This window comes from Citrobacter sp. CK195 (genome assembly GCF_030333365.1).
GTDB lineage: Bacteria > Pseudomonadota > Gammaproteobacteria > Enterobacterales > Enterobacteriaceae > Citrobacter_B > Citrobacter_B koseri.
Window position 1 is genome coordinate 757953 of the sequence record NZ_JAOWGB010000026.1, and the last position, 57671, is coordinate 815623.

Sequence of the window (57671 nt, forward strand, 5' to 3'; positions counted from 1 at the left end):
ACGGCTGCTATTGCCACCAGGATGCCAACACTCCACCACACCAGATGACGCTTTATTTTGTCCATATCCGACCCGCCGTGATCCCTGTTAGCCAACAATGCGTGTCACAACACCCCCGAACACATGTTCAGCGGGATATTCCATCCGGGATAAGAAGGAAAAAAAGAAAATGGCCAGACGGCATGCAGGCGTCAGCGCGGCGCTCGCCGTAAAGGAAAGTGAATGACGGAAATGCTCGAAAAACGGGTACTAATGTTGTCATCATCAGCGTTCCTGGCCGTAAATGAAACACGCATACTCATATGTACTATCAATGAAATACTAACACCAATACCCGTGATGTCTATTCACTTCATTCTTTAATGGGTTTCGCTGGCTTTTATTGGCAGAGAGACAATGTGGTATATCAACCGTTGATAAACCATCTAAATTATAAACATTGTGAATGGTTAACATTCTCTATACTGGCGGCTCATTTTATCGATCTCGTTATGGCGAGGCTCCTGCACAAATATAAGTTACCGCCCTGCTGGTATCGAGAGAGACCACTCAGGGAAATACAGGCATCCATCGAATCAAGGTGTTGCCAAGGTAACTTCTGACGATATCACTATCGGGCAGATACGTTGTGCAGTGCTAAAACCAGGACGTAGGGATCTGCCTGTGCTCATCCTGTCTTGTTCGCCCCTATGAGAGCTTTTTATAGGGAATTACATCAATGTCATCCATCCACGTTTGCAACGCACATCACCCGGCTCCGGCTTTTGACGGCGATGCTATCGCGCAATATATGCGTACCGATTTTATTACGCTGCCGGATCATCTCAGCGTTCATGAGGCGCGTGAATTCTTTGTGTCGCAACTCACCTCAGATGATATTCCCGGCCAGGTGTTTGTGGTTGCGGAAAAACAGCTGCGCGGGGTTTTATCCATCAAGAAACTTTTACAGGCAAGCGACACGGCGCAATCTATCCACGCCTTAATGGACAGTTGCCTGTTTCGCGTCAAACCCGACGACGAACGTCCACACATCATTGCCGAGCTGACCGAACGCCAGCTCGATCTGGTGCCGGTCGTCGATAAAGGCGAGCTGGTCGGCTGCCTGATGGAAAAAGAGATTGCCCATCTTCTGGAAGATGACGTCACTGAAGACGTGCAGCGCCAGGGGGCGACGCTGCCGCTGGAGAAACCGTATCTGGACATCAGCCCGTGGACGCTGTGGAAGAAACGTTCTGTGTGGCTGCTGTTGCTGTTTGTGGCGGAAGCCTATACCAGTAGCGTACTGCAACATTTCGAAGAGGCGCTGGAGTCAGCGATTGCGCTGGCCTTCTTCATCCCCCTGCTGATTGGCACCGGCGGCAACAGCGGTACGCAAATAACCTCTACGCTGGTGCGCGCAATGGCGCTGGGCGAAGTGCGGCTGCGCGACATGGGGCGGGTCATTCGCAAAGAGGCGTCGACCTCGCTGCTGATCGCCATAACGCTGGGCCTGGCGGGTTGTCTGCGCGCCTGGATGATGGGTATCGGCGTGGAAATCACGCTGATCGTCAGCCTGACGCTGGTATGCATTACGCTGTGGAGCGCGGTGGTGTCATCGGTGATCCCGATGGTGCTCAAGCGCATCGGCATCGACCCTGCGGTGGTCTCTGCGCCGTTTATCGCCACGCTGATCGACGGCACCGGACTGATTATCTACTTTAAAATCGCCCAGTATTTTCTTGGCCTGAACTGACAATTTCGCCCGACCGCTCTCTGGTCGGGCAAACCCGTTATCCTTCGCTCAGCGCCTGCGCGCATGCCCACGCGCTCGACCAGGCCCACTGGAAGTTGTAGCCCCCCAGCCAACCGGTGACATCCATCACCTCGCCGATAAAATAAAGCCCCGGCACTTTTCGGGCCTCCATCGTGCGCGAAGAAAGTTCATCGGTGTTCACGCCGCCAAGCGTCACTTCCGCCGTGCGATAGCCTTCCGTACCGTTAGGCTGTACGCGCCATTCGGTCAGCGTTTCAATCAGCGCCTGCTGCTCGCGTGCGTTCAACTGTTTCAGGGAAACATCCGGGATCTGCCCAAGCTGCTGTAAACATTCCACCAGGCGCTTCGGCAACTGCATCGCTAGCGTATTTTTCAGGCTTTGATTCGGGTGCGCGCAACGTTGTTCATTGAGGAAATCATCAGGATCGACCTCCGGCAGCAAATTGATGCTGACAAATTCGCCGGGCTGCCAGAAACTCGAAATCTGTAAAACCGCCGGGCCTGACAGCCCACGGTGGGTAAAGAGCAGATTTTCACGGAATACCGTACCGTCCTGCGCCGCGATCACCGCAGGCACCGAAACGCCGGATAACACCTGAAGCTGCTCCAGCAGCGGTTTATGCAACGTGAAGGGCACCAGCCCGGCGCGGGTCGGCAGGACATCCAGACCAAACTGTTCAGCAATTTTATAACCCAACGGCGACGCGCCCAGACCCGGCATGGAGAGACCGCCCGTGGCGATCACCACTTTTTTCGCCGCGACCGTCATGCCGTTCAGTTCCAGGGTAAACCCTTCGTCATCACGCGCGATGCTGAGCACTTCGCTGCGCAGGCGCATCGTCACGTTGCCCTTTGCGCATTCCGCCACCAGCATATCGACAATTTGCTGCGCAGAGTCGTCGCAGAACAGCTGGCCGAGCGTCTTTTCATGCCAGGCGATGCCGTGTTTGCCCACCAGATCGATAAAGTCCCACTGGGTGTAACGCGCCAGCGCCGATTTGCAGAAATGGGGGTTCTGGCTCAGATAGGCAGCAGGTTCGACATACAGATTCGTGAAGTTGCAGCGCCCGCCGCCGGACATCAGGATCTTACGCCCCGGTTTTTTACCATTATCGATGAGCAGCACGCGGCGCCCCGCCTGACCGGCCTGCGCCGCACAGAACATACCCGCCGCGCCAGCGCCTATAATAACGGCATCAAACCTTTCCACTTTGCGATCCTCTCTGAAAACAGGGCGTGAATTGTAAAGATTCCTCAGTGGTCGCACCAGCGCCAAAATCGATGGATATGAGTATTTAATTGAATTCTATAAGATAATTCTTTAGTGGCATGACATTAAGCAGGCGTTATATCAAAAAAAGTCTATATTTCACTTTGCCCGCGCCGCGAAAGTCACTGATAATGCGCCGCGTTCATGTCCTCAAAATGGCGTAACGTCCTATGCTACATTTGTTTGCTGGCCTGGATTTACATACCGGGCTTTTATTATTGCTTGCTCTGGCTTTTGTGCTGTTCTACGAAGCGATTAACGGCTTCCATGATACAGCCAACGCAGTGGCAACCGTGATTTATACCCGTGCGATGCGTTCGCAACTGGCGGTTGTTATGGCTGCGGTCTTTAACTTCTTTGGCGTTCTACTGGGCGGTCTGAGTGTAGCCTATGCCATCGTGCATATGTTGCCTACGGATTTGCTGCTTAACATGGGTTCCGCACATGGCCTCGCTATGGTGTTCTCTATGTTGCTGGCGGCCATTATCTGGAACCTCGGTACATGGTACTTTGGTCTTCCTGCCTCCAGTTCCCATACGCTGATTGGCGCCATCATTGGTATCGGTTTAACCAATGCAATGATGACCGGCACTTCAGTGGTGGATGCGCTAAATATACCTAAAGTTATCAATATCTTTGGGTCATTGATTGTCTCCCCTATCGTAGGCCTGGTGTTTGCTGGCGGTCTGATCTTTTTGCTGCGTCGCTACTGGAGCGGCACTAAAAAGCGCGCACGTATCCACCTGACCCCTGCTGAACGTGAAAAGAAAGACGGTAAGAAAAAGCCGCCATTCTGGACGCGTATCGCACTTATCCTCTCGGCTATTGGCGTGGCGTTCTCTCATGGCGCTAACGATGGTCAGAAAGGCATTGGTCTGGTCATGCTGGTTCTGATTGGCGTGGCGCCTGCGGGCTTCGTCGTCAATATGAACGCATCCGGCTATGAAATTACCCGTACCCGCGACGCCATCAACAACGTCGAAACGTACTTCCAGCAGCACCCTGATCTGCTGAAAAAAGTCACCGGCGTGGATCAGCTGATTCCCGCACCGGAACCGGGCGCGACAGAACCCGCAGAGTTCCATTGCCACCCGGCGAATACCATCAATGCGCTTGATCGCGCGAAAGGTATGCTGGCGAATCTGGAAAGCTACGACACGTTAAGCGTTGACCAGCGTAGCCAGCTGCGTCGCATTATGCTGTGCATCTCCGACACGACCGATAAAGTCGTGAAGCTGCCTGGCGTAAGCAATGACGACCAGCGTCTGCTGAAAAAACTGAAAACCGATATGCTGAGCACCATTGAGTACGCGCCGATCTGGATAATCATGGCCGTCGCGCTGGCGCTGGGTATTGGCACCATGATCGGCTGGCGCCGCGTGGCGACCACCATCGGTGAGAAGATTGGTAAGAAAGGCATGACCTATGCGCAAGGGATGTCGGCGCAGATGACGGCCGCAGTCTCTATCGGTCTCGCCAGCTACACCGGTATGCCGGTATCCACCACGCACGTCCTTTCTTCCTCCGTCGCGGGGACAATGGTTGTGGACGGTGGCGGTCTACAGCGCAAAACGGTCACCAGCATTCTGATGGCCTGGGTGTTTACCCTGCCAGCGGCGATTATTCTGTCCGGCGTGCTGTACTGGATCTCGCTGAAGATTATCTAAGCGCGACCGTGCCGGATGGCGGCGATGCCTTATCCGGCCTACAAAACGCAGCACGTAGGCCTTAAAGCGACGCGCCATCAGGCAAAGGAATGCAGAATCAACCGTATTGAGCGGGTCAGGAAACTGACCCGCTTTTTTTATATGCGCTGTTTTTCTATTAACTCTCTACTTTCATTAGGAAAATCTGAACACTTTTTGTTCAGATTATCGATACACGAGAAACTATCATGCCGGGCAGGATTAAAACCGAACACTGGAGGATGTATGGCTTCCGTTCCAACCCCTGGCCCTGGTTCAATTGTTATAGCTAACAACATGCGTGAAGCACGCCAAAATGGAATGTCTCGTAATATGGCCACGGCTTCTACTTACTACTGGTTCTATCAAAAAGTCAGAAATGGCGGCCCATGGGATTATAAAAAATTCGATCCGTATTTCGCAGCATTTGGCAATTTCAACTTCGGTGCCGCAGGGACTGCTGCAGGCATTCCTGCAAAGATCCTCCTTATTGGCGGGGGTTGGGCTCAGAACCGCGCAGGTACTTCAAAACCTGAATGGGGTAAATGGTACGATAAACCACCTTACGGTGATGACCCAACGGATCAGCGCAATATCAGAGAAGGAATAGACTATGCCATTCAGAACGGCTATTAGATGGCTCCATCGGCTTGTCACGCTTGTACTTCTCATCGTGGTTACGGGTTTTGCCTGGTTAAATCATCAGCCCGCCCCTCGCAGTGACGACGAGTTGCAGCGCGTTTATCAAGTTTCAGATTGCGTCTGGCTGTACATGACTGTGAATCATCAGGGTGGCGCAACCGTACCTACCATTTACCGATATTATCTGTCGAATAAGCTAGAGGGCAAAGACACAGACATTATCCAGCAACTCTCTACGAAATCTCCCGTCATTGAGGGTACTGGCACTATTACGAATGCCAGCCCAGATAAAAACGGGGCGGTGAGCATTTCTTATAGCGGTAAAGTTATCTCGATTCAGGACAATATCTCAGACCTCCGGTTCACAGTTGCGCCCTGAGCCGGATGATAAAAAGGCGAGGATATCCTCGCCTTTTTTATTTTTGCTCAGTGCCAAATCAACAGCGCAACCATACTGATCAGCACCAGACCGCATAATGCGCTGGTGAGGATGAACTGGCCGCGAACGCGTTCACAACGGCGGATGAATTCATCATCGTGGTGATCGCGATAACGTTGCGCGTAGATATACCACACCAGACGCATCTGTTTGTTGGGTTGACCATGTGAGGTAAAGAAGCCACCTCCATCCACATATTGGTAGAGCAATGGATCGCAACCACGCAGTACCACTAACAGCGCGCGTAACGATGAGAAATAGCGCGCCATATTAACAATGCAAACGACACATAAAGCCCAGAATAATGCGACGGTGCTTATCATACCTCCTCCCCGGCGACCCGCCCACGGAGCTCCTCTCCGGGACTACCGCTCCCCCGATACTCAGCCAGACAGTTCAGTGAAAGAGTCCTGCTAAACCGTTCACGCCAGTGCCCTGCATCCGAACGGCTCTATTAAATAGTGTAGGAGATCAGTTAATTTTTTTGCCAGAAGGTTAACCGCTATCAATGCAATTAACTGAAAATTTTGTTTAACTGATTGGCAAGCAAGGCGGATTGACGGATTATCCAGGTCGCTATAATGTAAGGATAGTCTTTACATTCACTTCTCGGCTGGGCTAGCCCCGCGCTGTAGTTCGCAGGACGCGGGTGACGCGGCGGCACAAGAAACGCTAGCTGGCTAGTCATCGACAACTTATGGAAGGAGTAACACTATGGCTTACAAACACATTCTCATCGCGGTTGACCTTTCCCCGGAAAGTAAAGTTCTGGTAGAAAAAGCGGTTTCAATGGCGCGTCCTTACAACGCGAAAGTCTCTCTTATCCACGTTGATGTCAATTACTCTGACCTGTACACCGGCCTGATCGACGTGAATCTGGGCGATATGCAAAAACGCATCTCTGAAGAAACACACCATGCGCTGACCGAACTTTCCACCAATGCCGGTTATCCTATCACCGAAACCCTGAGCGGCAGCGGCGATCTGGGTCAGGTACTGGTTGACGCGATCAAAAAATACGATATGGATCTGGTCGTTTGCGGTCATCATCAGGACTTCTGGAGCAAACTGATGTCTTCAGCACGCCAGCTGATTAATACCGTGCATGTCGACATGCTGATTGTTCCGCTGCGCGACGAAGAAGAGTAAGTTCTGTTGTGCCGGATGGCGGCTGACGCCTTATCCGGCCTGGCATTCATCAGCCCGATATACACAGCGCCCGCCAATGCGGGCGTTTTTGTTTATGCCTTCCCTCGAACACATTCCAGTACAACATTCCAGACCACAAATCATAATTAGTGTGATCAACTAATTAGATCGAAAACCATCTCTATAATAATCTATTCATTCGGTTAATGACCGCAGTCTATAACAGAGTCAGACTTTTTCGGCGCGTTTTGGCATACGCGTTCATACTTTTCGGGATGGCATTGAAAGGCGAAGGAATATGAATACAACTGCACCTACGGGCTTGCTACAGCAACCCCGTCCGTTCTTCATGATCTTTTTTGTAGAATTATGGGAGCGATTCGGCTATTACGGCGTCCAGGGCATCCTGGCGGTTTTCTTTGTTAAACAGCTTGGCTTCTCTCAGGAACAGGCATTTATCACCTTTGGCGCATTTGCCGCACTGGTGTACGGCCTGATATCCATTGGCGGCTACGTTGGCGATCACCTGCTGGGAACTAAGCGTACCCTGGTACTGGGGGCGATTGTCCTGGCGATCGGCTACTTCATGACCGGATTATCGTTACTGAAACCGAACCTGATTTTTATCGCGCTGGGGACGATTGCCGTCGGTAACGGGCTATTTAAAGCCAACCCTGCGAGCCTGCTGTCCAAGTGTTACCTGCCCAAAGACCCCCGTCTGGACGGCGCGTTCACCCTGTTTTATATGTCGATTAACATCGGGTCGCTGCTGTCGCTCTCCCTCGCCCCGGTCATCGCCGACAAATTCGGCTATGCCGTTACCTATAACCTGTGCGGCGCCGGGCTGATTGTCGCGCTGCTGGTCTACTTCGCCTGTCGCGGCATGGTGAAAGATATCGGTTCAGAGCCAGACCATAAGCCGCTGAGCTTCCGTAATCTGCTCGCCGTACTGATCGGCACCGTCGCCATGATTTTCCTCTGCGCCTGGCTGATGCATAACGTAAAAATCGCCAACCTGGTGCTGATCGTCCTGTCGATTGTGGTCATCATTTTCTTCTTCCGTGAAGCGTTTCGTCTGGATAAAACCGGACGCAACAAAATGTTCGTCGCTTTTATCCTGATGCTTGAAGCGGTGCTGTTTTATATTCTGTACGCACAGATGCCTACATCGCTGAATTTCTTCGCAATCAATAACGTACATCACGATATTCTCGGTTTTACCATTAACCCGGTCAGCTTCCAGGCGCTGAACCCGTTCTGGGTGGTGGTTGCCAGTCCGGTACTGGCGGCGATTTACACGCGTCTGGGGAGCAAAGGCAAAGATCTGACCATGCCGATGAAGTTTACGCTGGGCATGTTCCTCTGTTCGCTGGGCTTTCTGACCGCCGCCGCCGCAGGCATGTGGTTTGCCGATGCGCAGGGGCTGACTTCACCGTGGTTTATCGTGCTGGTGTACCTGTTCCAGAGTCTGGGTGAGTTGCTGATTAGCGCCCTGGGGCTGGCAATGGTTGCCGCGCTGGTGCCTCAGCACCTGATGGGCTTTATTCTCGGGATGTGGTTCCTGACGCAGGCGGCGGCTTTCCTGCTGGGCGGCTATGTCGCAACCTTCACCGCCGTACCGGAAAACATCACCGACCCGCTCCAGACGCTGCCTATCTACACCGGCGTGTTCAGCAAAATAGGCCTCGTCACACTGGCGGTCACCGTTGTGATGGCGATTATGGTGCCGTGGTTGAACCGGATGATTAATACGCCGGATAGCAGTAAATAAGCGTCAGCGCCGGATGCGGACATAGCCGCATCCGGCCTGCGTTCGGGCATTTACCCTTTACGCGCGTCAATCCATTCCTGCACTTCAACCACAAAGGTCTCTGGCGCTTTGCGGTACATCTTACGCGCCAGATCGAGAATGGTATGCTGCCCTAACGCTTCTTCCATACGCTGCTGCGCCATGTCCATTACCGAGCGCACGCCGCAGATACCTTCGCAGGCCCACGCCGGAGGCTGCTCATCAAAAATAGCCAGACGCTGGCGAATTTCACGGCATTCAAAGATGCGCTTGTCACCGTCAATGGCGTTGACCACATCCAGCACCGTGATGTGTTCGGCAGGCCTGGCGAGCTGAAAACCACCGCCTTTGCCTTCGATGCTGCGCACCAGGCCCGCTTTCGACAGACGGGTAAAAATCTTGGCCAGATAGTCGTAGGGCACGCTTTGCAGGTCAGCAATTTCGCGAACGCTCATATCGCGGGCGTCGCCTTTGCTGTCCACCATACACATCAGGCTATGGATGCCGTACTCAACCCCGGAACTGTAGAATGCCATGCTCTTATCTCAGCCAAAATAATTCTGAGTTATTGTAGCTTTTTCGACAGGCGCTTGCCAGACAGAGAACCACAGCACATTAGGAATTAAAATTTAATTCATTATTTATCATAATGATAACCAACAGATCTGGATCATTTTCCACCGGATCGCACAAATGACATTGCATTCATTAACTACGACCAATAAAATCCGAGTAAATAACTTCATCGTTAACATTGAGTGCAACCTAAATGCGTAAACAAATTCTGATCGTTGGTGCAGGTTTTTCCGGGATGTGGGCCGCGCTGAGCGCCGCCCGTCTGGCAGATAAACACCAGAATGACACAATTGATATCACCGTTATCGCCCCACAACCCGAACTTCGCGTACGCCCTCGCTTTTATGAAAATGCCGTCCAGACGCTGGTCGCTCCCCTGCAACCGCTGTTCGACGAAACCGGCGTCAACTTCCTGCGCGGGACGGTTGCGCAGATCCTTCCCGACTCAAAAGAGGTGAGCTGGGCGGATGCCTCCGGCAAAACGCACTTGCATCGCTACGACCGTTTGATTCTGGCAAGCGGCAGCCACGTTAACCGTTCACTCGTAACGGGCGCAGATGCGCATGCGTTCGATCTGGATCAACTGGAAAGCGCCGCCGTACTGGAGCAGCACCTGAAGGATCTGGCGAACAAAGAAGAAAGCGACGCGCGCAATACCGTTGTTGTTTGCGGCGGCGGCTTTACCGGGATCGAGATGGCGCTGGAGTTGCCTGGCCGTTTACGTGATATTCTCGGCGCTGATGCTAAGACCAGAGTAGTCGTAGTTGAACGCGGCCCGCAGCCTGGCGCTCGCTACAGCGAAGAACTGCGCAACGTGATTATCGAAGCGTCGGCAGAGCTGGGCGTGGAGTGGCTGGTGAATACAGAAGTGGAAAGCGTAGACGCAACGGGCATCACGCTGAAAGACGGGCAAACCATCGCGTCGCAAACCGTCATCTGGACCGTCGGCGTTCAGGCGAACGATCTGACCGGGCAGATTGACGCTCCGCGCGACCGTCAGGGGCGTTTACATGTGAACGCTCAGCTTCAGGTGGTGGGTCACGATGACATTTATGCCACTGGCGATGTGGCGTACGCCGCAACCGATGACAAAGGCAACCATGCGTTAATGACCTGCCAGCACGCGATTCTGCTGGGCAAGTTTGCCGGGAATAACGCGGCCGCTGACCTGCTGGAGGTCGCTCCTCTGCCGTATCGTCAGGAAAACTATGTCACCTGTCTGGATCTTGGCGCATGGGGCGCGGTCTACACCGAAGGCTGGGATCAGCAGGTAAAACTGACGCGTGCGGAAGCGAAAAAACTCAAGCTGTCGATTGTCAGCGAGCTGATCTATCCACCGAAGGCCGACAGAGCCGTGGCGTTTGAGATTGCCGATCCGCTGGCACCGTTTGTTTAATCAGCATTGCCGGATGGCGGCGTACCCTGCATGAACCGTAGGCCCGATAAGCGAAGCGCCATCGGGCAATTCGTTATTCCACCAACGCCGTACCGGCATAAATATCAAACCGGTGGCCTTTGGTGACAACCGCGTTCGGCGTGGCGATATCCGCTAACGGTGGCGCGTAATCCGGGCGCTTCACCACGACCCGTTTGGTCGCCAGTTGGCGCGCTGGCGCCAGCAAACCATCGGCATCAAGATCCGGCCCGACCAGCGACTGAAACACCCGCATCTCTTTTTTCACCAATGCGCTTTTCTGCTTATGCGGGAACATCGGATCGAGATAAACCACCTGCGGGCGCGGCGTGATATCCGTCAGCGTCGTCAGGCTGGAGGCATGGATCAACTGCAAGCGCTCCTGCAACCACGGGCCGATTTCCGGGTCGGCATACCCGCGCGCCAGACCGTCATCCAGCAACGCCGCGACCACCGGGTTGCGCTCCAGCATGCGCACTCGACACCCCACGGAAGCCAGCACAAAAGCATCGCGCCCCAGTCCCGCCGTCGCATCGACCACATCCGGCAGGTAATCGCCTTTAATGCCGACCGCTTTCGCGACCGCTTCGCCGCGACCGCCGCCGAACTTGCGGCGATGGGCCATCGCCCCGCCGACAAAATCGACAAAGATGCCGCCAAGCTTCGGCTCATCGCGCTTACGCAGTTCCAGATGCGCAGTCGTCAGCACCAGCGCCATCGGGTTGTTTTCGTCATGCTCTAACCCCCAGCGGGCGGCAAGAACAGATAAGGCGCCGTCTCCGGCGCCTGTTTCATCAACTAAGCAGATCTTCACGTACGCTATCAGCCTTTAATGCCGTAGTGCGTCAGCATCGCGTCCAGCTGCGGTTCACGGCCACGGAAGCGCTTGAACAGCTCCATCGGCTCTTCCGAACCACCGCGAGTCAGGATGTTGTCGAGGAACGACTGCCCGGTATCACGGTTGAAAATGCCTTCTTCCTCAAAGCGCGAGAAGGCATCCGCCGCCAGTACATCGGCCCACAGATAGCTGTAGTAACCTGCCGCATATCCCCCGGCGAAAATATGGCTGAAGGCGTGCGGGAAGCGACCCCATGACGGCCCCGGCACCACGGCGACCTGTTTTTTGATCTCAGAAAGCGTCTCCAGAATTTTCGCCCCTTGTTCCGGGTTAAATTCCGCATGCAGACGGAAGTCGAACAGGCCAAACTCCAGCTGACGCAGAATAAACAGCGCCGCCTGGTAGTTCTTCGCCGCCAGCATTTTATCCAGCAGTTCCTTTGGCAGCGGTTCGCCGGTCTCGTAGTGACCGGAGATAAACGCCAGCGCGTCCGGCTCCCAGCACCAGTTTTCCATAAACTGGCTCGGCAGTTCGACCGCATCCCACGGCACGCCGCTGATGCCGGAAACGCCCGCCGTTTCGATGCGGGTCAGCATGTGGTGCAGACCGTGGCCGAACTCGTGGAACAGGGTGATCACTTCATCATGCGTGAACAGCGCCGGTTTACCGTTAACCGGACGGTTAAAGTTACAGGTCAGGTAGGCGACCGGTTTTTGCAGCGAGCCATCGGCTTTGCGCATCTGGCCGACGCAGTCATCCATCCACGCCCCGCCACGCTTGTGCTCACGCGCATACAGATCGAGGTAGAAACTGCCACGCAGTTCGTTGTTTTCGTCATACAGCTCGAAGAAGCGCACGTCGGGATGCCAGACATCCACATCGTTACGCTCTCTGGCTGTAATGCCGTAAATGCGTTGTACCACTTCAAACAGGCCGTTCACGGCTTTGTTTTCCGGGAAGTACGGGCGCAGTTGCTCATCGCTGATGCTGTAAAGGTGCTGCTTCTGTTTCTCGCTGTAGTACGCGATGTCCCACGGTTGCAGTTCATCGACGCCGAACGTCGCTTTCGCGAAGGCGCGCAGTTGCGCCAGTTCTTTCTCGCCCTGCGGACGCGCGCGTTTCGCCAGATCGGTTAAGAAATCCAGCACCTGCTGCGGGTTTTCCGCCATTTTGGTGGCGAGCGATTTAAAGGCATAGCTGTCGAAACCCAGCAACTGCGCCAGTTCATGACGCAGCGCGAGGATCTCTTCCATCACCGGGCTGTTGTCCCATTTACCCGCGTTCGGCCCCTGATCGGAGGCGCGCGTCACATAGGCGCGGTACATCTCTTCACGCAATGCCGGGTTGTCGCAGTAGGTCATCACCGGCAGATAGCTTGGAATATCCAGCGTCAGCAGCCAGCCTTCCTGTTCTTTCGCTTCCGCCTGCGCTTTCGCGGCGGCAAGAGCGCTTTCCGGCATGCCCGCCAGTTCCGCGTCGTCAGTCACTAACTTCGTCCAGCCCATCGTAGCGTCGAGCACGTTGTTGCTGTACTGATTACCCAGCTCGGACAGGCGAGTGGCGATTTCACCATAGCGCTGCTGTTTTTCCTTCGGCAGACCAATACCGGAAAGCTCAAAATCGCGCAGCGCGTTATCAACCGCTTTTTTCTGCGCGAGGTTCAGGGTCGCGTAATGGTCGCCATCGCGCAGGTCGCGGTACGCATTGTACAGACCCTCGTGCTGACCAACCCAGGTGCTGTATTCAGACAGCAGCGGCAGCGTCTGCTCATAGGCTTCGCGCAGTTCCGGGCTGTTTTTAACGGAATTCAGGTGGCTGACCGGAGAGAAAATGCGCCCCAGCACGTCGTCCACTTCCGCCAGCGGCTGGCAGAGATTTTCCCAGGTGTACGGCGCGCCCTGCGCCACTACCCGCTCCACGTTTTCACGGCAGTCATTCAGCGCCTTTGTCACGGCAGGCACCACATGCTCAGGCTGGATTTGGGAAAACGGCGGTAGCGAGAAAGGCGTCAGTAATGGATTGGTCATAAGCGCTGTCCTGTTGAATGAGGTGAATGAAGCGCGCATCCGGCGCTGTGCATATTTGTTTCAGATGGGGGTAAGTGTAGTGAATTTCAATGGCGAGCGTAGCGGAAAAATACCCGGTAGCGCTGCGCTTACCGGCCTACGGGTAATCTGCCCTTTTCTGCTGTAAACTGTGACAAATCGTCTATTTCAGCGGAATTTAATTACCCATGCTCAGTTATCGCCACAGCTTTCACGCTGGCAACCACGCCGACGTCCTCAAACACACTGTTCAGAGCCTGATTATCGAGTCGCTCAAAGAGAAAGAGAAACCGTTTCTTTATCTGGACACGCACGCTGGCGCTGGCCGTTATCAGCTGAGCGGCGAACACGCCGAGCGCACCGGTGAATATATGGAAGGGATCGCCCGCATCTGGCAGCAGGACGATTTACCGGTCGAGCTGGAGCCTTATATCGGCGTGGTAGAGCACTTTAACCGTAACGGGCAACTGCGTTACTACCCGGGTTCCCCGCTCATCGCCCGCCAGCTGCTGCGTGAGCAGGACAGCCTACAACTGACGGAGCTGCATTCAAGCGATTTCCCGCTGCTGCGTTCTGAGTTTCAAAAAGACAGCCGCGCCCGCGTGGAGCGTGCCGACGGCTATATGCAGTTGAAGTCCAAACTGCCGCCGGTTTCGCGTCGCGGCCTGATCCTCATCGACCCGCCTTACGAAATGAAAACCGATTATCAGGCGGTCGTCAGCGGCATCAGCGAAGGGTATAAGCGCTTTGCCACCGGCACCTATGCGCTGTGGTATCCGGTGGTGTTACGCCAGCAAATTAAACGCATGATTCACGACCTGGAAGACACCGGAATCCGCAAAATCCTGCAAATTGAGCTGGCAGTACGCCCGGACAGCGACCAGCGCGGCATGACCGCCTCTGGCATGATCGTCATTAACCCGCCGTGGAAGCTGGAACAGCAGATGAACAACGTGCTGCCGTGGCTGCACAGCAAGCTGGTTCCAGCGGGCACCGGGCACGCTTCCGTCAGCTGGATCGTGCCAGAGTAATCACAGCCATCGGTGGAACCTTTTAATTCCAGGTATACAATCGCGAATATTTTGGCGAATGGCATTGCGCTCATTCGCCCTACAATGAACATGAAGGAGCGGTCATGACCAAACACTATGATTACATCGCGATCGGCGGCGGAAGCGGCGGCATTGCCTCGATTAACCGTGCCGCTATGTACGGTCAGAAATGTGCGTTGATTGAAGCCAAAGAGCTGGGCGGCACCTGCGTCAACGTCGGTTGCGTCCCTAAAAAAGTGATGTGGCATGCCGCGCAGATTCGCGAAGCGATCCATATGTACGGCCCGGACTACGGCTTTGACACCACCATCAACGCGTTCAACTGGGACACGCTGATTGCCAGCCGCACGGCCTATATCGACCGTATTCACACCTCGTACGACAACGTGCTGGGTAAAAATAACGTGGATGTGATCAAAGGCTTCGCCCGCTTCGTGGATGCCAGAACTCTTGAAGTGAATGGGGAAACGATCACCGCCGATCACATTCTGATCGCCACCGGCGGTCGCCCGAGCCATCCGTCCATTCCGGGTACGGAATACGGTATCGACTCCGACGGTTTCTTTGCGCTGCCTGCGCTGCCGGAGCGCGTTGCGGTGGTCGGCGCGGGTTACATCGCCGTAGAACTGGCTGGCGTGATTAACGGCCTGGGCGCCCAAACGCACCTGTTCGTGCGTAAACACGCGCCGCTGCGCAGCTTTGACCCGATGATCACCGAAACGCTGGTTGAAGTGATGAACACGGAAGGCCCGACGCTTCACACCCACGCGATCCCGAAAGCGGTGGTGAAAAACGCCGACGGCAGCCTGACTCTGCAACTGGAAGACGGTCGCAGCGAAACGGTGGATTGCCTGATTTGGGCGATTGGCCGCGAACCGGCAACCGACAACGTTAACCTTGCCGCCACCGGCGTGAAAACCAACGAAAAAGGGTACATCGTCGTCGATAAATTCCAGAATACCAGCGTGGAAGGTATTTATGCGGTGGGCGATAACACCGGAGCGGTTGAGCTGACGCCAGTCGCCGTGGCCGCGGGTCGTCGTCTCTCCGAACGTTTGTTCAACAACAAGCCGAACGAGCATCTGGACTACAGCAATATTCCGACCGTGGTCTTTAGCCACCCGCCGATTGGCACCGTGGGCCTGACCGAACCACAGGCGCGCGAACAGTACGGCGACGACCAGGTGAAAGTGTACAAATCATCGTTCACAGCCATGTACACTGCGGTGACGTCTCACCGTCAGCCCTGCCGCATGAAGCTGGTATGCGTCGGCGAAGACGAGAAGATTGTCGGTATTCACGGCATCGGCTTCGGGATGGATGAAATGTTGCAGGGCTTCGCGGTCGCACTGAAAATGGGCGCCACCAAGAAAGACTTCGACAACACCGTGGCGATTCACCCAACGGCGGCGGAAGAGTTCGTGACAATGCGTTAATCGTCGATAAGCGCCGGATGGTGTGATGATCCTGTCGGCCGATTAAGGCGTTTACGTCGCCATCTGGCGCCATGCCCGATGGCGCTATGCTTATCGGGCCTACGCGTGCGGTTTTCGTAGGCCCGATAAAACCTCAGCCGTCATCCGGCATTCTTTTATTTTCCTTGCATATACGGCGTATACACCCCGTTCAGGCTTTCCAGGAACGCGACGATATCATCAATGTCTTTCTGCGGAATCTCTTTCCCCACCTGATAACGCAACATCAGTTTCACCGCTCCGTCGAGGGTTGGCACATCTCCACGGTGGAAATACGGCGCGGTCAGCGCAACGTTACGTAATCCGGGCACTTTCTGACGCAATTTATCGCGAACTTCATTGGTGACATTCATACGTCCAATATCCGCAGCGGTAATTTCGCCGAAATTAAAGTCTTTCTTCAGACCCAACGGCTCGAAGGAACGCCCACCGAGAATAATACCGCCGTGACAGGTCGCACATTTATTCTCTTTGAACAGCTCATAGCCATGTTTCTGCTGCGCCGTCAGCGCATTTTCATCCCCTCGTAACCACTTATCGAAAGGCGAATTTGGCGTAATCAGCGTCTTCTCAAACTCGGCAATGGCATCCGTAATCGCTTCTCCGCTGAAGCCCTGCGGATATATCGCCGTGAACTGCTGTTTTAGCACCGGGTCTTTATCGAGTTTCCCAATGATTTCATCCCAGGATTTAGAGGCCATTTCAATCGGGTTTAACGGTGGCCCGCCAGCCTGCGCCTGCAACGTCGGCGCGCGACCATCCCAGAATTGCTCAACGTTAAAGATTGAGTTGAACACCGTTGGCGCGTTGATTGGCCCTACCGCGCCGCCCACGCCGATGGAGGTTTTCCTGCCGTCCACGCCGCCCGCATTCAGCGCATGGCAATGCGCGCAGGAGATGGTGCTGTCACCCGATAAACGGGCATCGTGGTAGAGGGTAAAACCCAGTGCGACTTTTTGATCGTCAACCGGCAGTTTTTCGGGGACAGGCTGAACCGGCTCATTGCGATGCGCCGCCGCCGTATCCGCGCTGGCGTAGTAACGCTCGCGCTGTTTAGCGATCCAGCCGAGAATCTCCTCCCGCTCCGTATCACTGACCTTACCGGCCCAGTGCAGCGCGGTATAGCGCGTTGGCGGCATTGTTTCGTACTGCATCACCCATTCAATCTTATTCAGATCGCTTTGCGTGACGGGTTTATCCGCGACCAACGCGGCGCGTACTGCTTCAAGGTTGAAAGATTTATAGCCCAGTTGAATGTCATAATTCATCAACTGCTTAGCAACGGGAAAAGAGGAATAAAAAGGCAGTTCAGCAGAGGGGGTATGACAATAATCGCATCCCTTTTCCCGTAAAAAACCCAGGATTTTATTATTGTCTTCCAGCGTTGAGGCTTGCACATCAGCTTCTTTACTACGTTGATTATCGTGATACCAGACGTAACCAGATAATCCTAAATAACAAATCGCAATGCCTGCTATGGCTATCGCGGTAAGACGGGTAATGATTTTCATTATTTTACCCTCACTATAGTGAGATATTATGGCCCAGAAGATGAACATAAATCAGGCGTATGTCTTTATTAGACATAGCCATCATAGGAAATACAGGCGAAGGGTTTTTGATAAGTATCAAGCAATTACATGGGGATAAACTATCGATAAGATAGCTTTTCCCTATTATAAGCAGGGTCTTTTGGTGTAGGTATTCATAACTCGTTGCAATCGAATGTTCTGAAAGTGAAAATCTTCCTGTTACGGCTATTCCATATTTTTTATATTATTATCAGTAATCTATATTTAAAGACTCTTTTTCACGCATTAACAAAGCGTGATCTATCGCACAGTTTGCACCTCATATACCGAAGCGAATGTCTACGCTTAATAGACAGCCGGGCAACACCCGTATCATTTACGACGCAATCCGGAGGTCCTTCTCATTATGCTCAACCAGAAATTACACCCCGCCCCATCCGACGAATTAACGATCGAAATCGATCTGCTTTATGAAACGGATCCGTGCGAGTTAAAGCTGGATGAAATGATCGAGGCAGAACCGGAACCTGAGATGATTGAGGGGCTACCCGCCTCCGACGCCCTTACCCCAGCCGATCGCTATCTTGAGCTGTTCGAGCATGTGCAATCATCCCGGCTTTTTGCCGACAGTAAAACTTTCCCCGACTGCGCGCCAAAAATGGACCCGCTGGATATTCTGATCCGCTACCGTAAGGTCAGACGACACCGCGACTTTGACCTGCTGCGCTTTGTTGAAAATCACTTCTGGCTACCGGAAACCTGGTCCAGCGAATATGTCTCCAACCCGGAAAATTCACTGAAAGAGCATATCGATCAGCTCTGGCCGGTGCTGACGCGTGAGCCGCAGGATCACATTCCCTGGTCCTCGCTGCTGGCGCTGCCGCAATCCTATATCGTGCCGGGCGGACGTTTTAGCGAAACCTACTACTGGGACTCCTATTTCACCATGCTGGGCCTGGCGGAAAGCGGCCGGGAAGACCTGCTGAAATGTATGGCGGACAACTTCGCGTGGATGATTGAGAATTACGGCCACATCCCCAACGGAAACCGCACATATTATTTGAGCCGCTCGCAGCCGCCGGTCTTTGCGCTGATGGTCGAACTGTTCGAAGAGGATGGCGTGCGCGGGGCGCGGCGCTATCTGGATCATCTGAAAATGGAGTACGCCTTCTGGATGGACGGCGCGGAATCTCTGGTGCTCAACCAGGCCTATCGCCATGTCATCAGAATGCCGGACGGTTCCCTGCTCAACCGCTACTGGGACGATCGCGACACCCCCCGCGACGAATCGTGGCTGGAGGATGTGGAAACCGCCAAACATTCGGGTCGCCCGGCTAATGAGGTATACCGGGATCTCCGTGCTGGCGCGGCCTCCGGTTGGGATTACTCATCACGCTGGCTGCGCGATGCAAGCCGGCTGGCCAGCATCCGCACAACCCAGTTCATCCCCATCGACCTGAACGCTTTCCTCTACAAACTGGAGAGCGCGATTGCCAACATTTCCGCCCTGAAAGGCGACCGTGAAACCGAAGCGGCATTTCGCCAGAAAGCCAGCGATCGCCGCGCCGCCGTAAACCGCTATCTGTGGGATGACGAGAATGGCTGCTATCGGGATTACGACTGGCGGCGCGAGCAAATGGCGCTCTTTTCCGCCGCCAGTATCGTGCCGCTGTACGTCGGCATGGCGACTCACGAACAGGCAGACCGCCTCGCTAACGCCGTTCGCAGCCGTCTGCTGACGCCTGGCGGGATCATGGCGACGGAGTATGAAACCGGCGAGCAATGGGATAAGCCTAACGGCTGGGCGCCGCTACAGTGGATGGCAATCCAGGGCTTCAAGCTGTACGGCGACGATATGTTGGGGGATGAAATTGCCCGCAACTGGTTAAAAACCGTCAATATTTTTTACCAGCAGCACCATAAACTGATCGAAAAGTACCATATTGCCTGCGGCACGCCGCGTGAAGGGGGCGGCGGGGAATATCCGTTGCAGGATGGGTTTGGCTGGACCAATGGCGTGGTTCGCCGTTTGATTGGTTTATACGGCGAACCATAGCGGCGTTACCGAATCACGTTATAAATGGCGGTCTGAATCTTTAACCATTTTTTGTTTTCCACGCTGGGCTCGGCCTGAGCACGCAGCCGGGCCTGCTCCATATCATGCTGCTGGCGCATCACCACCGCCGGAACGGTACAAAAACTTTGCAGATACTTTTTATGCAGCGACGTCAGCGACGCTCCGTTCAGCATGGCGTGGCTCAGCGACGTCAGGAAGCGTCGGCAGGGTTTTACCTCATCCATCAGCGAAGGGTAGCGCAGCAGCAGTTGCAGCACATCGGCATTGCCCGCCGAAAACGCCTGTTCGGTCCAGGCCAGCTGCCAGTTCATCCCGCCCTGTAAGAACAACGCCGTAACGCGCGTATCATTACGGTCGATCGCCGAGCGCATATTAAACGGGTCCCAGGTGATCCCCATGCGGCTCATGGTTTCCCGCGCGGAGGGCGCCTCAAGCCGGGCGTCATCCTGCATGACCTCGTCGCGTTGTACGGGCGCGGCAGAAGGAGGCGGCGAGCTGAACAACCAAAACGCCCCCACCAGAATCGCCAGCACCATTGCGCCAACCCCGCCCCACAACACCCCGGAAATCAGCTGCTCACGCTCTTCAGCCGTCCGCTGCTGTCGCTTGTGAGGCGGTTCAATACTCTCGCCAATTTCCTGGTTATCTCCCCCCGCCAGCGCGTCTTTTTCTCGCGCCTCCTCCCAGAATTTCTCCACCACGCCCTCATCGGACGCCATAAACGAAGCCGGATTTATGCGGGTGCGTTTTTCATTAAACGCCCGCTGTACCGAGCGGGTGATCTGGCGGAACTGACAATCCAGTAGCGACAACTGCACGGAACTGAGCGGCTGCCCGGCGATGATGCCGTTACGCGCCTGACGGCAATCCTCAAGGAACATACGCAGGGTCGTACGCGGCTCAACAAACAGCGTCAGCGCAGACGCGTCTTTGAAAAATGCGGAATAGTGACGGGCAAACGACTTTTTATCGACCACCATCAATGCCAGCTCGCTGAACAGCATCGCGCTGAGCGCATCCTGTCCTTCGCTGAGTTTTAACCAGCGTCGCAGACGATCGGCGCCAAAATGCAGCTTCAGGTAGCTATTCAGCTGGTGACGATCCGGCCACACCTGCGAAATAAGCGCTTTCAGCGTGAGTTCAATCGCCCGCAGCTGACGCCGGGCCTGTATTTGCGCGTCCTGATTGCCTGCATCAATATCAGTTTGATAAGTGAGAAGCGGCTGCCGCTGGCGCAGTTGTTCCAGCGACGCCACAAAACGCAGGGCGGCAAGCAGTTGGTTTTCACTGACATCCTTCCCGCTGTCATATTGCGGAACATACTGCTGGAGATGTCGCAAATGCAGCATAAACTGGCTCAGTTGCGCATCGTTTATATGTAATTTTTTTGCCACCACGCTCCAGCCGCCTAAATTAAGGCGGGCTTGATCCAGTTGTTCCATAAACCAGCGCGGTTCTTTTCCTTCCGCAACATGTACGCCCAGCAGCAGCAGGATCTCCACTGACGCCTGACGGATGATGCCCAGACAGTGTTCAAAAGGCGAATGCATCGCCTGCGAAGCGTTATTCGTCATGATCTTCCCTAAAAAAGCCCCTCCATAAAGAAGGCTTTTAATATTATTTTAATTATCTGTTTTGATAGATATAACAGATTTTTTTGGCATTACAGTGACTACAACGCAAAGGTTGAGAAATTTATTGTGGGCGGCGAGGGAAATAAAGAGAAGTTGATGAACAGTCATCGCGGAATATTAAAATTAACGTCAGGAATAAAACAGCGTTCCTGAAATAAGTTTATCCTTAATCTAAATTAATGTTGCGGGTGTAAACCACCCGCTTAATATTATCATCCTGATTATAAGAACATGCCGCCCGACACTTCGATACGCTGCGCAGTCATCCAGCCCAGTTCATCGCTGAGCAACGCGGCGATGGCATCACCAATATCGTCCGGCAAACCAACCCGTCCCAGGGCGGTTTGTGATGCGATATACGCATTCAGTTGTTCATTGTCCCGCACATTGCCACCGCCAAAATCAGTTTCAATGGCTCCCGGCGCAATAATGTTCACGGTAATGCCGCGTTCGCCCAGCTCTTTTGCCTGATAACGCGTCAGCACTTCCATCGCCCCCTTCATCGCGGCATAAGCGCTGTAGCCAGGCAACGCAAAACGGGCCAGCCCCGTCGACACATTGAGGATCCTGCCGCCATTCTTCAGCAGGGGTAACAGCCCCTGAGTCAGGAAAAACGGCCCTTTAAACTGAATGTTCAAAAGCTGGTCAAACTGCGCTTCAGTGAAGGTCGAATACGGCGCGTTGATGCCGATTCCGGCATTGTTCAATAAATAATCAAACGAATCACGCTGCCACTCCGTTTTCAGGGTTTCCCGCACCTTTTCAACAAACGCCGGGAATCCCGAAATATCCCCGACATTCAACTGCAATGCTGCGGCTTTCCCGCCTGATTGCGTAATTTCATGCACGACCTGCTGCGCCTCTTTTTCATTGCTGTTCCACGTCAGAATGATCCCGATTCCTCTGCTCGCCAGCTTAAGCGCCGCGTTTTTACCGAGCCCTCGGCTGCCGCCGGTCACTAATGCGATACGTTGCGTCATAAGAAACCTCATTTCAGGTGTTGTGAAGATTGAGAAAGAGCTTATTAGGTGTTAGAAAAACAATAAATGTAGCGAAATGCGCTTCACTGTTTCATTCAGAACAACACCGGGACCTCGCGATGGATAAAATTCACGCAATGCAGTTGTTCATTCGCGTCGCGGAACTGGAGAGTTTTTCCCGCGCCGCCGAAACATCAGGCCTTCCTAAAGGTAGCGTATCCCGCCAGATACAGGCGCTGGAAAACCATCTCGGTACGCAGTTGCTGCACCGCACCACCCGGCGGGTTCAGCTTACTCAGGACGGAATGGTGTATTACGAACGTGCGAAAGATCTGCTGACGAACCTGGACGAGCTGGACGGTTTGTTCCAGCACGACCCGGCCAGCATCAGCGGCAAGCTGCGGGTCGATATGCCGGTTGGGGTCGCCAAGAACCTGGTGATACCGCGCCTGCCCGCGTTTTTACAGCAATATCCGGGTATTGAGCTGGAACTCAGCAGCAGCGATCGCCTGGTGGATTTGATACGGGAAGGGTTCGACTGCGTAGTGCGGGTCGGGACGCTAAAAGATTCCGGGTTGATCGCCCGCCCGTTGGGAAAGCTGTCGGTCATTAACTGCGCCAGCCCGCAGTATCTGGCGCGTTTTGGCTACCCAGAAGGTCTGGACGATCTGGCCTCGCATGCGGTGGTTCATTATTCCGTCAATCTGGGCACGCGCCCGCAAGGCTTCGAAGTGGCAACGGCAAACGGCACGCAGTGGATTAAAACCGGCGGCATTCTGACGGTCAACAGCACCGAGACCTACCATGCCGCCTGCCTGGCGGGGCTGGGAATCATTCAGGTGCCGCGCATCGGCGTTCGTGAGGCATTGCGCGCCGGGACGCTCATCGAGATCCTGCCGCAGTATCGCGCTGACCCAATGCCGGTGTCCCTGCTCTACCCGCATCGCCGCAACCTCTCCCGCCGGGTACACCTGTTTATGGAGTGGCTGACCGGCGTAATGAAAGACTACGTGGACTGACACGCTATACTGTTCTGAGAGTTAACAAAAGAAGGACTATCGACCTGATGACGCAGGAAAAAGACGTAAAACGCCCTATTCAGGAACTCGACCATGCGCCGGTGCCCAAAGTGGAGACGCACGATCGTGACGAACCAGAAACAAACAACAAGACCACCCAGGCGCTCAAAACGGTCTCCACGACGGCAGCGAGAATCCAGCGTCAGCCGGTGATTGCCCACCTGATCCGCGCCGCAGAGCGTTTTAACGATCGGCTGGGCAACCAGTTTGGCGCCGCTATCACCTATTTCTCGTTTCTGTCGATGATCCCTGTCCTGATGGTGTCGTTTGCCGCCGCCGGTTTTATTCTCGCGTCACATCCCACGCTGTTAGAGGACATCTTCAATAAAATCCTGATGAACGTCAGCGATCCTACGCTGGCGTCCACGCTGAAAAGCACCATCAACACCGCCGTTCAGCAGCGAACCACCGTCGGCCTGGTGGGGCTGGGCATTGCGCTCTATTCCGGGATCAACTGGATGGGCAACCTGCGTGAAGCGATTCGCGCTCAGTCGCGGGACGTATGGGAGCGCACCCCGCAGGATCAGGAAAAAATCTGGATAAAATACCTGCGCGATTTTGTCTCGCTGATTGGGCTGTTGGTTGCGCTGATTATCACGCTGTCCATTACCTCGATTGCCGGTTCTGCGCAGCAGATGATTATCTCCGCGCTGTATCTCGACAGCATTGAGTGGCTAAAACCCGCCTGGCGGTTGATTGGGCTGGCCATTTCGATTTTCGCCAACTACCTGCTGTTCTTCTGGATTTTCTGGCGGCTACCGCGCCACCGACCGCGCAAGAAGGCATTGATTCGCGGTACGTTTATCGCCGCGATCGGTTTTGAGGTGATCAAAATCATCATGACCTACACGCTGCCTTCTCTGGTGAAATCCCCGTCCGGCGCCGCATTCGGTTCCGTGCTTGGCCTGATGGCGTTCTTCTACTTCTTTGCCCGCCTGACGCTGTTTTGCGCGGCCTGGATAGCCACCGCCGAATACAAAGACGACCCGCGTATGCCAGGGAAAACCCACCGCTAGTTCATCATTTGATGCCGGATGGCGCGATGCTTATCCGGCCTACCGCCCGGCAGGTCGCTACGCCTTATACGGCACGCATTGCAGCATATAAATCCAGACCGTAACTTTTATTTAACCTAAAACCAGTTTTATCATCTAAGTTTAAAATTGTGTGAAGCATTTCATAGACGTGAAATCGCAGGTCTAAACATTATCCCCTTTTTGACCATTATTTGAGCAAAATCCCGCTTTGTTACAGATTGAAATGTCGCTTTTGCTGTGCGTAATATGGCCGTTCGTTCGCCAAAAAATAAGAAAATACTATGCAAGCAACCGCCACCACACTCGACAACGAACAGGAACACGTTCCGGTAAACTCGCGCAATAAAGTCGTCGTTGCCTCCCTCATCGGCACCGCCATTGAGTTCTTCGACTTCTACATTTACGCGACTGCCGCGGTAATCGTGTTCCCCCATATTTTCTTCCCGCAGGGCGATCCGGCAGCGGCAACGCTTCAGTCCCTCGCCACCTTCGCCATCGCCTTTGTCGCGCGCCCAATTGGCTCTGCGCTATTCGGCCACTTCGGCGACCGCGTCGGGCGTAAAGTGACGCTGGTGGCGTCATTGCTGACGATGGGGATCTCCACCGTCGTGATCGGCCTGCTGCCGGGCTATGCCACCATTGGCATTTTCGCCCCGCTGCTGCTGGCGCTGGCGCGCTTTGGCCAGGGTCTGGGTCTCGGCGGAGAATGGGGCGGCGCGGCGCTGCTGGCGACCGAAAACGCCCCGCCGCGCAAGCGCGCGCTGTACGGCTCTTTCCCGCAGCTTGGCGCGCCTATCGGCTTCTTCTTCGCCAACGGCACGTTCCTGCTCCTCTCCTGGCTGCTGACCGATGAGCAGTTCATGACCTGGGGCTGGCGTTTACCGTTCATTTTCTCTGCGGTGCTGGTCATTATCGGCCTGTACGTCCGCGTCTCGCTGCATGAAACACCGGTATTCGCTAAGGTCGCTGCGGCGAAAAAGCAGGTAAAAATCCCGCTGGGCACCCTGCTGACCCGGCACGTACGCGTAACGGTACTCGGGACATTCATCATGCTGGCGACCTATACGCTGTTCTACATCATGACGGTCTATTCCATGACGTACAGTACCGCAGCCGCTCCTGCGGGGCTCGGTTTACCGCGTAACGAGGTGTTGTGGATGTTGATGCTGGCGGTGATCGGCTTTGGCGTGATGGTGCCGGTTGCGGGCCTGCTGGCAGACGCTTTTGGTCGCCGTAAGAGCATGGTCATTATCACGACAATGATCATTCTGTTCGCGCTGTTTGCCTTTAAACCGTTGCTCGGTTCCGGTAATCCGGCATTGATATTCGTTTTCCTGCTGCTGGGGCTGAGTCTGATGGGGCTGACCTTCGGCCCGATGGGCGCGCTGTTGCCGGAGCTGTTCCCGACAGAAGTTCGCTACACCGGCGCATCCTTCTCGTATAACGTGTCGTCAATTCTTGGCGCGTCCGTAGCGCCATATATTGCCGCATGGTTGCAGGGGAACTACGGTCTGGCGGCGGTCGGCACCTATCTGGCGTCAATGGCCGCCCTGACGCTGATTGCGCTGCTGTTGACCCACGAGACGCGCCACCAGTCGTTGTGATTTGACCGCCATCACCCGTAGGCCGGATAAGGTGTTTACACCGCCATCCGGCACTATCATCATTTCTTCATCTGCGACAAAATCGTCCGACACTGATTCGCATCGCCTTCTGACGGGGAAATCAACGCCAGAAGCGCGGCGGCAGGCGTGACTAACGTCGCCAGCGCCGCAGCGACCGCGCCTCGCGCGATCAGCGGCCCGGCTTTCACCCCCGCCTGCGGGTTTTTAAACGACCCGCGCACATACAGCGGCGAACGCAGCGTAATAATGCGAATCCCTTTGCTCTCTGGATCGATGGTTAAATCCAGTTGCTCAGAGGCGAAACTCGCGGTTCCGGTGACGTTAACCAACGCATTTTCCGTATCAAAAGCAAAGATTTGCGGGCGCGCAACGCCATTAACGATGTCAAGATTAGCCGCCGCGCAGTTGACCCGTACCTCATCGTCGCCAAATATCTGCCCGACAATAAAGTTGCCCACGTTCAGGCCGACAATCTCCATCAGGTTGCGGCTGATCACGCCATCGTTCATCAGCAGCTTCAGGTTGCCATTACTGTTACCTAACAGCGCCGCCACTGAATTGCCGCTTCCCCGGATATCCGCGTCACCGTTCATTTCGCCCAATGTTTTCTGCATCAGTTCGACATCCGGCATCAGCGCTTTCAGTTTAAGACGACGCGCCTGGATATTCGCCCTTCCCTGCATCGGCTTTTTATCCCCTTCCAGATGAATGCTGGAGACAATGTTGCCGCCTGCCAGGCCAAACTTCAGCGGCTGCAAACGTAAATCGGCATTTTTCAGGATGATATGGGTAGAGAGATCGCTGACCGGCAGGCTGCTGCCGTGCTCAATGCGCCTACCCTTAAAGCGCACGTCGGCATCCATCACGTCCCATTTATCGGTTTCAAAGCGGTCATAAGGCAGCACTTTGTCGGCAGGCTGAATGCTCTTTTCGCCCTTGCTTTGCTCGGCGCGTTTCGACTGTTGCGCCCCCTTCCCGGAATCCACACCGATCAGCGGCCCCAGGTCAGCCAGGCGAAGCTGGCGCGACTCCACATCCCCTTCCAGTTTGGGGCGCGGCTTGCCGGTGGTGTAAGCAAGAGAGCCGTGAATATCGCTGTCGCCGATGCGGCCATTAAAATTGCGGTAGTCAAAAACCGAGGATGTCTCCGTATCGATTTTCGCCACCAGGCGACCGTCCGTTTCAAACGGCGGCGTGTCCGGCAGCAGTACGCCGGTCAGATCGTACAATTCGCCCAGCGAGTCGCCGGAAAACTTAAGCTGGAGATCGACGCCGCCCATGTTCAGCGGATCGTTGACCACCCCGGCAAAGGCCACGCGAGTATTGCCCGAGCGGAAGTCAGCCTGCACCGGGAAAGGCGCGCCTTCGCTGCGTAACGCCAGCATACCGCCAATTTTGCCCGTGCCGGTCAGCGGTTCCCCGTTATAACGCCCCTGCGCCTTAAGGCCGAAAACATAATCCCCCACGTTGTTGTCGTTGTTGCTTTTGGCTCCCGTGACTTCGCTAAAAGGCAGTGGTTTACCCAGCGGATCAACCAGGATCTCGATATCGGCTTTGCTGACCTTATCATCAATGGCGATACGCCCCTGATCGAACAAAATCGTATCCAGACGGAACGACCAGGCGGACGGCTGCGCATTGGGATCGTTTTTCTCGTCAGCCGCAAGAGTGAAGGTCCAGTTATTGTTTTTCTCCGAGAGGCGGATAAGGCGGGCGTCAGGCTTCACCAGTTTGATCCACGGCAGCCAGACGGTTTTGGTCAGCAACGCCAGCGGCGCCAGCGTGGCTTCAACGCGCGGGAGATGCACCATCGTGACTTCGGGGATATCCGGCGGATTGCCGAGGATAATGTCTTCGGCATGAACGTGCGGCCAGGGCACCCAGCTTCGCCAGCCGGTTTCCTGTTTTTGACGTTCCCACACCACGCCCAGATCGCCGCGAATGGCGAATGGCCGGTTGAGTTCTGTAGAGACTTTCTGGTTGATGGTCGGTTTGAGGCGATTCCAGTCAAATGTCGCAATCAGGACGATGAGTACGACGATCAACAACAACAAAATCCCTGATATGGCAGCGGTTATTTTGCCTGCTTTCGTCATGTTTTACTTCCTCACTTCTTTCCTTGCCAGTCCTAAAGATAGTCCAGCAGACGGAAAAGGGAGGCAGGCTGCGTCCTGGAATACCGCGTGAAAGACGCGCCATTCCGGGAAACAGCGGGTATTACAGCATCAGGATCACCTGTTCAAGGTTCTCCAGCGGAACAGGACGCGACAGAAAATACCCCTGCGCCGCGAAAGCGGGCGAACGTTGTACATCGCGCCACTCTTCCAGCGTTTCCACGCCTTCGACGATAACGCCGCGGCAATAGCGGTTCATCAGTTGCAGCAGCAGCGTAAAGAGGTTTCGCCCTTCCGGCGTCTGGCGCAGCATCACAAACAGATCCCGCGCCACTTTGATGTAGTCGTAACGCACTTCGCTCAGGGCAGAGAAATTCGCCATGCCGGTGCCGAAATCATCCAGCCAGAGCGGGCCGAATTCACACATTGAGGCGAACGAAGAGTCTTTCGGTAAACGAATATGTTCCACCAGTTCGAATCGCAGCCAGGGCAGGCGCTCAATCGTTTTCAATACCTCTGGCTGCTGACGCATCGCGATCAGCGTCGGGCCATCGACATTGACCGAGGCCAGCAGGTCATGACGCATGAAAAAATCGGCTTTCTGCTCCAGAAACTGGAGCTGTTCTTTCACCACATCCACGCGGTGTCTTACCGCCAGTTCGGCAAAATAGCGATCCGGGGCAACGCGCCGGGAAGGGTTATCCGGGTGTACCACAACCGTCAGCAGTTCCACGGCCATCAATCGCCCGTTGGTCTGGTAGATTGGCTGATAAGTGTAAGCACGTTCGCACTGCAACCAAAAGCGCCGCTCCTGCAAGCTTTCAATGCTTGCCTCAGGAATGCTTAGCTGCTGGATAACCTGCTTTATCATCTCAGATGTCCTGTTAATGAGAGTGTGACTGCCCGGACTCGTCAAAGGTTATCGGCGCTCTGGCAAAGAACTTTATGTTCAGCGCCCCGCAAAATAGAAACAGCATGACAAAAATCAACACAGAATACGCGTTGGCTCAAAAAAATAATGGAACGATGTTTTAATATAGTTGACCACTGAATACACCACAGCGCACACTAACGCTAATTTTTTTCAGAGCAGGTTCACGACTATGTCCAAAAAGATTGCCGTGATTGGCGAATGCATGATTGAGCTGTCACAGAAAGGCGCAGACGTTCAGCGCGGTTTCGGTGGCGACACGTTGAATACATCCGTTTACATCGCCCGTCAGGTCGATTCTGCGGCCTTGTCCGTACACTACGTGACGGCGCTGGGCACTGACAGCTTCAGCCAGCAAATGCTGGATTCATGGCAAGGCGAAAATGTCGATACCTCCCTCACGCAGCGCATGGAAAACCGTCTACCGGGCCTCTATTACATCGAGACGGACAGCACTGGCGAACGCACTTTCTATTACTGGCGCAACGAGGCGGCAGCGAAATTCTGGCTGGAGAGCGAGCAGTCTGCGGCAATCTGCGAAGAGTTGGCGACCTTCGACTACCTCTACCTGAGCGGGATCAGCCTTGCCATTTTAAGCCCGTCCAGCCGCGATAAATTACTGTCGCTGCTGCGCGAATGCCGCGCCAACGGCGGGAAAGTCATTTTTGACAACAACTATCGCCCGCGCCTGTGGGCAAGCAAAGAAGAGACGCAGCAGGTATATCAGCAGATGCTGGAATGCACGGATATCGCGTTCCTGACGCTGGATGATGAAGACGCGTTGTGGGGTGAAAAGCCGGTTGCCGAGGTCATTGCCCGCACGCACGACGCAGGCGTCCAGGAAGTGGTGGTGAAACGCGGCGCAGATTCCTGCCTGGTTTCCATCAAAGGCGAAGAGGTGATTGACGTTCCGGCGGTGAAATTGCCAAAAGAGAAAGTGATCGACACCACCGCAGCGGGCGACTCCTTTAGCGCCGGGTATCTGGCAATACGTTTAACCGGCGGCGACGCTGCCGGGGCCGCACAGCGCGGGCACCTGACCGCCAGCACGGTCATTCAGCATCGCGGGGCGATTATCCCACGCGATGCAATGCCGCAATAACCGCACTGTAGGCCGGATAAGCGTAGCGCCATCGGGCATGACATTCTCGCCGGATGGCGGCCGTGACCGCCTTATCCGGCCTACTGCTACTGCGCAGCCGGGATATCCGTGACTTCCGGGTGGACATCATCGGTTTCTGCGCTTGTTGCTGCTGCTGTCACTGGCGCCATGATTTGATCCCACGTTGCCTGTAGGTCCTTCATATTCAGCTCCGGTTCGCCCTTCGGCTGAAGCAGAATCAACGCCATATCTTGCGATAGCTGCTGACGCAGGTTTTGATTCAACATCTCAACGGTCAGGTTATTCAGGAAGTTCTGCCGTAAACGCTGGTACTGTTCCGGGGCAATATCGACCACCTGATTTTGCAACGAGCGCATCCGTTGGCTGATCAAGATATCGGTATCGGTACGCGCATAAGTGGCGAACAGCTTCTGCAACTCCAGATTCTTCTGCGCCACCAGCGCGTTAAACTCCTCTTCCGGCAAGCCGTTATCACGGACTTTCGCCAGTTCACGCGCCACCAGCCCCAGGTTCAGATTCAGCTTATCGCCGGGGGATTCAACGTTGATCGCGCACTGCGCACGCAGGAACAGCACCCGGCAGTCAAAGCCGAGACCAATCTCTTTGGCGTTGTTCTTGCTGAGCGCCTGCTGAACATGCCAGAACAGGGCTTCACGGGCTAAATCCGCCTGCCAGTAGCGCAGCAGCGCGGCGGACTCGCGAATGGGCTGCCACGGCGTATCCCACATGATGGAGAGACGATCCTGGCGCACGGCGTCAGTCATAATGCTGACCGCTTCGGCGCGCAGAGGGGAAAGCGTCGGCACCGGCGCAGGCGTTTCACGCTTGCCTTGCAACTCGCCGAAGGTTTTGTTGATCTGCTCAGAAACCGAACGCGCGTCCACGTTACCGACGATAATCAGCGTCATCGCGTCCGGGGTGTACCATTTCTGGTAAAACGCGTTAAGTTTCTCCACATCCACAGGCTGTTTCAGCGGCTCGGCCGGATCGTGGCCTAACAGCGCAGACCCTTTCAGACGATAGCGCCACCAGCCCTCTTTGGTGTCCATAGGCCAGGTGGCAACCATATCTTCACTATTGACTGCATGCGCAACTGTCTCTGGCGTGATGGACAGTTTGCCGGAGGTATGCGCCAGATAAGAGAGCGCCTCTTTTAGCAGATCGTTACGGGTGTTGGGCAGGCTGAGGTTATATAACGTGGAATCATAAGAAACGATAACGGGCGGCACAGGGCGTTTGGGGTCAAAGCCCTGCTGCCAGAGTGAACGTGCTTGCGCGGCGTCAAGGCCGCCGCTTTGCGTCAGCGCGATACGGGGAATGGCATGGCTGAAACCGCTCTGTTGCGTACTTTCGGTGAGCGAACCGGTATTGACCAGCAGACGAACCTCAATACGATCGCTTGGGCGCTGCGGGGTAGCTAATACTTGCCACTGTAATCCATTTGCCAGCGTCCCCTGTTGCCATGCCGGGTCAGGCTGGAGCGCATCTGCCTGCACATAGCCGACAGTAGCCATCATCAGCAGACTGCCCGCTAAGAGTCGAATTTTTGTGCCCTGCATGTAAACCCCTGATCAACAATCCTGGTAATAAAAAGACAGCCTGGAAGGCTTATCTGAATATGACGTTAAAAACACTTCGTGTTAGACCGCGCGAACATAAAAATGTCACGCCAGAAGTGAAAAAATCCCGAAGCCACATGTTGAGTGATTCGGGTGCAGGGGTCAATTATGCGCAAACACCCGCAGTCCTGGAAGGGACTGCGGGCATAAGAGGTGAGATTAAGAGGATAATTCGTGCGTTTTGCCATCAGGCGCACGATTATTCAGCACATCATCCAGCTTTTTGTGGTCCAGTTCTTTCACCCACTTCGCCACAACGACCGTTGCCACGCCGTTACCGACCAGGTTGGTCAGCGCGCGGGCTTCAGACATAAAGCGGTCGATACCGAGGATCAGCGCCAGACCCGCAACCGGTAAGTGGCCCACCGCAGAGATCGTCGCAGCCAGCACGATAAATCCGCTCCCCGTTACCCCGGCCGCCCCTTTCGAGGAGAGCAGCAGCACCACCAGCAGAGTTACCTGATGGAAGATATCCATATGACTGTTGGTCGCCTGGGCGATAAACACCGCCGCCATCGTCAGATAGATCGAGGTTCCGTCCAGGTTAAACGAGTAGCCTGTGGGAATAACCAGCCCCACCACCGACTTACGGCAGCCCAGCTTTTCCATCTTATCCAGCATACGCGGCAGCACGGATTCGGAGGAGGACGTCCCCAGCACAATCAGCAGTTCTTCACGGATGTAGCGGATAAATTTAAAAATGCTGAAGCCAGCTGCGCGGGCAATCGAGCCAAGCACCACCACCACGAACAGAATACAGGTGATGTAGAAGCAGACAATCAGCTGCCCCAACTGCACCAGCGTACCCACGCCGTATTTACCGATAGTAAAGGCCATCGCACCGAAAGCACCGATAGGCGCCAGGCGCATGATCATGTTGATGATGCCGAAAATGACCTGCGAGAAGCTTTCAATCACGTTGAAAATCAGCTGGCCTTTGCTGCCCAGACGATGCAGCGCAAAGCCGAACATCACCGCAAACAGCAGAACCTGTAGGATATTACCGCTGGCGAACGCGCCGATGACGCTGCCCGGGATGATATCCATCAGGAAGCCCACGATTCCCTGGTCTTTTGCTTGTTCGGCGTAGATCGCCACCGCTTTAGCATCCAGCGTCGCCGGATCGACGTTCATCCCGGAGCCAGGCTGAACGACGTTGACGATAATGAGACCAATGATCAGCGCAATCGTACTGACAATCTCAAAGTAAAGCAGCGCAACCGCACCGGTGCGGCCCACCGCTTTCATGCTTTCCATACCTGCAATGCCGGTAACGACAGTACAGAAGATAACCGGTGCGATGACCATCTTAATCAGCTTAACGAACGCGTCGCCAAGCGGTTTCATTTGTGCGCCTAATTCAGGGTAGTAATGGCCAAGGAGGATACCAATGGCAATTGCTGTCAGGACCTGAAAGTAAAGGCTTTTGAACAGAGAGGTTTTCATAGGGTGTCCTTGAAGTAAAAACCACAGGTCTTGTAAGGTTATGGTTAACCTGCGGCCTTAAAATAACACCCACACAACATGACAGAAATGCACCTGGATCATAATTGAAACAAAAATGTTAAAAACTTTGAGCTGGCTCGCACAAGTCTGACCTTTTTTAAGTTTTGTAATCAGGCTGCGCGTTCTTCAGGTAACGTTCTTCAAACACATCCGGCGGAACCGCGCGGGCAAACAAGAAACCTTGCGCCACGTCCACCCCTGCCTGCGCCAGCCAGTCGCGCTGCGCTTCGGTCTCCACGCCTTCCGCGATCATTTTCAGGTTAAGGCTGCGCGCCATCAGGATAATCGCCGTGACCATGCTGTCATCCTCCGGCAATCCCTCAACAAACATTTTGTCGATTTTTAGTATATCGACCGGCAGCGATTTCATGTGCTGAAGCTGACGCAACCCTGCGTATCCCATACCAAAGTCATCCAGCGCGATGCGTACGCCCGCGCTACGCAGCGGGCGCAGGATGGCGACGGCGGCATGCGGGTCGTCGATGCGTCGGCTTTCCGTTACTTCCAGAATCAATGTATCCGGCTGAATACGATAGCGGCTTAGCAGCTCCAGCAGATCCGACACCATATTCGGGTGCATGAGCTGCAATGCGGAAAGATTCACCGAGAGCGGCATCATCACGCCACGCTCCTGCCAGGCGGAAAGCTGGCGACAGGACTCTTCCAGCACCCAGTACCCGACCGTCACCATCAGACCGCAGGATTCGATACGGTCAATTAACCCTTCCGGGAGTTCCCAACTGCCATCCGGCTGCTGCACGCGTAATAATGCTTCTGCGCTCAGGACCTTACCGCTGGACATCTCCACCTGCGGTTGCAGCCAGATGGCGAACTGGTGGTTATCCAGCGCGTTGAGAATATCGCTCTCTTCCGTCAATCTCTGCTGCGCGGCTTCCATCTGCGCCGGGTCAAAGAACTGAATCTGATTTTTACCTTTGCGGCGGGCGGTAAAGGCGGCGGAGACGGCGCGACCATAAAGCGCCTCGGCCGTCAGGTCGCCGTAAAACATCGCCACCCCGATGCTGCAACTGGGGCGTAGCTGGATGCTTTCGATCGGCAGCCGTTCATTAATGACAGTGAGTACTTGCTGACCTAACGTAATCGCGTGCCACGGTTCTTTTACGCCGTGCGCGATGATGGCAAAATCAAAGCCGCTTACCTGCGTCAGCACCATTCGCGGCGCCAGTACCGATTTCAGTTTTTCCACCAGCGTAAGCAACAGGATTTCCCGCTGCGTCTCTTTGAGCACCCCTGCGGTATCGCGCAGCGTTTCACAGGTGACAATCATTAACGCCGTCGTCTGCTGACGCGTCACAACCTGTTCCAGAAGCCCCATCAGAAAAGCCTTGTTGGGAAGCTCGGAAACCGGAAAGCGCATCGCATGATCGTTTTGCTCAATGCTGTGACGCTGGGCAATCTGCTGATTCAGGTTGTAGCTACGCACCAGCATACCGATCTCATCGTCATGATGCAGACGCGGCAGCGCCAGCTGATGGCCCGTCAGCTCCTGCGGCGGGATATCGTTAAGCTCCCGGGCGATTTTGCGTAGAGGATGCACAATCAGGCGGTTCATACACCAGGTTATCGCCACCGTCAGCATCAGCGATAAAAGTAAGTAAATGGTCACTAACGTCGAGAGCGTGCTCATCACGAACTTATACATGCGGAACGAGTCCGCCTGGAGCACCAGATACGCCAGCGGCTGTGGGTTGGCTGGCCGCTCAAGGGAATAGACCGGCAGCGAGATCTGCACCGGCAGTTCAAACAGACGCGTCACCGTCACCGGGACGGAGCGCTCAGGAATAAAACTCATTCGTAGCGCCTGGAATTGGTTCGGCAGCACCACGTCGGCGCGGCTGACCACGCCCGCAGGCTGAATGCGCGCCAGGATGGTTTCCGCTTCAGGGATATCCGCTTTCAGGATTGCGGCGGACAGCGGTTCGCGGACAGAACGGGCGATACTTTCCAGTTGCGTAGCCGTGTTATAGCGGTTCTGCTGTACTAAATGAAACAGCAAAACGGTGCAAAAAATAAATACAAACACCAGGACAACGGCCGCAACCATTGCCATCTGCTTAATTGTTAACGAGCGGCTGACGCGCAAATTGACTCTCCATGACTATCCCCAGGCTGCCGCCAGAGTATACCCGATCGCGCAGACATAAAGAGAGGCCGTATCTGAAAAGGACTTTTCCGAATCATCAGTGCCGGATGGCGGCGTAACCGCCTTATCCGGCCTACGAAAGCGCGCATTGCCGGATGACGGCGTAACCACCTTATCCGGCCTACGAAAGAGCGCATTGCCGGATGACGGCGTGGCCGCAAGCGCGCGTTGTAGGCCTGATAAGACGCGAATGCGTCGCCATCAGGCGTTCGGCGCTTACCAGTCCGCGTACGGCACCAGCGGCTGCGGCGGTAAATCCATATCGCCCTGCCATCCCGCAGCGGAATAACGCACATACAGCAGTAAATGGCTCGGCGTATAATCCTTCGCTTCCTGAATATCAATTGCCGTTCCGAGGAACCAGTTAGACGTCACCCGTCGCTCGATCAGCGCCCGCGCCGTATAACCAAAGCCCTGACTGCTGCCGCCGCCATTCGTCTGCGTGGCCGCCTCTTCGCGGTAATCCGTCGGGATCAAATTCATCAGCGGATAACGCGGCATGGTTTTGGTGCGTGAATGCGACCAGGATACCGAACCGCCCAGCTCCCACGACCAGTTTTCCGTACGCTGCCGCCACATCACCGGCACGGCGAACGACACATACTCCTGCGGACTGTAATAACCGCCATGCCCCAGCGAATACCCGCTCAGGTCTTTGTCGTAGTGCCAGATCATATTGTTCAGGCCGACGGTGACGCGACGGTTATTCTCATTGATGATTTTATAGTAATAGCCCGTCATCCAGCGCACGCGCCAGTTATCCGCGACGTTCTTACCGGTCAGTTGATCGCCGCTCAGCGAAGCCCAGACGCCGTTGGCTTCACCTTTGTCATAGCTCAGGCTCACACCGCCGCCGTCCGCACGCACGCCGCCCCATTTTGTGCCCGTGTTGCTCGGCGCGTCTTTCTGCCCGCCGAAGGCCAGCAGAGAGCTGGAGATTGGCCGACGGTGCGCGTTCAGCGTATAGCCCAGCGGCCCGATATCATTGCTGTAGCTCACGCCGCCAACCACATCGACAACGTTAAAGCCCATCGGCGTAGTCCCGATATCCCAGCTCCAGGTCTTGTTTTTCCAGCCGACCGCCACGCTCGTGCCGGTATCAGACTGGCTGCGGTTGCCGCTACAGTCATGCAGCGTACAGGTGCCCCAGTTCTTGTCCCAGGTGCCGTCCGCATGGGTCGAGAAACTGCCGACATCCACGTTCACCAGGTCAGCACGGAAGAACATCCGGCCATCTGACAACGGCGCGTCAACCTGGAACATGGTGGTATGCGCTTTCAGATCGGAGTAGCCGCCGGTGCCGCTCGATCCCCAGTAATCATGCTCCAGCGTGACGTTCAGATCCTGCTGTCGATATAAATCCGCCGCATCGCTGCGCACGCCGCGTTTTAACCAGTCATCTTTCGCGTCATTACGGGTCAGGCGAGTAAAGGTGTCATTATCCTGCGGGCGGGTCGGCGTAATGCCGGAAGCCACCATCGCGTCTTTGTACGTCTCAAGCGCCTGCTGCGGTTCGCCGTTTTGCGCCTGAAAGCCCGCCGCGTCGCGCAGCACCATCGCAGTTTCCATAGAAGGCGGCTGTGACTTCGCCTGCGGCACAATCGTGTTGAAGGTCTGCTGCGCCGCGACGGTATCGCCCAGTTGCGCCTGAGCCCGCGCTATACGGCGCTGCATATTGATGGACAGCGGCTCCCCGGTCGCCGGGGCGGGAAGTTTCGCCAGTTCCGCCCACGCCGCCGCGTTATCGCCCTGCGCAATATAGACTTCCGTCAGGCCAAGTCGGGCATCGACATTACCCGGCTCCCGCGCCAGAACCGCATCATAGGCGGCGCGCGCCGAAGAATAATCGCGCCGCTGCTGCGCCCAGTCGGCAAGGGTTAAATCAATGCGCGTAGAGGCGGGCTGTTGGCGAAGCAGCGTTTCCGCTTCCCGCTCTTTGCCGCTATCACGCAGGCGGCTGGCGGTTTCCAGCACCTGATTATTTTGCAGCCTGTCCGCCAGTTCCTGAATGTTACTGTTCCACTGGCTACGCGGCAGATTATTGATATGCGCCATCGCCGCGCGATCCTGATCGTTGCCCGCGAGGTACAGCCCATAGGCATACACCTGATCCGGGTCGTTCGGTTTCTGACGCGCCAGCGCGCGCATTTGCGCATCGGCCTGGCTGCGCTGCCCGGCGTTCCACAGATCGCGGGACAAACGATACGTTACCCAGACGCTGCCGGGGTCCAGCGCCAGCCTGCGACGATGCAGTTCCGCCGCCTGCGCCCAGTTCCCCTGGTTTTCCAGCGCTTCGGCCTGCTGCGCCAGCCGGTCGTTTTCAAGGCTACGTTCAATATCATCAATACTTTGCCGCTGACGACTGGAGAGCGACGCGATAAACGCCGAGGCTTTCTCCGGGGACTGCTGACGATAGATATTCGCCAGGCCGCGCACGGCGTTGCTGTTGCTGCTGTCCATTCGCAGCGTCTGCTGATAGTAGCGCTCGGCGGCGGGATAATCTTTACGCGCCATCGCCACGTCGCCCAGCCCCAACACGGCATAGCTGTCGGTATTGTCGATGCTCCTGGCCTGCCGGTAGAGGCGTTCCGCCTGGTCCGGGTTATTCGCTTTCAGCGCGGCGTCGCCCTGCTGAATCGCCAGCCAGTAGCGGTTTACCTTCAGCAGGCTTTCCCATTTGCCGCGACTGCTGCTGTTCGGGTCCATCGCAAGCGCTTTCTGGAACTGCGCCACCGCGCGGGCACGATCGCCGCGCTGCGAATAGGCCTGCCCCAGCGCGCCGACGGCTTCGCTGTCGCGGTGATCCGCGCTTACCGCCTGCTGCAATTCCGTTACGGCTTTGCCGCCCTGTCCGGCTTCCACCGCCGCCAGGCCTTGCGCTCTGGCTCTGAACGCCGGGTCGGAAAGCTGTTGCTGCTGTTCACTCAACTTGCTGCGCGCGGCATTGACGCTGTCGCCTTCGCTAAACACCGTCAGGTATTTTTGCAGCGCTTTTACGCTGGCGTCGCTGGCAGGCAGATCTTTAATCTGCTGATACCAGAGAGCAGAAGCCGTCGTGCGCCCGTCGCTGGATTTCGCCATCTGCTCTAATACGGCAAATCCCTCATCGCGTCGCCCGCCGTCAAACAGCAACTGCGCCAGCGTGTTTTGCAGAGCGGTATTGCCCGGCGTACTGGCGTTAATTCTTTTAAGCTGATTAATCGCCTCGTTACGTCTCGCGGGAGATTTTGCCACCGTCGTCCAGTATTCCACCGCCAGATCGCCTTGCGGCGGATGACCTTTAAACAGCGCGTCGTAAGCGGCAAGCGCTTCTTCGGTATGACCGGTGGTCGCCTGTAAACGCGCCTCCTGCAAGGACTGGCGTCCTTCCGGCGTGGAAAGCATCATCGTTGTGCGGGAGGACTGATACGCGCTGGAACTCGGCGCTAACTGGGAAAGCCTGTCGAGCTGTTTCTGCGCCCCGTCATTGTCGCCCTGGCGCAGCAGGTAGCGAAACCGGGCGGCGACCACTTCCGGGTTGTTCGGGTCGATCAGTTCCAGGCGATAAAGCGACTGGCGCACCAAATCCTCACGGTGCGAGGCTTCGCCTAACCGAACCTGTTGCAGCAACTGCTGTTGCGCGGAAGGCGCCGCCTCAGCGAACGGCATCCAGGCGATGCCGAGCGTCAGGCCGAGCACGGCCCGATGGCGACGCTTTAGCGTCTTATCCGGCCTACAATCAGCGGCATCCCGTAGGCCGGATAAGGCGTTACCGCCACCCGGCAAAATGAGATGGATGAGACTTAATTTGAACTTGCGCATTCCTGGCCCCAGTCAGGTAGTAATTCACCTTTAGCGGTGAAGCGAAAACGATGCTGATCCCATCCTTGTCCGAAAAGCGTTAGCACATAGCTATAGTAGGCATCGCTACCGGGAAAATTGTCCGCCACGCGCTGTCGCTGCACCGCCTGAGCATCACGGTTTTGCAGGAAAGGCAATAAAGAAGCCGAAAAGCCCACCGGCCCGTCGCCCTGGGCTTTACCACTGGCGACATCCACCTTCTCTGGCGGAACGCCGTTTTTTGTCGTCAGCGTCGCCATCGGTTTCAGACGCGTCAGCAGCCGCGCTTTTTGCGGATCGCCGTCGTGCATCATCCCCGCCCATAAATAAACGCGGATGGCATCGTAACTGCTGACCAGCGTTTTTTCCGGTTTCAGCTGCCAGCCTTTGTCTTTTTCATAGCGCACCCAGTCCGGCGAGAACCCTTTCGGGGCGGTTTCCATCAGCAAACGCATATTGGTTTCACGCAGCGTGGTCCAGGGCGCGCCAAAGCGGGTAAAATATTGCGCCAGCTGCGGGGGTAAATAGCTCGGATTAAAGCGCCAGCGCGTCTTTTCCGCAAAACCCACGTTCCCCGGCAGCAGCATTGAACCCAGCCCCGGCACCGTTACCACCTCTTCACGCGCAATGCGTTTTAGCAGCGCGGCGCCAGTGTCGGTATAGCGCGACGTTTTCCATAGGCGCCCGGCTTCCAGCAGCGACCAGGCCATCCAGATATCGCCGTCGGAAGCGGAGTTTGCATCCAGCACCGCCCAGGTCGAGGGGTCTTTCTGCCCCCACAACCAGGCAGGCAGATGCGCCTGTAAGGAACCCTGCGCCAGGTTGTTTTGCGTCCAGTCGAGGATCAGGTCAAATGCTGGCCGATCGTTGGCGGCGAGGGCAAAGAACAGCGCATAGCTTTGCCCTTCCGACGTCGTGATTTTGCGCGCGTCGCTGGGGTCAATCACCCGTCCTTCCTGACTGATATAGTCCTTTTTGAACTGTATCCATGCCGGCCACGTACAGGCCGCCTGTACGCTGACGGTCGCCAGCATCAGGGCAGTTAACATCCATCCACGCAGCGCGTTCATCATCGATTACTCGTTATCGGGATCGAGTCGACGACGGCTGATAATGCGCAGCAGACGCCACAGAACCCAGGCCAACAGCACGACGCTAACCGCCGCCAGTATCGCCAGCAGCACCGGATGATTCGATAACGCGTACCAGAGGCGTTCGAACCACGGTAAATGCCCGACGTAGTAAATATCGCCCACCCGCAGGCTGTTGACGCCAGACTCGCGGATCACCGACACGGAGCCAAACATGGCGGCGCGTTTTCCGCTGTCGTTCATCGCTTCGGTCAGCAGTTCATACCCGCGCGGGCTGTCTGCCAGCAGCGCCACCACGCTACGCTGGTCGTTGAACGGCGACTGGAAGCCCACTACCGCCGCCATCGCGCCAGCAGAAGTGATGGTGGATTTCGCATCCGGCGCGCGGTCGGCCTCATCCGGCATGATGCTCGGGAAGGTCGTCTGGCGCATCGGCGTGTTCACCCAGCTTTGCGTCGCCTGTACCAGCAGGTCGATGCGTTTGTCATCTTTCAGTGCGTCGGGGATTGTCCCGATCACCATAATATCCGCGTCTTTACCCTGAATCTGGCGGCTATCGTCGGTGATGTTCAGGTTAATCGACGGGAAACCGGTCTGCGCGCCAATCGTCCCGGTCACATCCAGCAGCGTTTCCATCTGCGCTTCGTTCGGGTTTTTCGGCATCACGGCAATGGTTTCTGAAAGGTCAGCCATCCGGCTGAACGGGAAGCCCGCATTGGCGAAGGCACGCAGGTCCGGCATCGCGATAAAGTGATAATATTTCGAGAAATCAATGGTGGAGTCGTCGCCAATCACCACATGGTTTTGTACCGGCTGGAACGTCACGCAATTATCCACCGAGCCGCCCGGCATCGGGTTCATGTACTGGAAGTCAAAGCGCAGCTGGTTCATCGCCCCCAGCTTCAGCGCCGGGATCGACACGTCCGTTTTACCGTCAATCAGCCCCTGCAATACCGGCAAACGCAGCAGCAGGCGATTGCTTTCCTGGGTGCTGTTCAGGCTGAACGCTTGCAGGAACTGATCGTTCAGGCTGATATCCATACGCGAGCTGTCTTTGCTCGGCGGCGTGGTGTAACGGTAGTTGAGATTCATATCAATACCGTTGCTGCGTAGCAGATAGAGATCCGGCGGCAGATTCAGCGACAGCGAAATCGCCGCAGGTTCCAGCCCGGTGGACTGGAGCTGCTCTTTATAGGTTTTCAGCTCGCCGAACGTCACCGCACGGTCAGTACGTACCCAGTTCGGCGCATCATAAGGTTTACGCGCCAGCAGAGGCTTCACCTCATCCACCACCACGCTGTCGCCACGGAACAGGATATTCCCTTGCGCAATGCCTTTCGCCGCCTGCAACAGATCGTTATCGTCGCGGCCAAAGACCACCAGCAGCTTCACATATGGGTTGTCCGGGTGGCTGATCATCTCAATCACCGGCGCTTTTACCGGCGGATGATCGCGCAGGAAATCAGGGCGCTTGTCGTTCGTGGCAAAGACGATGGCATTACGATCCGGCAGCGTGTTGTACATCACCGGGAAATGCTGGCCGCGCCAGCCTGCGCGCGAACCGAACCATGAAGAGACAATGGATGCCGCCTGCTGCTGCATCAGATCCGGCGAACCGGCAAAGACCACAGGCAGCGTAACCTGGCGGTTGTCCCGCGGATCAAAGAATGGCACCGGGAAGTGCGACAGATCGTTTTTCACCGGCAGGGTCTGGTACGTCAGATCCAGCACGCTGCTGCGGCCAACATCCAGCCAGAGCGTACTGCTGGCCGGGTTTTCGCAGACATCACGATAGTGCCCGACGAACTCCAGCCGCACGCGGTTAAAATCGGTGATAAAGAGCGGGTTGATCGGCATCTGGGCCAGCGTCTTTTTGCCCAGTTGCTCTTTCGTGACCGGCAACACGCCCATCAGCTCATCATTGAGGTAGACCTTCAGCTGCGACTGGATCGGCAGCAACGACGGCGACGGGGTGTATTCCAGGTTCAGCATCGCTTTCGACACCACCTCATCGCTGCGCATACCGAACTCAATGCTGCCATTCGGGTTCACGCCACGCAGCACCATGCTGCCCGGCGGCGGCGCGATTTGCGCGAAGGTCAGCTTCACATCGCGGGAAGGCCCGTTTTGCGCCACCACGGGCGCATCGGCGCCCGGCACGCCCGGCATTACCTGGCCGACCGGCTGCTCCGGCGTTTCTGGCGCAGGCGCTGTCGGCGCTTGCGCTGGCTCAGCATTGATCAATGGTTGCGTTGCAGGCGTCGCATTCGTCATGAAAGTGGGGAAAGCGCTTATCCCCATAGCCACTGCATAAACCCAGGAAAGTTTTCTTTTCATCGCGTTATCATCATTGTTGAGCCATCACCTGATCCGGCTGCCGCTCCGGGCGACGCGGAATAAACGACACAATCCAGGAAACCAGCGTCGTCAGAGAACGGAAAATTACTTTGACGGAAGACGGAGCAAATTCCGCAAGATGGCGGTAGCCACGGAAGCCCAGCTTCAGAATATCCAGCAGGCTTTCCAGCGGTTTGTCTTCCGGGAAGCTGTCCTGCCAGAGCGCCCACGTATCCGCGCGGGCAAATGTGCACTGCACAAAGTCGATATGTTGTTTCGTGGTCATCGGCAGCAATTGCAGCCCGACCTCATTGCCCAGCACGCGCACGACCTGAGTAGGAAAGACGTACTCTTGCTGGCCGCGTTTAAGCAATAAATTAACCTTTTGCCCTTCCAGCACCTGCGCCTGCCCGTTGATCCGAATCCCCAGGCCGCCGTCGGAGAAGTCATGCACGGTGCATGAGAACAGGTGGCCATCTTCACGGGCAATGGCCGCCGGCATGGAGATTTCAACGCGGTGCGCCCGGCGTACCTGCTTACTTTCCACAGAGACCGCCACCGCGCCGCCCAGAATGATCAGGTTATAGAAAACCCACACCAGACTGACGATCACCGTGAGTATTTCGTTGGCGGGGCCGTAGTAGTAACGCCAGACGCCCACCACGACCCCCAGCAGGTTGAGCAGCACCAGGAAGATATAGGGCCGGGAAATCACCCAGTCGACATACTCTTCCTCTACCAGCCCGCCTTTCGCGGTAACGTTGAATTTCCCTTTATGCGGGTTGATCAGCGCCACCATCGTCGGCGGCGCGATATACCAGGCCAGCACCGTTTCGTAGATCTCACTCCAGAAGGAGTGGCGGTATTTCCCCTGAATCTTCGAGTTGGTGAGGCTGGCGTGAATCATGTGCGGCAACACAAACAGCGCAATCATCAGCGCGGGCGCATAGATGATATAGGCGTGCAGCAGCAGGAAAGCCAGCGGCGCCGTCAGGAAGATGAGCCGTGGAATACCCGATAAAAAGTGGAACATGGCGTTGACGTAACACAGACGCTGCGCCAGCTTTAAGCCTTTGCCGAACAGCGGGTTATCCAGACGGAAGATTTGCACCATGCCGCGCGCCCAGCGAATACGCTGTCCGATGTGCGCGGACAGGCTTTCCGTCGCCAGACCTGCCGCCTGTGGAATGCGCATATAGGCCGAGGTGTAGCCGCGACGGTGCAAGCGCAGCGAGGTATGCGCATCTTCGGTCACGGTCTCAACGGCAATGCCGCCAATCTCATCCAGCGGTTTACGGCGAATCACCGCGCACGATCCGCAGAAGAACGTCGCATCCCACATGTCGTTGCCATCCTGCACCAGCCCATAAAACAGCGTGCCTTCGTTCGGCGTTTTACGGAAACGACCGAGGTTGCGCTCAAACGGATCCGGCGAGAAAAAGTGGTGCGGCGTCTGCATCATGGCGAGCTTTTTCTCTTTCAGGAACCAGCCCATCGTCATTTGCAGGAACGAGCGTGTCGGGACATGGTCGCAGTCAAAAATCGAGACAAACTCGCCTTTCGCGTATTTCAGCGCGTTATTGATGTTGCCGGCCTTGGCGTGTTCATGCGTGGTACGGGCGATGTACTGTACGCCAACGGTCTGGGCAAACTGGCGGAACTCTTCGCGCCCACCGTCGTCAAGAATCCAGATGCTCAGCTTGTCTTTCGGCCAGTCGATGCCCAACGAGGCATAAACGGTGTTTTTCACTACGCTGAGGTCTTCGTTGTAAGTCGGAATAAAAATGTCCACCGTCGGCCACTGCGCCATCTCTTTCGGTAGCGGCACGGGCTGGCGGTTAAGCGGCCAAACAACCTGGAAATACCCCAGCACCAGGACAATCCAGGCGTAGGTTTCCGCAAACAGCAAAATCAGCCCGCAAACCAGGCTCAGCGGGTCATCCCAGTTTAGCGTCGAGGTATAGCGCCACCAGATATAACGGCATGACACCGTCAGCGACAGCACGATCAGCATCAGGGCGGAGAAACGCCCCGGTATCCGCCGCACCAGCAGCGCGACGCCCCACAGCAGTATCAGGAAGATAAACTGCGACAGCGGGTTAAACGGCTGGGTAATACAGATGATCGCCAGAATCAGGGAAAAGGTGACGATAACTCCGAGGATAAAGCGGCGCACCCCGTTGCTAAGATGGCCCAGCTCTTTTTCGCTTTCCAGGTGCGTGGTCTTTTTACTGACGCGGTCGGGCAGCGTGTCCATCCACTGATGATAGCGACCGCGCACGCCCAGCAGGCGGGAGAGCGACCGCGCACGCCCAGCAGGCGGGAGAGCGACCGCCAGCGCGGTTCGACCTTCTTCTCTTTACGCGGCGAGAAGGCCATCAACCAGAGCGTTTGAATGGCATAGCGGGCCGGGTCCAGCGGACGCGGTCGGTTGGCGTTAATGTGCGGATAGAGCGCTTTATGCTGCGCGCGAATGCGCTGCCAGCGCGGATGCTCAAGCGGAATAAAAGTCCACGCCAGAATCACCCACAGGCAGCCCAGCATCGCACTGAACGGCGACGCGCCATGACGGCGATACCCTTGATAGCGCTCGCTCAGGCGTGCGCCGACCGGCGGAATGAGAAGCCACCGGGTCAGGATGTTCATGATGCGCTCCCGGCAGGGGCGCGATTGCCCGCATAGTGCAGCAAACACCAGTTTGCCAGCGTCAGCACCTCTTCTGCCGCCAGCGAATCGCCACGGTACTCGCCCAGCGGCTGTTTCGAAGCCATACACTCCGCCATCGCTTCATCGCGATGGATCACCATCGGCAGCAAACGACGCTGGCTTTGCAGCCAGACCTGGTACAGATCGTCCTGCAACTGGCTGGCAATGCGTAAATCGTTAATCAGAATATGCGCGCCCGTGGGCAGCGCCTGTTGATGCAGCCGGATATGGCAATTGGTGTCCGCTTTTACCACCGCCAGCGTATGATCGCAGAGACTGACCAACTGTTGCGTCAGCGGTGAGACGCCGTGGGGAAGATCCAGCAAAATCCACGAATAGCGTCGGCTCTCTTTCAGTTCGCGCAGGCCAGCGCAAATAGCTCCCAGCTTTTCCGCCCATTCCTGAGGATTCTCCCGTTCTTCCACCGTAAGCTGTCCGAACGGCAGCAGATCGAGCTGGGTGGTATAACGCAGTCCGGCATCGCGCCAGTCTTTACCGTCCAGTAGCGCCCTGGCCCAGCCGTCGCGATGGGCAAAATCGACATTGAATGACATACGCAGCAGGTTATCGGGGCTGGCATCAACGACCAGCACATTTTCCCCGAGTATTTGCAGCGCCCAGGCGAGCGCCGAAGTGATTGATGTGGTGCCTACACCGCCGCGCACGCCCTGCAATCCCAGAATGGACATCCCTGACTCCCTTATGATGGTTGTTGCGCAAATTCAGCCAATAAAGGCCAACGTTTAATCGCCGCAGCCAGCTGTTCGCGTTGGGAAATATCGGTATAGTCTATTTCGGGCAAGGAGAAAGCCTGACTTAACGCCAGAAAATCATTTTGAAAGGTATAGCCCAATGCTGAATCAAACTGAGAGTCAGGTTCGTTGTTGTTATACATTCTGTATTGTGTCCCTTTTGAATATACTCACCATGCTTCAGACAATTTTTCTGGCAGCATCCCCCCCTCTTCACTGTTAATCTTCAATGCAGGGGATCGTTCATTTCTCGCCTTTCCGTTACGCAAACTGTAAGAGTAAAGAAAACACCATGACCGAGGTCGCAAGGCTTCCTGCCCGCCGAATTGATTCATATGCTAAATCTGATGTGTTTTAATTTCAATGTTAGGTTTATTTCTGAGCTTTCGCTAGTAAACTGATAAACAGATAAAATAGCGACAAGAGGGACGCTGTGGACCCCGTATTTTCTATCGGCATCTCATCATTATGGGATGAACTACGCCACATGCCTGCCGGCGGTGTCTGGTGGGTTGACGCTGATCGCAATGAAGATGCCATCAGCCTGGTGAATCAAACGATTGCCTCGCAGGCAGGGAACGCGAAAGTCGCGGTCATTTGTATGGGCTGCGATCCGGGTGAATTAATCAAATTAGATGAATCTCACGGCCCGGAAAAAATCCAGTTATTTTCAATGTCGGATTCTGAAAAGGGGTTATACTTTTTGCCCCGCGATTTGCTTTGTTCTGTTGATCCCACACATTACTTTTTCATTCTTCTTTGCGCGAATAACGCCTGGCAAAATATATCAGGGGAACGCCTTCATCAGTGGCTGGAAAAAATGAATAAATGGACCCGGTTCCATCACTGTTCGCTTCTGGTTATTAACCCTGGAAATAATAATGACAAACAGTTCTCCCTGTTGATGGGGGAGTATCGTTCGCTTTTCGGCCTTGCCAGCTTACGTTTTCAGGGCGACCAGCATCTGTTCGACATCGCGTTCTGGTGCAGTGAAAAAGGGGTCAGCGCCCGGCAACAACTGACGCTGCGCCATAAAGATGCGCACTGGGAGCTGGCTCACAAGGAAGAGGCGAACATTCAGCCGCGCAGCGACGAAAAACGCATCCTCAGCAATATCGCCGTTCTTGAAGGCGCTCCGCCGCTGTCGGAACACTGGGCGCTTTTTGATAATAACGAAACCTTGTTCAACGAGGCGCGAACTGCGCAGGCGGCGACGATCATCTTCTCCCTGACGCAAAATAGCCAAATCGAACCCATGGCGCGGAATATCCATACGCTGCGCCGCCAGCGCGGAAGCGCGCTGAAAATTATCGTCCGCGAAAATCTCGCCAGTTTGCGAGCAACCGACGAGCGACTGCTGTTAGGCTGCGGCGCGAATATGGTTATTCCGTGGAATGCGCCGCTTTCCCGCTGCCTGACGCTAATTGAAAGCGTGCAGGGACAGCAATTCAGCCGCTACGTCCCGGAAGAGATCGCCACACTCCTGTCGATGACGCAGCCCATGAAGCTGCGCGGTTTCCAGACATGGGACGTCTTCTGCGAAGCCGTACATAACATGATGAGCAACACGCTGCTGCCCGCTGACGGGAAAGGCGTGATGGTCGCATTGCGCCCGGTGCCGGGTATCCGCATCGAGCAGGCGCTGACGCTCTGCCGCCCAAACCGTACCGGCGATATCATGACTATCGGCGGCAACCGGCTGGTGCTGTTTTTATCATTCTGTCGGGTCAACGATCTGGACACGGCGCTGAACCATATCTTCCCGCTGCCGACCGGCGATATCTTTTCCAACCGCATGGTCTGGTTCGAAGATAACCAAATCAGCGCTGAACTCGTGCAAATGCGCCTGCTGTCGCCTGAACTGTGGGGCACACCGCTGCCGCTGACTCAGGGGCCGAACCCTGTGCTCAATGCCGAGCATGACGGGCGGGTCTGGCGACGTATTCCCGAACCCTTACGACTGCTGGATGACAGCGTGGAGCGCCCACAATGATGAACGTCAACGATATCATCCAGATCATCGTCTTTTGCGCGCTGATCTTTTTTCCTCTGGGCTATCTGGCGCGCCATTCGCTTCGCCGCATCCGTAACACAGCCCGACTGTTATTCGCCAGACCCCGTTATGTAAAACCCGCCGGAACCTTGCGCCGTGCAACAAACGTCAAGGCAGACAAAAAATGACTCAGCATACTCAAACCTCATCCATGCCTTCACCACTCTGGCAATACTGGCGCGGCCTTGCGGGCTGGAATTTCTACTTTCTGGTAAAGTTTGGCCTGCTCTGGGCGGGATATCTCAACTTCCATCCGTTGCAGAACCTGGTCTTCATGGCCTTTTTGTTAATGCCAGTCCCCAAACTCAGCCTGCACCGTCTGCGCCATTGGGTCGCTATCCCAATCGGCTTTGCGCTTTTCTGGCATGACACCTGGCTGCCTGGCCCACAAAGCATTATCAGTCAGGGCTCGCAGGTCGCGGGTTTTAGCGCGGACTATATGCTCGATCTGGTGACTCGCTTTATCAACTGGCAGATGATCGGCGCCGTGTTTGTGCTGCTCGTCGCCTGGCTGTTTTTATCGCAGTGGATTCGGGTCACTCTTTTTGTTGTCGCCATTATGATCTGGCTGAACGTGCTGACGCTGACAGGGCCAGTCTTTACGCTGTGGCCTGGCGGCCAGCCGACCGACACGGTGACGACCACCGGCGGCTCTGCGGCGGCGACGGTCGCAACGGCAGGAGACACCCCGGTGGTCGGCGATATCCCGGCGCAGACCGCGCCTCCGACCTCAGCCAATCTGAACGCGTGGTTGAACACCTTCTATAACGCGGAAGAAAAACGAAAAACGCCGTTCCCGACGGCGCTGCCGGCCGATGCGCAGCCGTTTGAACTGCTGGTGATCAACATCTGTTCCCTCTCGTGGTCTGATGTTGAAGCCGCAGGCCTGATGTCACATCCGTTATGGTCGCATTTCGATATTCTGTTTAAGCACTTTAACTCCGCCACCTCCTACAGCGGCCCGGCGGCGATCCGCCTGCTGCGCGCCAGCTGCGGCCAGTCGTCGCACACGAATCTGTATCAACCGGCAGGCAACGACTGCTACCTGTTTGATAACCTGTCGAAGCTGGGCTTCACGCAGCATTTGATGATGGGTCATAACGGCGAATTTGGCGGCTTCCTGAAAGAAGTACGTGAGAATGGCGGTATGCAGACGGAGCTGATGGATCAAAAAGGGCTGCCCGTCACGCTGCTGGGCTTTGACGGTTCTCCGGTTTATGACGACACCGCCGTGCTCAACCGCTGGCTGGAAACCACCGAGAAAGATCAGAACTCGCGTAGCGCAACGTTCTATAACACTCTGCCGCTGCACGACGGAAACCACTTCCCTGGCGTCAGTAAAACGGCGGATTACAAAATTCGCGCGCAAAAGCTGTTCGATGAGCTGGACGCCTTCTTTACCGAACTGGAGAAATCGGGCCGTAAAGTGATGGTGGTGATGGTCCCGGAACACGGCGGCGCGCTCAAAGGCGACAGAATGCAGGTTTCCGGGCTACGCGACATCCCCAGCCCGTCGATCACCAACGTACCGGCAGCGGTGAAATTCTTCGGTATGAAAACGCCTCATCAGGGCGCATCGATTGAGATTGACCAGCCGAGCAGCTACCTGGCGATTTCCGAACTGGTGGTGCGCGCCCTTGACGGCAAACTGTTTGTCGAAGACAACGTCAACTGGGATCAGCTCACCCGTGGGTTGCCGCAGACCGCGCCGGTCGCTGAAAACGCCAACGCGGTGGTTATCCAGTATCAGGGTAAACCGTATGTGCGTCTGAACGGCGGCGACTGGGTGCCTTATCCGCAGTAAACGAAAAAGGCCTGATGGCGCTACGCTTATCAGGCCTACAGGTCAGGCACAATCTCCTGAAATTATGCCGATTTGTAGGCCGGATAAGACGCTTTCGTCGCCATCCGGCAAAACTCGCGCAAGCGCCGCAACACGCTGGAAAGATTCTTGCCAGCTGGCAACTTTTCTGACGACCCGTAAAAAACGAAACCCACTAACTCGTTGATATATAAAAACTCCTTTTCTGGCACAGCGATTGCTATTTGAGTGTGAGCTGTTCTGTTCCGAATCAAAGGAGATATCATGTCTGACTGTCGTACTTACGGATTCAACACCCAGATCGTTCACGCGGGGCAACAACCCGATCCTTCAACTGGCGCGCTCAGTACGCCAATCTTCCAGACGTCGACGTTTGTTTTCGACAGCGCCGAACAGGGGGCCGCCCGCTTTGCGCTCGAAGAGTCCGGGTACATTTACACCCGCCTGGGCAACCCCACGACGGACGCGCTGGAGAAAAAGCTGGCGGTACTGGAAAGAGGCGAAGCGGCGCTGGCGACCGCGTCCGGCATTTCCGCCATCACCACCACGCTGCTGACGCTCTGTGAGCAGGGCGATCACATTGTCTCAGCCAGCGCGATTTATGGCTGCACGCACGCATTTTTGTCGCACAGCATACCGAAGTTCGGTATTGACGTGAGTTTCGTTAATGCCGCCAACCCGGATGAGATCCGCGAAGCCATCCGCCCGGAAACCAAAGTGGTGTACATCGAAACGCCCGCCAACCCAACGCTCTCCCTGGTCGACATCGAAACGGTCGCCGGGATCGCCCATCAGCGGGGCGTGCTGTTGGTTGTGGATAACACCTTTATGTCGCCGTACTGCCAGCAACCCCTGCTCCAGGGAGCCGATATCGTGGTTCACAGCGTCACGAAATACATCAACGGACACGGGGATGTTATTGGCGGGGTCATCGTCGGCAAGCAGGAGTTTATCGATCAGGCGCGGTTTATCGGGCTGAAGGATATCACCGGCGGCTGCATGAGCCCCTTTAACGCCTGGCTGACGCTGCGCGGCGTGAAGACGCTGGGGATTCGCATGGAGCGCCACTGCGAGAACGCGCTGAAAATCGCCCGTTTCCTGGAAAGCCATCCGAAGATTACCCACGTCTGGTATCCGGGGCTTCCTTCGCACCCGCAGTATGAACTTGGCAGACGCCAGATGAGCCTGCCCGGCGGCATTATCAGCTTCGAAATCGCGGGTGGCCTGGAGGCTGGCAGACGCATGATCAATTCGGTAGAATTGTGCCTCCTCGCGGTCAGTCTCGGTGATACCGAAACCCTCATTCAGCACCCTGCGTCTATGACACATTCGCCTGTTGCGCCAGAGGAACGGCTTAAAGCAGGTATTACCGACGGGCTTATCCGTCTTTCTGTGGGTCTTGAAGATCCAGAAGATATTATTAACGACCTTGAACACGCCATCAGAAAGGCGACATTCTGACCATTACGGTCGGAGCTGGCCTGCGTCGGCTCCGGCTGTTGAGAATCAAGGCACAACGGCCTGGCTATACGCATCATCCTTCCCGGGGTGACGCGTATTTTGGGCAGGGGGCTCTATGCAGGACAACACATTACAATTAAGCAACAGTAAAGCGACCACCGCAGCGTTCTCAAAAAAACTACCGTTTACGAAATACGATTTTGGCTGGGTGCTGTTATGTATCGGCATGGCCATTGGCGCCGGAACGGTGCTAATGCCGGTACAGATTGGGCTAAAAGGAATTTGGGTCTTTATCACCGCGTTTATTATCGCCTACCCCGCAACCTATATCGTGCAGGATATTTACTTAAAGACGTTATCAGAAAGTGAAACCTGTAATGACTACACCGATATTATCAGTCATTACCTGGGGAAAAACTGGGGCGTCTTCCTCGGCGTGATCTACTTTTTGATGATTATCCACGGCATTTTTATCTACTCTTTATCCGTGGTTTTCGACAGCGCGTCGTACATTAAGACCTTCGGTCTGACCGATGCCGATCTCTCGCAGTCCATCCTCTATAAAGTGGCGATCTTCGCCGTACTGGTCGCTATCGCCTCCGGTGGAGAAAAGCTGCTGTTTAAAATCTCCGGCCCTATGGTGGTGGTAAAAGTAGGCATCATCCTGATCTTCGGTTTCGCAATGATTCCGCACTGGAACTTCAGCAATATTACGGCCTTCCCGCAGGCGTCGGTCTTCTTCCGCGATGTGCTGCTCACCGTCCCCTTCTGTTTTTTCTCGGCGGTGTTTATTCAGGTGCTGAACCCAATGAACATTGCCTACCGCAAACGAGAAGCCGACAGAGTGCTGGCGACGCGCATGGCCATTCGTACCCACCGCATCAGCTATATCACGCTGATTGCCGTGATCCTGTTCTTCTCGTTTTCGTTTACCTTCTCCATCAGCCACGAAGAAGCCGTTTCCGCCTTTGAGCAGAATATCTCCGCGCTGGCATTGGCTGCGCAGGTCATTCCCGGACAGATCATTCATTTCACCTCAACGGTACTGAATATCTTTGCGGTTCTCACCGCCTTCTTCGGTATTTACCTGGGCTTTCATGAAGCGATTAAGGGCATCATTCTCAACGTGCTGAGCCGGGTTATCGACGTGGAGAAGATCAATCCGCTGGCGCTGACGCTTGGCATCTGTACCTTTATCGTTATCACGCTGGTCATTTGGGTATCGTTCCGCGTCTCGGTGCTGGTGTTCTTCCAGTTGGGTAGCCCGCTGTACGGCATTGTGTCGTGCATCATCCCTTTTTTCCTGATCTATAAAGTCACGCAACTGGAAAAACTGCGCGGCCTGAAAACCTGGCTGATTCTGCTGTATGGGATTTTGCTGTGCCTGTCGCCGCTCCTGAAGCTGATTGAATAACGCGTTCCGTGCGCCGTCGGTTCCTGGCGGCGCTTAACTCACCCCTTCCAGTTGGTAGCTGCGTATTTTATTCAGCACCGTCGTGTGCGAAACCCCCAACGCTTTTGCGATATGCCGGGAGGAGACATTCTCTTCCACCATCTGCTCAATCAGCTGCCGCTCAGCATGTTGCACCTGCTCTTTGAAGGGGCGGTCGGGATGCCCCGGCAACGCATGTGACACCGTTGAAAGCCCCAAATCATCGCAGGTGATGACATCACTTTCTGACATCAGCATCAGACGGATAATGGTGTTCTCCAGTTCGCGAACGTTGCCCGGCCAGTGGTGGTGACGCAGTGACTCGAAACAGGCTTTGTCCAGTATCAGCCGCCGTTGAAACTCTTTGGCATATTTCTGTACAAAATGGCGAATCAGTAAAGTGATATCCGAAGGGCGCTCGCGCAACGGCGGAATCGTGAGCGTCAGTACGTTAATGCGATACCAGAGATCGGCGCGCAGCAGGCGCTGTTCGACCATCTCTTCCAGATTCGCGTTGGTGGCGACAATAATACGCGCGTTAACCGGGATCACCTGCGCCCCGCCGACGCGGCGGATTCCGCCGTCCTGAAGCACCCGCAGCAGCTTGGCCTGTAAATTCAGCGGCATTTCGCCAAATTCATCAAGAAACAGCGTTCCCTTATCCGCCATTTCAAACAACCCTTTTTTCCCTCTGCCGTCCGCACCGCTGAACGCCCCTTTTTCATAACCAAAAAGTTCGCTCTCCATCAATGCCTCAGGCAGCGTTGAGCAGTTGACGGGGATAAACGGATAAAAGCGCCGCTGCCCGGAATTATGAATGGCGCGCGCCAGCAACTCTTTACCCGTGCCGGTCTCACCACGGATCAGGACGGTATATTTGCTGTCAGCGATTTTTAGCGCTTTTTCAATCAGCACCTGCATACTCTGGCTGCTACAGATAATATCGGAGAAATAGCGCGGTCGCGTCAGTTCAGGCGTGGCCAGTTCAGAAAGATTCTCTGAGAGATAAGCGACATTAATAATATCGGCATGTTGATTGAGGCAGGTCTGGACGCTGGAAATATCCTGCAACTGGCGGCACCAGGATTTAATCAGAATCCGACCCGGCGTGACCTTCATGGAGATAATATTAATATCGCGGCAGGAAAACTCCTTGAGGACATCCTCAACCATAGACAGACGATCGATTGTTTTAATATCCCAGCGTATCGTGACCACGTTGGCTCCAGATATTTCTGTGGCAATCAGAAATCTGCTTACATTCTAGTCGCTATGGGATAATGTTCTGCCGATGGACTCACATTGTGGAGCCAAAAAAGGAATATAAAAAAACCGGAGCACAAGGCTCCGGTTATGAGGCAATAACCAACAGTTATTGCTGTCGGTTCTCATCCTGATCGACGGCGAAACAGGCCACCAGTTGACCGCCGTAATCTTTAAGCTGCGGCTGCAACTGGGTGCAGGGACCAAAGCGACGACGGCAACGGGCGTTGAAGGCGCAGCCCGGCGGCGGATTCAGCGGGCTTGGCAGCTCGCCGGTCAGCTTGATGCGCTCGCGGCGGTCATCCGGGTTCAAACGCGGCGTCGCGGAGAGTAGCGCCTGCGTATACGGATGGCGCGGGTTGGTAAAGATCTGCTCCTTCGTCCCTTTCTCCACGCAGCGGCCGAGATACATCACCATCACCTCATCGGCAATGTGTTCGACCACCGACAGGTCGTGCGAGATAAAGACGTAAGACAGCCCCAGCTCCTGCTGCAAATCCATCATCAGGTTCAACACCTGCGCGCGCACGGAAACGTCCAGCGCGGAGACCGGTTCATCGGCGATCACCACGTCCGGGTCAAGCATCAGACCGCGGGCGATAGCAATACGTTGACGCTGGCCGCCGGAAAACATGTGCGGGTAGCGATCGTAATGCTCGGTTTTAAGGCCGACTTTCGCCATCATCGCCAGCGCTTTTTCACGACGCTGCTCTTTGCTGAGCGAGGTGTTGATCAGCAGCGGCTCTTCCAGAATCTGCCCCACTTTCTTACGCGGGTTCAGCGAACCATACGGGTTCTGGAACACAATCTGGATTTTCTGCCGACGCAGTTTTTGCGCCTGCGGATCGTGCCTGAGCAGATCCTGCCCCTGATAATACAGTTCTCCGCCGGTCGGCGTTTCAATCATCGTCAGCAGGCGGCCCAGCGTGGATTTCCCGCAGCCGGACTCGCCCACGACCGCCAGCGTTTTACCGCGCTCAAGGGTGAACGATACGCCATCCAGCGCTTTTACCAGGCGCTCGGGCGCAAACAGCCCCTTCTTCACCGGGTAGTGTTTTTTCAGGTCGATAGCCTGCAACAGCGGCTGTTGCAAGGTGGCCTCGTGCGTACTCATAGTGTGGGCCTCCCGGCATCATCGAGTGGATAGTGGCATTTGGACTGGCGGCCATCGCCGAGCAGATTCAGATCCGGCTCTTCGCTACGGCATTTATCCGTGGCATACGGGCAGCGCGGGTTCAACAGACAGCCGTTCGGGCGGTCATATTTTCCCGGCACCACACCCGGCAGCGACGCCAGGCGCGCTTTATCCTGCGCGAATTCCGGCAGTGCGCGCAGCAACGCCTGCGTATACGGATGACGCGGCGCGCGGAAGATATCGTGCGCCGCCCCTGTCTCTACCACCTGTCCGGCATACATTACGATGATTTTATGCGCGGCTTCCGCCACCAGCGCCAGATCGTGGGTAATCAGCACCAGCGCCATATTTTCTTTCTGCTGCAATTCCAGCAACAGTTCGATGATTTGCGCCTGGATGGTCACGTCCAGCGCAGTGGTCGGTTCATCGGCAATCAGCAGTTTCGGACGACAGGCAATCGCCATGGCAATCATCACGCGCTGGCTCATCCCACCGGACAACTGGTGCGGATAGACATCCAGACGCGACGCCGGATCGGGAATCCCCACCTGAGTCAGCAGGTCAATCGCCCGCTGCCGACGGGTTTTCCTGTTGCCGCCCTGATGCACCTTAATCGCTTCCATAATCTGGAAACCTACGGTGTAGCACGGGTTCAGGCTGGTCATCGGGTCCTGGAAGATCATCGCCACTTCCGCGCCCACCAGGTTGCGGCGCTCTTTCTCAGAGATGCGCTGCAAGTCCTGGCCGTTGAATTCCAGTTTTTCCGCCATCACGCGGCCCGGGAAATCAATCAGCCCCATAATCGCCAGCGAGCTAACCGATTTACCGGAGCCGGACTCGCCGACAATACCAACGACTTCGCCCTGATTTACGCTGTAGCTTACGCGGTCTACCGCGCGAAACGGCGTACCTTCGTCACCGAAGTGCACCGATAATTTATCTACGTTTAATAACGCCATCTCGAACCTCTTACTGCTTCAGTTTGGGATCGAGCGCGTCACGCAGACCGTCACCCATCAGGTTAAATGCCAGCACCGTCAGCAGGATCGCCAGACCCGGGAAGGTCACGACCCACCAGGCACTTTGTGCGAACTGCAACACGTCGGAGAGCATAGTGCCCCACTCCGGTGTCGGCGGCTGCGCACCCATGCCGAGGAAGCCCAGGGCGGCCATATCGAGAATGGCGTTAGAGAAACCGAGCGACGCCTGAACGATCAGCGGCGCAAGGCAGTTCGGGAAGATATTGACGAACATCTGGCGCATCGCGCCTGCGCCCGCCACGCGGGAAGCGGTAACGTAATCGCGGTTCACCTCCACCAGCACGGCGGCGCGGGTCAGACGCACGTAGTGCGGGAGCGCCACGAAAGTCAGCGCCAGCGCGGCGTTACCGATAGAGGGGCCAAAGATCGCCACCAGCACCAGCGCCAGCAGCAGGCTTGGCAGCGCCAGCATGATATCGACGACGCGCATGATGATGTTATCAACAATGCCGCCGAAGTAACCCGCAACCAGGCCGAGCACAATCCCCATCACCAGCGACAGCACCACCACCAGGCAGCCCACCAGCAGCGACAGACGTGCGCCATACATCAGGCGCGACAGCACATCGCGACCGACATCATCCGTTCCCAGCAGGTGCGCGATACTGCCGCCTTCCTGCCACGCAGGCGGCGCCAGCAGCACATCGCGGAACTGATCTGCCGGGTTATACGGCGCAATGACGTTCGCGAACACCGCAATCAGGATCATGATGACGACATACGCCAGACCGACAACCGCACCCTTATTGCGTTTAAAATAGTGCCAGAACTCCTGCAACGGGGTCATCGGCACCGGTGCAGAGATAACTTTATTTTCAGTAACCTGTGACATGATGGCCCCTTACTTCTTATGACGAATACGCGGGTTCACCACGCCGTACAGCAGGTCGACCAGCAGGTTGACGAGAATAATCATCGTCGCTACCAGTAACACCCCGCCCTGTACAACCGGATAATCGCGTCGTTGCAGCGCATCAATCAGCCAACGGCCAAGGCCAGGCCACGAGAAGATGGTTTCGGTCAGAATCGCCCCTGCCAGCAGCGTCCCCACCTGCAAACCGATAACGGTCACGACCGGCAGCATCGCGTTACGCAGCGCGTGTACGATGATGACGCGCATCCTTGTGAGACCTTTGGCGCGCGCGGTACGGATATAATCTTCACCCAGCACTTCCAGCATGGAGGAGCGGGTCATACGCACGATAACCGCCA

The 57671-nt window shown here is 55.7% G+C and carries 43 protein-coding genes, 1 pseudogene and 1 riboswitch (2 of these 45 cut by a window edge); of the genes and pseudogenes, 19 read left to right on the forward strand and 25 right to left on the reverse strand.

What is annotated here, in order from left to right; translation table 11 throughout:
- Window positions 1–65, reverse strand: the 5' end (the start) of a protein-coding gene (locus OGX93_RS21000) for an HlyD family secretion protein (protein ID WP_012135621.1). It extends 1003 nt beyond the left edge of the window; 65 of the gene's 1068 nt are visible here — the first part of the coding sequence; its start codon is at window positions 63–65; its stop codon lies off the left edge, out of view.
- 413 nt (window positions 66–478) lie between these two features.
- Window positions 479–662: riboswitch (M-box (ykoK) riboswitch) on the forward strand.
- A gap of 56 nt (window positions 663–718) precedes the next feature.
- On the opposite strand from OGX93_RS21000, the gene OGX93_RS21005 reads away from it, so the two are divergent.
- Complete coding sequence (locus OGX93_RS21005) at window positions 719–1732, forward strand: magnesium transporter (RefSeq protein ID WP_104868068.1); 1014 nt, start codon at window positions 719–721, stop codon at window positions 1730–1732.
- Between the two features lie 37 nt (window positions 1733–1769).
- On the opposite strand, the gene OGX93_RS21010 is transcribed toward OGX93_RS21005, so the two are convergent.
- Window positions 1770–2963 carry a BaiN/RdsA family NAD(P)/FAD-dependent oxidoreductase gene (locus OGX93_RS21010; protein ID WP_047460455.1) on the reverse strand — a complete coding sequence of 398 codons (1194 nt, stop codon included), beginning with the start codon at window positions 2961–2963 and terminating at the stop codon, window positions 1770–1772.
- Between the two features lie 230 nt (window positions 2964–3193).
- Here OGX93_RS21010 and pitA point away from each other — a divergent pair, with 230 nt between their 5' ends.
- Genes pitA through OGX93_RS21025 form a run of 3 tightly spaced genes read left to right on the forward strand, consistent with a single transcriptional unit; the run spans window position 3194 to window position 5729 of the window.
- Window positions 3194–4690 (forward strand): inorganic phosphate transporter PitA, encoded by a 1497-nt coding sequence (gene pitA, locus OGX93_RS21015; RefSeq protein ID WP_012135626.1) that lies wholly within the window; start codon window positions 3194–3196, stop codon window positions 4688–4690.
- Between the two features lie 24 nt (window positions 4691–4714).
- Window positions 4715–5344: a polymorphic toxin type 44 domain-containing protein gene (locus OGX93_RS21020; RefSeq protein WP_286448915.1), complete on the forward strand. Its 630-nt coding sequence runs from the start codon at window positions 4715–4717 to the stop codon at window positions 5342–5344.
- The gene (locus OGX93_RS21025) at window positions 5322–5729 is read left to right on the forward strand and encodes a hypothetical protein (protein ID WP_071259288.1); all 408 of its coding nucleotides are present in this window, start codon (window positions 5322–5324) and stop codon (window positions 5727–5729) included. Before OGX93_RS21020 ends, OGX93_RS21025 begins: the two co-directional genes overlap by 23 nt.
- A 47-nt stretch (window positions 5730–5776) precedes the next feature.
- On the opposite strand, the gene uspB is transcribed toward OGX93_RS21025, so the two are convergent.
- Entirely contained in the window at window positions 5777–6112 is a 336-nt protein-coding gene (gene uspB, locus OGX93_RS21030) for a universal stress protein UspB (protein WP_012135627.1), read from the reverse strand.
- A gap of 391 nt (window positions 6113–6503) precedes the next feature.
- Here uspB and uspA point away from each other — a divergent pair, with 391 nt between their 5' ends.
- Window positions 6504–6938 carry a universal stress protein UspA gene (uspA, locus tag OGX93_RS21035; RefSeq protein WP_000323571.1) on the forward strand — a complete coding sequence of 145 codons (435 nt, stop codon included), beginning with the start codon at window positions 6504–6506 and terminating at the stop codon, window positions 6936–6938.
- Between the two features lie 298 nt (window positions 6939–7236).
- Window positions 7237–8709, forward strand: a complete 1473-nt coding sequence (gene dtpB, locus OGX93_RS21040; protein WP_047460450.1) for a dipeptide/tripeptide permease DtpB — start codon at window positions 7237–7239, stop codon at window positions 8707–8709.
- 50 nt (window positions 8710–8759) lie between these two features.
- Here dtpB and OGX93_RS21045 read toward each other — a convergent pair whose 3' ends face one another.
- A complete protein-coding gene (locus tag OGX93_RS21045; protein ID WP_286448914.1) occupies window positions 8760–9263 on the reverse strand; it encodes an RrF2 family transcriptional regulator in 504 nt (167 codons plus the stop codon).
- Window positions 9264–9496: 233 nt separating this feature from the next.
- Between OGX93_RS21045 and OGX93_RS21050 the strand changes: the two genes are divergently transcribed.
- On the forward strand, window positions 9497–10699 hold the full coding sequence (locus OGX93_RS21050) for an NAD(P)/FAD-dependent oxidoreductase (RefSeq protein ID WP_012135635.1): 1203 nt from the start codon (window positions 9497–9499) through the stop codon (window positions 10697–10699).
- Between the two features lie 73 nt (window positions 10700–10772).
- Here OGX93_RS21050 and rsmJ read toward each other — a convergent pair whose 3' ends face one another.
- Window positions 10773–11531, reverse strand: a complete 759-nt coding sequence (rsmJ, locus tag OGX93_RS21055) for a 16S rRNA (guanine(1516)-N(2))-methyltransferase RsmJ (RefSeq protein WP_112001432.1) — start codon at window positions 11529–11531, stop codon at window positions 10773–10775.
- An 8-nt stretch (window positions 11532–11539) separates the two neighbouring features.
- Complete coding sequence (gene prlC / locus OGX93_RS21060; protein WP_081353211.1) at window positions 11540–13582, reverse strand: oligopeptidase A; 2043 nt, start codon at window positions 13580–13582, stop codon at window positions 11540–11542.
- Between the two features lie 206 nt (window positions 13583–13788).
- Between prlC and OGX93_RS21065 the strand changes: the two genes are divergently transcribed.
- Together OGX93_RS21065 and gorA are read left to right on the forward strand one after the other, a co-directional pair.
- Complete coding sequence (locus OGX93_RS21065; protein ID WP_049009396.1) at window positions 13789–14631, forward strand: 23S rRNA (adenine(2030)-N(6))-methyltransferase RlmJ; 843 nt, start codon at window positions 13789–13791, stop codon at window positions 14629–14631.
- A gap of 104 nt (window positions 14632–14735) precedes the next feature.
- Entirely contained in the window at window positions 14736–16088 is a 1353-nt protein-coding gene (gene gorA / locus OGX93_RS21070) for a glutathione-disulfide reductase (protein WP_047460436.1), read from the forward strand.
- A 155-nt stretch (window positions 16089–16243) separates the two neighbouring features.
- Here the strand turns inward: gorA and OGX93_RS21075 are convergent, their stop codons facing one another.
- A complete protein-coding gene (locus tag OGX93_RS21075) occupies window positions 16244–17638 on the reverse strand; it encodes a cytochrome-c peroxidase (RefSeq protein WP_047460433.1) in 1395 nt (464 codons plus the stop codon).
- A gap of 427 nt (window positions 17639–18065) precedes the next feature.
- Between OGX93_RS21075 and OGX93_RS21080 the strand changes: the two genes are divergently transcribed.
- Entirely contained in the window at window positions 18066–19715 is a 1650-nt protein-coding gene (locus OGX93_RS21080; protein ID WP_012135642.1) for an alpha,alpha-trehalase, read from the forward strand.
- A gap of 5 nt (window positions 19716–19720) precedes the next feature.
- Here the strand turns inward: OGX93_RS21080 and OGX93_RS21085 are convergent, their stop codons facing one another.
- Together OGX93_RS21085 and OGX93_RS21090 are read right to left on the reverse strand one after the other, a co-directional pair.
- Window positions 19721–21310 carry an STY4199 family HEPN domain-containing protein gene (locus OGX93_RS21085; RefSeq protein WP_200053734.1) on the reverse strand — a complete coding sequence of 530 codons (1590 nt, stop codon included), beginning with the start codon at window positions 21308–21310 and terminating at the stop codon, window positions 19721–19723.
- A 281-nt stretch (window positions 21311–21591) separates the two neighbouring features.
- A complete protein-coding gene (locus OGX93_RS21090) occupies window positions 21592–22350 on the reverse strand; it encodes an SDR family NAD(P)-dependent oxidoreductase (protein WP_047460429.1) in 759 nt (252 codons plus the stop codon).
- Between the two features lie 119 nt (window positions 22351–22469).
- On the opposite strand from OGX93_RS21090, the gene OGX93_RS21095 reads away from it, so the two are divergent.
- The 3 genes from OGX93_RS21095 to OGX93_RS21105 all read left to right on the forward strand — a co-directional run bounded on the left by OGX93_RS21095 (window position 22470) and on the right by OGX93_RS21105 (window position 26070).
- Entirely contained in the window at window positions 22470–23369 is a 900-nt protein-coding gene (locus tag OGX93_RS21095; protein ID WP_047460427.1) for a LysR family transcriptional regulator, read from the forward strand.
- Between the two features lie 47 nt (window positions 23370–23416).
- A complete protein-coding gene (gene yhjD / locus OGX93_RS21100; RefSeq protein WP_286448912.1) occupies window positions 23417–24445 on the forward strand; it encodes an inner membrane protein YhjD in 1029 nt (342 codons plus the stop codon).
- Window positions 24446–24747: 302 nt separating this feature from the next.
- Complete coding sequence (locus tag OGX93_RS21105) at window positions 24748–26070, forward strand: MFS transporter (RefSeq protein ID WP_049011539.1); 1323 nt, start codon at window positions 24748–24750, stop codon at window positions 26068–26070.
- Window positions 26071–26129: 59 nt separating this feature from the next.
- Here the strand turns inward: OGX93_RS21105 and OGX93_RS21110 are convergent, their stop codons facing one another.
- Complete coding sequence (locus tag OGX93_RS21110) at window positions 26130–28187, reverse strand: AsmA family protein (RefSeq protein ID WP_286448911.1); 2058 nt, start codon at window positions 28185–28187, stop codon at window positions 26130–26132.
- 121 nt (window positions 28188–28308) lie between these two features.
- Entirely contained in the window at window positions 28309–29076 is a 768-nt protein-coding gene (gene pdeH, locus OGX93_RS21115; protein WP_012135651.1) for a cyclic-guanylate-specific phosphodiesterase, read from the reverse strand.
- Between the two features lie 232 nt (window positions 29077–29308).
- On the opposite strand from pdeH, the gene kdgK reads away from it, so the two are divergent.
- Window positions 29309–30238: a 2-dehydro-3-deoxygluconokinase gene (gene kdgK / locus OGX93_RS21120; RefSeq protein WP_012135652.1), complete on the forward strand. Its 930-nt coding sequence runs from the start codon at window positions 29309–29311 to the stop codon at window positions 30236–30238.
- 86 nt (window positions 30239–30324) lie between these two features.
- On the opposite strand, the gene OGX93_RS21125 is transcribed toward kdgK, so the two are convergent.
- From OGX93_RS21125 to bcsR, 9 genes and pseudogenes are all read right to left on the reverse strand, one after another.
- Entirely contained in the window at window positions 30325–31818 is a 1494-nt protein-coding gene (locus OGX93_RS21125) for a M16 family metallopeptidase (protein ID WP_047460417.1), read from the reverse strand.
- Window positions 31819–32037: 219 nt separating this feature from the next.
- Window positions 32038–33324 (reverse strand): C4-dicarboxylate transporter DctC, encoded by a 1287-nt coding sequence (gene dctA / locus OGX93_RS21130; RefSeq protein ID WP_012135654.1) that lies wholly within the window; start codon window positions 33322–33324, stop codon window positions 32038–32040.
- Window positions 33325–33481: 157 nt separating this feature from the next.
- Window positions 33482–35488, reverse strand: a complete 2007-nt coding sequence (gene hmsP, locus OGX93_RS21135; protein ID WP_024131042.1) for a biofilm formation regulator HmsP — start codon at window positions 35486–35488, stop codon at window positions 33482–33484.
- A 276-nt stretch (window positions 35489–35764) separates the two neighbouring features.
- Complete coding sequence (bcsC, locus tag OGX93_RS21140; protein WP_286448910.1) at window positions 35765–39349, reverse strand: cellulose synthase complex outer membrane protein BcsC; 3585 nt, start codon at window positions 39347–39349, stop codon at window positions 35765–35767.
- Window positions 39331–40440, reverse strand: coding sequence for a cellulose synthase complex periplasmic endoglucanase BcsZ (gene bcsZ, locus OGX93_RS21145; RefSeq protein WP_080975444.1), 1110 nt, complete (start codon window positions 40438–40440; stop codon window positions 39331–39333). Before bcsZ ends, bcsC begins: the two co-directional genes overlap by 19 nt.
- 3 nt (window positions 40441–40443) lie before the next feature.
- A complete protein-coding gene (gene bcsB, locus OGX93_RS21150) occupies window positions 40444–42795 on the reverse strand; it encodes a cellulose biosynthesis cyclic di-GMP-binding regulatory protein BcsB (RefSeq protein WP_012135659.1) in 2352 nt (783 codons plus the stop codon).
- A 10-nt stretch (window positions 42796–42805) separates the two neighbouring features.
- Window positions 42806–45441, reverse strand: a pseudogene (gene bcsA / locus OGX93_RS21155) (UDP-forming cellulose synthase catalytic subunit).
- Window positions 45438–46190 (reverse strand): cellulose biosynthesis protein BcsQ, encoded by a 753-nt coding sequence (bcsQ, locus tag OGX93_RS21160; RefSeq protein ID WP_012135662.1) that lies wholly within the window; start codon window positions 46188–46190, stop codon window positions 45438–45440. Before bcsQ ends, bcsA begins: the two are co-directional and overlap by 4 nt.
- An 11-nt stretch (window positions 46191–46201) precedes the next feature.
- Window positions 46202–46396 carry a cellulose biosynthesis protein BcsR gene (gene bcsR, locus OGX93_RS21165; protein WP_012135663.1) on the reverse strand — a complete coding sequence of 65 codons (195 nt, stop codon included), beginning with the start codon at window positions 46394–46396 and terminating at the stop codon, window positions 46202–46204.
- Window positions 46397–46686: 290 nt separating this feature from the next.
- On the opposite strand from bcsR, the gene bcsE reads away from it, so the two are divergent.
- The 5 genes from bcsE (at window position 46687) to OGX93_RS21190 (ending at window position 53003) form a co-directional block, all read left to right on the forward strand.
- A complete protein-coding gene (bcsE, locus tag OGX93_RS21170; protein WP_286487824.1) occupies window positions 46687–48246 on the forward strand; it encodes a cellulose biosynthesis c-di-GMP-binding protein BcsE in 1560 nt (519 codons plus the stop codon).
- Window positions 48243–48434, forward strand: coding sequence for a cellulose biosynthesis protein BcsF (gene bcsF, locus OGX93_RS21175; protein ID WP_012135666.1), 192 nt, complete (start codon window positions 48243–48245; stop codon window positions 48432–48434). The genes bcsE and bcsF overlap by 4 nt, the downstream gene beginning before the upstream one ends.
- Window positions 48431–50110 carry a cellulose biosynthesis protein BcsG gene (bcsG, locus tag OGX93_RS21180; RefSeq protein ID WP_049009740.1) on the forward strand — a complete coding sequence of 560 codons (1680 nt, stop codon included), beginning with the start codon at window positions 48431–48433 and terminating at the stop codon, window positions 50108–50110. Before bcsF ends, bcsG begins: the two co-directional genes overlap by 4 nt.
- A 282-nt stretch (window positions 50111–50392) precedes the next feature.
- Complete coding sequence (gene megL, locus OGX93_RS21185) at window positions 50393–51589, forward strand: methionine gamma-lyase (RefSeq protein WP_012135669.1); 1197 nt, start codon at window positions 50393–50395, stop codon at window positions 51587–51589.
- Between the two features lie 115 nt (window positions 51590–51704).
- A complete protein-coding gene (locus OGX93_RS21190) occupies window positions 51705–53003 on the forward strand; it encodes an aromatic amino acid transport family protein (RefSeq protein ID WP_283316761.1) in 1299 nt (432 codons plus the stop codon).
- 33 nt (window positions 53004–53036) lie between these two features.
- Here OGX93_RS21190 and OGX93_RS21195 read toward each other — a convergent pair whose 3' ends face one another.
- The 5 genes from OGX93_RS21195 to dppB all read right to left on the reverse strand — a co-directional run.
- The gene (locus OGX93_RS21195) at window positions 53037–54239 is read right to left on the reverse strand and encodes a sigma-54 interaction domain-containing protein (RefSeq protein ID WP_286448908.1); all 1203 of its coding nucleotides are present in this window, start codon (window positions 54237–54239) and stop codon (window positions 53037–53039) included.
- Between the two features lie 154 nt (window positions 54240–54393).
- Complete coding sequence (dppF, locus tag OGX93_RS21200) at window positions 54394–55398, reverse strand: dipeptide ABC transporter ATP-binding subunit DppF (protein ID WP_012135673.1); 1005 nt, start codon at window positions 55396–55398, stop codon at window positions 54394–54396.
- Window positions 55395–56378: a dipeptide ABC transporter ATP-binding protein gene (dppD, locus tag OGX93_RS21205; protein WP_012135675.1), complete on the reverse strand. Its 984-nt coding sequence runs from the start codon at window positions 56376–56378 to the stop codon at window positions 55395–55397. Before dppD ends, dppF begins: the two co-directional genes overlap by 4 nt.
- A 10-nt stretch (window positions 56379–56388) precedes the next feature.
- Window positions 56389–57291, reverse strand: a complete 903-nt coding sequence (gene dppC, locus OGX93_RS21210; protein ID WP_012135676.1) for a dipeptide ABC transporter permease DppC — start codon at window positions 57289–57291, stop codon at window positions 56389–56391.
- Window positions 57292–57300: 9 nt separating this feature from the next.
- Window positions 57301–57671, reverse strand: partial view of a dipeptide ABC transporter permease DppB gene (gene dppB, locus OGX93_RS21215; RefSeq protein ID WP_012135677.1) — the 3' end only. The gene runs 649 nt beyond the window's last position; 371 of the gene's 1020 nt are visible here — the last part of the coding sequence; the start codon falls outside the window, past its right edge — the gene reads right to left on this strand; the stop codon is at window positions 57301–57303.

Excerpts from the sequence above, each read along its gene's own strand:
- OGX93_RS21005 (WP_104868068.1), top strand. The coding sequence starts at position 719 with ATGTCATCCATCCACGTTTGCAACGCACATCACCCGGCTCCGGCTTTT.
- pitA (WP_012135626.1), top strand. The coding sequence starts at position 3,194 with ATGCTACATTTGTTTGCTGGCCTGGATTTACATACCGGGCTTTTATTA.
- OGX93_RS21020 (WP_286448915.1), top strand. The coding sequence starts at position 4,715 with ATGCCTTATCCGGCCTACAAAACGCAGCACGTAGGCCTTAAAGCGACG.
- OGX93_RS21025 (WP_071259288.1), top strand. The coding sequence starts at position 5,322 with ATGCCATTCAGAACGGCTATTAGATGGCTCCATCGGCTTGTCACGCTT.
- uspB (WP_012135627.1), bottom strand. The coding sequence starts at position 6,112 with ATGATAAGCACCGTCGCATTATTCTGGGCTTTATGTGTCGTTTGCATT.
- uspA (WP_000323571.1), top strand. The coding sequence starts at position 6,504 with ATGGCTTACAAACACATTCTCATCGCGGTTGACCTTTCCCCGGAAAGT.
- dtpB (WP_047460450.1), top strand. The coding sequence starts at position 7,237 with ATGAATACAACTGCACCTACGGGCTTGCTACAGCAACCCCGTCCGTTC.
- OGX93_RS21045 (WP_286448914.1), bottom strand. The coding sequence starts at position 9,263 with ATGGCATTCTACAGTTCCGGGGTTGAGTACGGCATCCATAGCCTGATG.
- OGX93_RS21050 (WP_012135635.1), top strand. The coding sequence starts at position 9,497 with ATGCGTAAACAAATTCTGATCGTTGGTGCAGGTTTTTCCGGGATGTGG.
- prlC (WP_081353211.1), bottom strand. The coding sequence starts at position 13,582 with ATGACCAATCCATTACTGACGCCTTTCTCGCTACCGCCGTTTTCCCAA.
- OGX93_RS21065 (WP_049009396.1), top strand. The coding sequence starts at position 13,789 with ATGCTCAGTTATCGCCACAGCTTTCACGCTGGCAACCACGCCGACGTC.
- gorA (WP_047460436.1), top strand. The coding sequence starts at position 14,736 with ATGACCAAACACTATGATTACATCGCGATCGGCGGCGGAAGCGGCGGC.
- OGX93_RS21075 (WP_047460433.1), bottom strand. The coding sequence starts at position 17,638 with ATGAAAATCATTACCCGTCTTACCGCGATAGCCATAGCAGGCATTGCG.
- OGX93_RS21080 (WP_012135642.1), top strand. The coding sequence starts at position 18,066 with ATGCTCAACCAGAAATTACACCCCGCCCCATCCGACGAATTAACGATC.
- OGX93_RS21085 (WP_200053734.1), bottom strand. The coding sequence starts at position 21,310 with ATGACGAATAACGCTTCGCAGGCGATGCATTCGCCTTTTGAACACTGT.
- OGX93_RS21090 (WP_047460429.1), bottom strand. The coding sequence starts at position 22,350 with ATGACGCAACGTATCGCATTAGTGACCGGCGGCAGCCGAGGGCTCGGT.
- OGX93_RS21095 (WP_047460427.1), top strand. The coding sequence starts at position 22,470 with ATGGATAAAATTCACGCAATGCAGTTGTTCATTCGCGTCGCGGAACTG.
- yhjD (WP_286448912.1), top strand. The coding sequence starts at position 23,417 with ATGACGCAGGAAAAAGACGTAAAACGCCCTATTCAGGAACTCGACCAT.
- OGX93_RS21105 (WP_049011539.1), top strand. The coding sequence starts at position 24,748 with ATGCAAGCAACCGCCACCACACTCGACAACGAACAGGAACACGTTCCG.
- OGX93_RS21110 (WP_286448911.1), bottom strand. The coding sequence starts at position 28,187 with ATGACGAAAGCAGGCAAAATAACCGCTGCCATATCAGGGATTTTGTTG.
- pdeH (WP_012135651.1), bottom strand. The coding sequence starts at position 29,076 with ATGATAAAGCAGGTTATCCAGCAGCTAAGCATTCCTGAGGCAAGCATT.
- kdgK (WP_012135652.1), top strand. The coding sequence starts at position 29,309 with ATGTCCAAAAAGATTGCCGTGATTGGCGAATGCATGATTGAGCTGTCA.
- OGX93_RS21125 (WP_047460417.1), bottom strand. The coding sequence starts at position 31,818 with ATGCAGGGCACAAAAATTCGACTCTTAGCGGGCAGTCTGCTGATGATG.
- dctA (WP_012135654.1), bottom strand. The coding sequence starts at position 33,324 with ATGAAAACCTCTCTGTTCAAAAGCCTTTACTTTCAGGTCCTGACAGCA.
- bcsC (WP_286448910.1), bottom strand. The coding sequence starts at position 39,349 with ATGCGCAAGTTCAAATTAAGTCTCATCCATCTCATTTTGCCGGGTGGC.
- bcsZ (WP_080975444.1), bottom strand. The coding sequence starts at position 40,440 with ATGATGAACGCGCTGCGTGGATGGATGTTAACTGCCCTGATGCTGGCG.
- bcsB (WP_012135659.1), bottom strand. The coding sequence starts at position 42,795 with ATGAAAAGAAAACTTTCCTGGGTTTATGCAGTGGCTATGGGGATAAGC.
- bcsQ (WP_012135662.1), bottom strand. The coding sequence starts at position 46,190 with ATGTCCATTCTGGGATTGCAGGGCGTGCGCGGCGGTGTAGGCACCACA.
- bcsR (WP_012135663.1), bottom strand. The coding sequence starts at position 46,396 with ATGTATAACAACAACGAACCTGACTCTCAGTTTGATTCAGCATTGGGC.
- bcsF (WP_012135666.1), top strand. The coding sequence starts at position 48,243 with ATGATGAACGTCAACGATATCATCCAGATCATCGTCTTTTGCGCGCTG.
- bcsG (WP_049009740.1), top strand. The coding sequence starts at position 48,431 with ATGACTCAGCATACTCAAACCTCATCCATGCCTTCACCACTCTGGCAA.
- megL (WP_012135669.1), top strand. The coding sequence starts at position 50,393 with ATGTCTGACTGTCGTACTTACGGATTCAACACCCAGATCGTTCACGCG.
- OGX93_RS21190 (WP_283316761.1), top strand. The coding sequence starts at position 51,705 with ATGCAGGACAACACATTACAATTAAGCAACAGTAAAGCGACCACCGCA.
- dppF (WP_012135673.1), bottom strand. The coding sequence starts at position 55,398 with ATGAGTACGCACGAGGCCACCTTGCAACAGCCGCTGTTGCAGGCTATC.
- dppD (WP_012135675.1), bottom strand. The coding sequence starts at position 56,378 with ATGGCGTTATTAAACGTAGATAAATTATCGGTGCACTTCGGTGACGAA.
- dppC (WP_012135676.1), bottom strand. The coding sequence starts at position 57,291 with ATGTCACAGGTTACTGAAAATAAAGTTATCTCTGCACCGGTGCCGATG.